Annotated in this window: 56 protein-coding genes (1 of these 56 running past the window's edge); 23 read left to right on the forward strand and 33 right to left on the reverse strand. The window is 50.4% G+C overall.

All coding sequences use genetic code 11. The annotated features are described in order from the left end of the window. From N7387_RS06645 to manA, 4 genes are all read right to left on the reverse strand, one after another. Positions 1–2461, reverse strand: a 2461-nt coding sequence (locus N7387_RS06645) for an RHS repeat protein (protein WP_279797888.1), incomplete at its 3' end; no start/stop codon positions are given. Between the two features lie 166 nt (positions 2462–2627). Beyond that, positions 2628–3635: an adenosine deaminase gene (gene add, locus N7387_RS06650; protein WP_279797889.1), complete on the reverse strand. Its 1008-nt coding sequence runs from the start codon at positions 3633–3635 to the stop codon at positions 2628–2630. Between the two features lie 77 nt (positions 3636–3712). Beyond that, positions 3713–5320, reverse strand: a complete 1608-nt coding sequence (locus tag N7387_RS06655) for a YdgA family protein (RefSeq protein ID WP_279797890.1) — start codon at positions 5318–5320, stop codon at positions 3713–3715. Positions 5321–5427: 107 nt separating this feature from the next. After that, on the reverse strand, positions 5428–6603 hold the full coding sequence (manA, locus tag N7387_RS06660; RefSeq protein ID WP_262860541.1) for a mannose-6-phosphate isomerase: 1176 nt from the start codon (positions 6601–6603) through the stop codon (positions 5428–5430). A 173-nt stretch (positions 6604–6776) separates the two neighbouring features. On the opposite strand from manA, the gene fumC reads away from it, so the two are divergent. Further along, positions 6777–8171, forward strand: a complete 1395-nt coding sequence (fumC, locus tag N7387_RS06665; RefSeq protein ID WP_262860542.1) for a class II fumarate hydratase — start codon at positions 6777–6779, stop codon at positions 8169–8171. A 45-nt stretch (positions 8172–8216) separates the two neighbouring features. Here fumC and tus read toward each other — a convergent pair whose 3' ends face one another. Continuing rightward, positions 8217–9140 carry a DNA replication terminus site-binding protein gene (gene tus, locus N7387_RS06670; protein WP_279797891.1) on the reverse strand — a complete coding sequence of 308 codons (924 nt, stop codon included), beginning with the start codon at positions 9138–9140 and terminating at the stop codon, positions 8217–8219. A gap of 1230 nt (positions 9141–10370) precedes the next feature. After that, positions 10371–11624: an MFS transporter gene (locus tag N7387_RS06675; protein WP_262882490.1), complete on the reverse strand. Its 1254-nt coding sequence runs from the start codon at positions 11622–11624 to the stop codon at positions 10371–10373. A gap of 106 nt (positions 11625–11730) precedes the next feature. Between N7387_RS06675 and N7387_RS06680 the strand changes: the two genes are divergently transcribed. The 4 genes from N7387_RS06680 to bioD all read left to right on the forward strand — a co-directional run bounded on the left by N7387_RS06680 (position 11731) and on the right by bioD (position 15587). Further along, entirely contained in the window at positions 11731–12633 is a 903-nt protein-coding gene (locus N7387_RS06680; RefSeq protein ID WP_274369578.1) for a LysR family transcriptional regulator, read from the forward strand. A gap of 26 nt (positions 12634–12659) precedes the next feature. Further along, positions 12660–13424, forward strand: coding sequence for an N-acetylmuramoyl-L-alanine amidase-like domain-containing protein (locus N7387_RS06685; RefSeq protein ID WP_279797892.1), 765 nt, complete (start codon positions 12660–12662; stop codon positions 13422–13424). Between the two features lie 98 nt (positions 13425–13522). Next, complete coding sequence (locus N7387_RS06690) at positions 13523–14722, forward strand: ROK family protein (protein WP_279797893.1); 1200 nt, start codon at positions 13523–13525, stop codon at positions 14720–14722. A gap of 175 nt (positions 14723–14897) precedes the next feature. After that, the gene (gene bioD / locus N7387_RS06695) at positions 14898–15587 is read left to right on the forward strand and encodes a dethiobiotin synthase (protein ID WP_025153156.1); all 690 of its coding nucleotides are present in this window, start codon (positions 14898–14900) and stop codon (positions 15585–15587) included. A 75-nt stretch (positions 15588–15662) separates the two neighbouring features. Here the strand turns inward: bioD and N7387_RS06700 are convergent, their stop codons facing one another. The 3 genes from N7387_RS06700 to ydfG form a co-directional block, all read right to left on the reverse strand. Next, positions 15663–15896 (reverse strand): DUF1161 domain-containing protein, encoded by a 234-nt coding sequence (locus tag N7387_RS06700; RefSeq protein WP_347815230.1) that lies wholly within the window; start codon positions 15894–15896, stop codon positions 15663–15665. Positions 15897–15915: 19 nt separating this feature from the next. Continuing rightward, positions 15916–16224, reverse strand: coding sequence for a DUF1283 family protein (locus tag N7387_RS06705; protein WP_230061347.1), 309 nt, complete (start codon positions 16222–16224; stop codon positions 15916–15918). A 225-nt stretch (positions 16225–16449) separates the two neighbouring features. Beyond that, positions 16450–17199, reverse strand: a complete 750-nt coding sequence (gene ydfG / locus N7387_RS06710) for a bifunctional NADP-dependent 3-hydroxy acid dehydrogenase/3-hydroxypropionate dehydrogenase YdfG (protein WP_262882488.1) — start codon at positions 17197–17199, stop codon at positions 16450–16452. Positions 17200–17299: 100 nt separating this feature from the next. Between ydfG and N7387_RS06715 the strand changes: the two genes are divergently transcribed. Further along, entirely contained in the window at positions 17300–17806 is a 507-nt protein-coding gene (locus N7387_RS06715; RefSeq protein ID WP_279797895.1) for a GFA family protein, read from the forward strand. Positions 17807–17881: 75 nt separating this feature from the next. Here the strand turns inward: N7387_RS06715 and N7387_RS06720 are convergent, their stop codons facing one another. The 4 genes from N7387_RS06720 to prpB all read right to left on the reverse strand — a co-directional run bounded on the left by N7387_RS06720 (position 17882) and on the right by prpB (position 23752). Further along, positions 17882–19894, reverse strand: coding sequence for an AAA-like domain-containing protein (locus N7387_RS06720; RefSeq protein WP_279797896.1), 2013 nt, complete (start codon positions 19892–19894; stop codon positions 17882–17884). 271 nt (positions 19895–20165) lie between these two features. Further along, entirely contained in the window at positions 20166–21617 is a 1452-nt protein-coding gene (locus N7387_RS06725) for a bifunctional 2-methylcitrate dehydratase/aconitate hydratase (RefSeq protein WP_015422721.1), read from the reverse strand. Positions 21618–21643: 26 nt separating this feature from the next. Further along, positions 21644–22807, reverse strand: coding sequence for a 2-methylcitrate synthase (prpC, locus tag N7387_RS06730; protein ID WP_025153162.1), 1164 nt, complete (start codon positions 22805–22807; stop codon positions 21644–21646). Positions 22808–22867: 60 nt separating this feature from the next. Then, a complete protein-coding gene (gene prpB, locus N7387_RS06735) occupies positions 22868–23752 on the reverse strand; it encodes a methylisocitrate lyase (RefSeq protein WP_279797898.1) in 885 nt (294 codons plus the stop codon). 274 nt (positions 23753–24026) lie between these two features. Here prpB and prpR point away from each other — a divergent pair, with 274 nt between their 5' ends. The 4 genes from prpR to N7387_RS06755 all read left to right on the forward strand — a co-directional run bounded on the left by prpR (position 24027) and on the right by N7387_RS06755 (position 28517). Continuing rightward, entirely contained in the window at positions 24027–25640 is a 1614-nt protein-coding gene (gene prpR, locus N7387_RS06740; protein WP_279797899.1) for a propionate catabolism operon regulatory protein PrpR, read from the forward strand. Between the two features lie 118 nt (positions 25641–25758). Further along, positions 25759–26394: a DNA oxidative demethylase AlkB gene (gene alkB, locus N7387_RS06745; protein ID WP_279797900.1), complete on the forward strand. Its 636-nt coding sequence runs from the start codon at positions 25759–25761 to the stop codon at positions 26392–26394. Positions 26395–26406: 12 nt separating this feature from the next. Beyond that, complete coding sequence (ada, locus tag N7387_RS06750; RefSeq protein ID WP_279797901.1) at positions 26407–27489, forward strand: bifunctional DNA-binding transcriptional regulator/O6-methylguanine-DNA methyltransferase Ada; 1083 nt, start codon at positions 26407–26409, stop codon at positions 27487–27489. 14 nt (positions 27490–27503) lie between these two features. Continuing rightward, complete coding sequence (locus N7387_RS06755; protein ID WP_279797903.1) at positions 27504–28517, forward strand: hypothetical protein; 1014 nt, start codon at positions 27504–27506, stop codon at positions 28515–28517. A gap of 53 nt (positions 28518–28570) precedes the next feature. On the opposite strand, the gene N7387_RS06760 is transcribed toward N7387_RS06755, so the two are convergent. Continuing rightward, positions 28571–30304, reverse strand: a complete 1734-nt coding sequence (locus N7387_RS06760) for an ABC-F family ATP-binding cassette domain-containing protein (RefSeq protein WP_279797904.1) — start codon at positions 30302–30304, stop codon at positions 28571–28573. Between the two features lie 368 nt (positions 30305–30672). Here N7387_RS06760 and N7387_RS06765 point away from each other — a divergent pair, with 368 nt between their 5' ends. After that, on the forward strand, positions 30673–31404 hold the full coding sequence (locus N7387_RS06765; protein WP_262861961.1) for a virulence protein: 732 nt from the start codon (positions 30673–30675) through the stop codon (positions 31402–31404). Here N7387_RS06765 and N7387_RS06770 read toward each other — a convergent pair. The 3 genes from N7387_RS06770 to N7387_RS06780 are packed head-to-tail and all read right to left on the reverse strand — an operon-like array spanning position 31401 to position 33565. Beyond that, positions 31401–31859 (reverse strand): GNAT family N-acetyltransferase, encoded by a 459-nt coding sequence (locus N7387_RS06770; protein ID WP_279797905.1) that lies wholly within the window; start codon positions 31857–31859, stop codon positions 31401–31403. The genes N7387_RS06765 and N7387_RS06770 overlap by 4 nt on opposite strands. Next, complete coding sequence (locus N7387_RS06775) at positions 31846–32892, reverse strand: agmatine deiminase family protein (RefSeq protein WP_279797906.1); 1047 nt, start codon at positions 32890–32892, stop codon at positions 31846–31848. Before N7387_RS06775 ends, N7387_RS06770 begins: the two co-directional genes overlap by 14 nt. Positions 32893–32902: 10 nt before the next feature. Next, entirely contained in the window at positions 32903–33565 is a 663-nt protein-coding gene (locus tag N7387_RS06780; protein ID WP_279797907.1) for an N-acetyltransferase, read from the reverse strand. An 86-nt stretch (positions 33566–33651) separates the two neighbouring features. Between N7387_RS06780 and N7387_RS06785 the strand changes: the two genes are divergently transcribed. Further along, entirely contained in the window at positions 33652–34242 is a 591-nt protein-coding gene (locus N7387_RS06785) for a TetR/AcrR family transcriptional regulator (protein WP_279797908.1), read from the forward strand. Between the two features lies 1 nt (position 34243). Here the strand turns inward: N7387_RS06785 and N7387_RS06790 are convergent, their stop codons facing one another. From N7387_RS06790 to N7387_RS06800, 3 genes are read right to left on the reverse strand one after another with little or no spacing between them, the layout of a single operon-like run. Next, positions 34244–34729 carry a GNAT family N-acetyltransferase gene (locus N7387_RS06790; RefSeq protein ID WP_279797909.1) on the reverse strand — a complete coding sequence of 162 codons (486 nt, stop codon included), beginning with the start codon at positions 34727–34729 and terminating at the stop codon, positions 34244–34246. Continuing rightward, complete coding sequence (locus N7387_RS06795) at positions 34726–35304, reverse strand: TetR/AcrR family transcriptional regulator (RefSeq protein WP_279797910.1); 579 nt, start codon at positions 35302–35304, stop codon at positions 34726–34728. The genes N7387_RS06790 and N7387_RS06795 overlap by 4 nt, the downstream gene beginning before the upstream one ends. Before the next feature lie 12 nt (positions 35305–35316). Next, positions 35317–36204 (reverse strand): SDR family oxidoreductase, encoded by an 888-nt coding sequence (locus N7387_RS06800; protein WP_279797911.1) that lies wholly within the window; start codon positions 36202–36204, stop codon positions 35317–35319. Positions 36205–36365: 161 nt separating this feature from the next. On the opposite strand from N7387_RS06800, the gene N7387_RS06805 reads away from it, so the two are divergent. Beyond that, positions 36366–36920 (forward strand): dihydrofolate reductase family protein, encoded by a 555-nt coding sequence (locus N7387_RS06805; protein WP_279797912.1) that lies wholly within the window; start codon positions 36366–36368, stop codon positions 36918–36920. On the opposite strand, the gene N7387_RS06810 is transcribed toward N7387_RS06805, so the two are convergent. Both N7387_RS06810 and N7387_RS06815 read right to left on the reverse strand, forming a co-directional pair. Then, positions 36902–37672, reverse strand: coding sequence for a class I SAM-dependent methyltransferase (locus N7387_RS06810; RefSeq protein WP_279797913.1), 771 nt, complete (start codon positions 37670–37672; stop codon positions 36902–36904). The two genes, N7387_RS06805 and N7387_RS06810, sit on opposite strands and share 19 nt — an antisense overlap. Then, positions 37672–37920: a hypothetical protein gene (locus N7387_RS06815; RefSeq protein WP_279797914.1), complete on the reverse strand. Its 249-nt coding sequence runs from the start codon at positions 37918–37920 to the stop codon at positions 37672–37674. Before N7387_RS06815 ends, N7387_RS06810 begins: the two co-directional genes overlap by 1 nt. Before the next feature lie 164 nt (positions 37921–38084). On the opposite strand from N7387_RS06815, the gene N7387_RS06820 reads away from it, so the two are divergent. Then, positions 38085–39347, forward strand: coding sequence for a hypothetical protein (locus N7387_RS06820; RefSeq protein ID WP_279797915.1), 1263 nt, complete (start codon positions 38085–38087; stop codon positions 39345–39347). Next, positions 39347–40654 carry a hypothetical protein gene (locus N7387_RS06825; RefSeq protein ID WP_279797916.1) on the forward strand — a complete coding sequence of 436 codons (1308 nt, stop codon included), beginning with the start codon at positions 39347–39349 and terminating at the stop codon, positions 40652–40654. The genes N7387_RS06820 and N7387_RS06825 overlap by 1 nt, the downstream gene beginning before the upstream one ends. A 42-nt stretch (positions 40655–40696) precedes the next feature. On the opposite strand, the gene N7387_RS06830 is transcribed toward N7387_RS06825, so the two are convergent. The 3 genes from N7387_RS06830 to N7387_RS06840 all read right to left on the reverse strand — a co-directional run bounded on the left by N7387_RS06830 (position 40697) and on the right by N7387_RS06840 (position 43102). Next, on the reverse strand, positions 40697–41884 hold the full coding sequence (locus N7387_RS06830; RefSeq protein WP_279797917.1) for an MFS transporter: 1188 nt from the start codon (positions 41882–41884) through the stop codon (positions 40697–40699). 91 nt (positions 41885–41975) lie between these two features. After that, positions 41976–42398 carry a MerR family transcriptional regulator gene (locus tag N7387_RS06835; RefSeq protein ID WP_262883843.1) on the reverse strand — a complete coding sequence of 141 codons (423 nt, stop codon included), beginning with the start codon at positions 42396–42398 and terminating at the stop codon, positions 41976–41978. After that, the gene (locus N7387_RS06840) at positions 42395–43102 is read right to left on the reverse strand and encodes a GNAT family protein (RefSeq protein WP_279797919.1); all 708 of its coding nucleotides are present in this window, start codon (positions 43100–43102) and stop codon (positions 42395–42397) included. Before N7387_RS06840 ends, N7387_RS06835 begins: the two co-directional genes overlap by 4 nt. A gap of 441 nt (positions 43103–43543) precedes the next feature. Between N7387_RS06840 and N7387_RS06845 the strand changes: the two genes are divergently transcribed. The 3 genes from N7387_RS06845 to N7387_RS06855 are packed head-to-tail and all read left to right on the forward strand — an operon-like array spanning position 43544 to position 46336. Then, entirely contained in the window at positions 43544–44608 is a 1065-nt protein-coding gene (locus N7387_RS06845) for an iron ABC transporter permease (protein ID WP_279797920.1), read from the forward strand. A gap of 2 nt (positions 44609–44610) precedes the next feature. Then, positions 44611–45351 (forward strand): ABC transporter ATP-binding protein, encoded by a 741-nt coding sequence (locus N7387_RS06850; RefSeq protein WP_279797921.1) that lies wholly within the window; start codon positions 44611–44613, stop codon positions 45349–45351. Between the two features lie 13 nt (positions 45352–45364). After that, on the forward strand, positions 45365–46336 hold the full coding sequence (locus N7387_RS06855) for an ABC transporter substrate-binding protein (RefSeq protein ID WP_279797922.1): 972 nt from the start codon (positions 45365–45367) through the stop codon (positions 46334–46336). A gap of 47 nt (positions 46337–46383) precedes the next feature. On the opposite strand, the gene N7387_RS06860 is transcribed toward N7387_RS06855, so the two are convergent. The 4 genes from N7387_RS06860 to N7387_RS06875 all read right to left on the reverse strand — a co-directional run bounded on the left by N7387_RS06860 (position 46384) and on the right by N7387_RS06875 (position 48831). Beyond that, positions 46384–46695, reverse strand: a complete 312-nt coding sequence (locus tag N7387_RS06860; protein ID WP_024473104.1) for an AzlD domain-containing protein — start codon at positions 46693–46695, stop codon at positions 46384–46386. Next, on the reverse strand, positions 46692–47399 hold the full coding sequence (locus N7387_RS06865; RefSeq protein ID WP_279797923.1) for an AzlC family ABC transporter permease: 708 nt from the start codon (positions 47397–47399) through the stop codon (positions 46692–46694). The genes N7387_RS06860 and N7387_RS06865 overlap by 4 nt, the downstream gene beginning before the upstream one ends. 85 nt (positions 47400–47484) lie before the next feature. Further along, positions 47485–48321, reverse strand: a complete 837-nt coding sequence (locus N7387_RS06870; RefSeq protein WP_279798008.1) for an AraC family transcriptional regulator — start codon at positions 48319–48321, stop codon at positions 47485–47487. A 105-nt stretch (positions 48322–48426) separates the two neighbouring features. Beyond that, positions 48427–48831 carry an NUDIX domain-containing protein gene (locus N7387_RS06875; protein WP_108657039.1) on the reverse strand — a complete coding sequence of 135 codons (405 nt, stop codon included), beginning with the start codon at positions 48829–48831 and terminating at the stop codon, positions 48427–48429. Between the two features lie 104 nt (positions 48832–48935). Here N7387_RS06875 and N7387_RS06880 point away from each other — a divergent pair, with 104 nt between their 5' ends. Further along, entirely contained in the window at positions 48936–49778 is an 843-nt protein-coding gene (locus N7387_RS06880) for a PhzF family phenazine biosynthesis protein (RefSeq protein ID WP_279797924.1), read from the forward strand. A 28-nt stretch (positions 49779–49806) separates the two neighbouring features. Further along, the gene (locus N7387_RS06885; protein ID WP_262864471.1) at positions 49807–50664 is read left to right on the forward strand and encodes a PhzF family phenazine biosynthesis protein; all 858 of its coding nucleotides are present in this window, start codon (positions 49807–49809) and stop codon (positions 50662–50664) included. A 20-nt stretch (positions 50665–50684) separates the two neighbouring features. Here N7387_RS06885 and N7387_RS06890 read toward each other — a convergent pair whose 3' ends face one another. After that, entirely contained in the window at positions 50685–51299 is a 615-nt protein-coding gene (locus N7387_RS06890; RefSeq protein WP_279797927.1) for a TetR/AcrR family transcriptional regulator, read from the reverse strand. A gap of 93 nt (positions 51300–51392) precedes the next feature. Between N7387_RS06890 and N7387_RS06895 the strand changes: the two genes are divergently transcribed. Next, positions 51393–52178, forward strand: coding sequence for a DJ-1/PfpI family protein (locus N7387_RS06895; RefSeq protein ID WP_279797929.1), 786 nt, complete (start codon positions 51393–51395; stop codon positions 52176–52178). On the opposite strand, the gene N7387_RS06900 is transcribed toward N7387_RS06895, so the two are convergent. The 3 genes from N7387_RS06900 to N7387_RS06910 form a co-directional block, all read right to left on the reverse strand. Beyond that, entirely contained in the window at positions 52169–53236 is a 1068-nt protein-coding gene (locus N7387_RS06900; protein ID WP_279797931.1) for an alpha/beta fold hydrolase, read from the reverse strand. The genes N7387_RS06895 and N7387_RS06900 overlap by 10 nt on opposite strands. Positions 53237–53240: 4 nt before the next feature. Next, positions 53241–54293: a serine hydrolase gene (locus tag N7387_RS06905; RefSeq protein ID WP_279797934.1), complete on the reverse strand. Its 1053-nt coding sequence runs from the start codon at positions 54291–54293 to the stop codon at positions 53241–53243. Positions 54294–54407: 114 nt separating this feature from the next. Then, positions 54408–55310, reverse strand: a complete 903-nt coding sequence (locus tag N7387_RS06910; RefSeq protein ID WP_279797935.1) for a LysR substrate-binding domain-containing protein — start codon at positions 55308–55310, stop codon at positions 54408–54410. 115 nt (positions 55311–55425) lie between these two features. Here N7387_RS06910 and N7387_RS06915 point away from each other — a divergent pair, with 115 nt between their 5' ends. Together N7387_RS06915 and pip are read left to right on the forward strand one after the other, a co-directional pair. Continuing rightward, positions 55426–56613 carry an MFS transporter gene (locus N7387_RS06915; protein WP_279797936.1) on the forward strand — a complete coding sequence of 396 codons (1188 nt, stop codon included), beginning with the start codon at positions 55426–55428 and terminating at the stop codon, positions 56611–56613. 121 nt (positions 56614–56734) lie between these two features. After that, positions 56735–57671 carry the 5' portion of a prolyl aminopeptidase gene (gene pip / locus N7387_RS06920; RefSeq protein ID WP_279797937.1) on the forward strand. 38 nt of this gene lie beyond the right edge of the window, so the window shows 937 of its 975 coding nt (coding positions 1–937); the start codon lies at positions 56735–56737; its stop codon lies beyond the right edge, outside the window.

Here is a 57671-nt window from a genome sequence, read left to right on the forward strand (position 1 = left end):
CTAAATAATCAACACCCAGTGATTCATTTTTTTTGACTTTATCCAGTACACCAGTATAAGCATCTATGTAAATTTTTTCCCCGCGCTGAAATGCCTGCATATTGGCTTCGGCTGCCACCGTCTCTGATTTCTCTCCGGATGCGGTTATCTTCAGCGGTGAATACCGGACATTTCTTTTCGTATCCAGTTTGTTTATTCCTTCTGACACATTTTTTATTTGTGTCTTCCATATACCCAGTTTTTCTTCTCCCATATGCTGCCCGAAAAATGTCTTATAGATATCTAACGCAACGTCATTATTAGATGCATTATTCAAAAATTTCTCAGCAGCTGATAATTGTTCCGCCGCTAAATTTTTAGCTTCTTTAATATAAGGTCTGCCGAGCGCCTGCTGAGATTTGTCATCACTGGGTGCCAGTCCGTTGGTATCAAAAAATCGCAGAGGATTATTTCGTACCATTCTGAACAGATTCAGTCCGTCCATTATTCCCGCAGGATCCGCACTCAGCCATCTTCCGGCCCACGGCTGGTAGTACCGATAACCATAGTAGTACAGTCCGGTGGCATCCCGCTCCCTGCCTGAGTAGCGCACGGTTTTGTACTTCGCTTCCGCGACGCTGCGGGCAGTCCACACGGCGGTGCCGCCGTACGGGTAGTACTCCTCCATACTGATAATATTTCCCTCACCGTCCAGCTCCAGACCGCTGCTGCCGATCAGGTTATCGTAGCTCCAGCGCATCTGGTCATCGCCATTCTCCCGGTGCAGAAGGCGTATCTGCCCCGTGTCACCCGCGATAATTACCTGCAGGCTCTCTGTTTGTGTATCGCCGGTTTTTGTCGTGCGCAGCTCCAGACCCGGCAGATATTGCACCCGTTGCGTCTGCATACTGCCGCCGGTTTTCTGCCTGCTGACTTTCAGGATGCGCAGGCTGCCCGCATCATAGCGGTAGATTTCGCTGTCATCTGCGTCTCCGCTCCGCACGATCGGTGTCACCTTCAGCAGCTTGTTGCGCGGTGTCCAGGTCAGGTTTTGTCCCGGCAGCAGTTGTTTCTGCTGGCCGCCTGTGGTGAACAGCGCATCCACAGCTGCCGGATTTTCCGTCAGGGTGCTCAGTACGCCCCGGTTGCTTCGGTTGCTTATGGTGATTTTTGTTGTGTAGTTGTTGTTTGTCGCCGGTGCGCGGTGGCTTATCTGCGTCAGATTACCGGCGGTGTCGTAGGTATATGTGCGGGTATAGTTTGTGTAAGCGCTGCTGTCTGCGGGGAGGGGCGCGGTCAGCGGTGGTAATCCGCAGCCCTGCTGACCGGCATTTGCCATTTCACGCTCGGTGGCGCTGATCAGCTGGTACAGGCTGTCGTAGGCGTATATGTTCTCCGGCACCACTTTCTGATTGCGCCAGAAACGGGTTTCTTCGGCGTCATTGGTGACTTTCAGAACGTTACCCACAGGGTCATATTCATAGCGCAGATCCTGCAGTATCTTCAGTCCGGCGGCATGGCCGGCCGGGCGTTCCGTTTTAATGCCGTTCAGGCGTTGCGTTTCCGGTTCGTACGAGTATGTGGTTATCACGCCGTTGCCGTGCTCTTCACGCAGTTTCTGTCCGGCGGCCGAGTATGCCAGGGAAGCGACGATAACCTTTTCAGAACTCCCCTTCAGTGTCAGCCAACTGCCCGATAGCAGGCCTGCCACATCGTACGCCATCCGCTGCATATTGCCCTGTGCGTCGGTGGTGGTCAGCACGGAGCCGGTGGTGTCTGCGGTGGTCCGGGTGATAAGGGCGTCACTGTCCAGCAGGCTGTTCCAGGCCGCTGCATTTTCTCCCTGCCAGTCAGCCACCGTGTCAGCATTGTCCGCATTCTTCAGCAGCCGCCGGGTGACGGAGAGTGGCACGCCGGTCAGGGCAATGCTGTCGGTCTGCACCAGTCCGGCGGTATCGTAGTGACTGACAAGCTGACCGGCGAGGTTCAGCGCCTTCTCTGCATCTGTATTACCGGCATAGACGAAACGCTCCGTGATGCGGGCGGCTCCGCCGTTTACCTGCTCGGTAATGCTTAACGGACGCCCGGCCCGGGAGGCATCTTCATACTGCCAGGTGCGGGTTACGGCCTGATGCCGGTCATCCGTACCGTTGCCTGCGGTACCGATGTTACTGACTGCCATAAAGGGGCGTCCGGCAACATCGTTCAGGCTGACGGTGGTACCGTTGTCTGCTCCCTGTGTACGCAGGACGTTTCCGCGCAGATCTGTCCGGTACGTGAAGTTCGCCAGCCCGGCCCCGGCCAGGCGCGGGTCGGCGCTCTGCGTCAGAAAGCCCCGGGTATCGTACTGGTGGCGGGTGATGAGTTCCGTGGTGACATCCGGTGACTCAGGGTGGCGGTGGTACGCAACGTTGAGAATGGTCAGACCACGATTGTTGAGAACCGTGACCGCCGGGGTCTTACTGAACAATGATGTGTTCATGGTATTCTCCTGTTTAGGTTAAGCAGCCATTGAGGCTGCAAAGAAAAGTATACACCAATCAGGGGAACGTGTGGGAAAGCTGCGGGTGGGGCCCCCTCCGGGGTCAATATCCGGCTTCCGGGGGGATTCCGCTTTATTAAATAGACGCTGTTTGGCAGGCCGGCGCTTACTGACCGCGTTTAGCTGCCCTGTCTCTCAGTGCCGCTTTTTCTTCCGCAGATAAAAAGGCAATTTCCAGCCCGTTGATTTGCGCCTGCTCAATTTCCGCGCGGGTCAGACCAGCAGCCGGTGCAGCAACATTGTACTCATGGGCAATTTCAATACCTTCAACTGCCGGGTCATCAGTATTGATGGTAGCGGCAATGCCGTGCGCCAGGAATTGTTTCAGCGGGTGTGCAGCCAGTGACGGTACGGTGCTGGTCTGAATATTGGAGGTCAGGCAGGACTCCATCCCGATGCGGTGTTCAGCCAGATAATCCATCAGCGCCGGGTCTTCAATCGCCATCACGCCGTGACCGATACGCTGTGCACCCAGATCGCGGATCGCCTGCCAGATGCTGGCAGCACCGGCAGCTTCCCCTGCATGGGCGGTAATAGCCCAGTTCACATCACGGGCTTTGCGGAAGTGATCGGTAAATAAATCGCCCGGATAACCGGATTCGTCACCGGCAATATCCAGCGCCACAATATGCTCATGATGAACGAGCAGGGCATTCAGCTCCTGATGGCAGGCGTCAGTGCCGAATGTGCGGCTCAGAATACCAATCATATTAATCCGTACCGGGCTGTTACGGACTTCGGATGCGATACCATCCAGTACGGCTTCTACCACGCCTTCAACAGGCAGATGGTGTTTCATTGCCATATAATAAGGGGAAAAGCGCAGTTCTGCGTAATCCAGCCCGGCGCTGGCGGCATCCTGCACGTTTTCGGCAGCAACACGGCGGCAGGCATCAAGGTCGGCCAGCACGGAAACACCCCAGTCCAGTTTGCTCAGAAACTGCACCAGGTCCGGTTCATTGCTCATCACCTGTACATACGGGCGTAGTGCTTCGGTTTCATAAGCGGGCAGCGGCAGGTTGTGCTGACGGGCAAGATCCAAAATGGTGGACAGGCGGATATTACCATCGAGATGGCGGTGCAGGTCGGTCAGGGGGAGTGAACGGTTAATCATTGCAGTATTCCTCAGATGATAAAAAGCCAGTCTGACGACTGGCTTTTGTCTGATCAACAGATAATAACAGTGTGAAATTACTGCGCAGCAGGTGCCGCAGTATCAGCAGCCGGCTCTTCACCGAAAGTCACTGCTTCTTCACCGAACGTCACTGCGTCACCGTTAGGATCCATTTCGATTGTTTCTTCCTCGTAACTTTCGTCGTCACTGCTGTCATCACTCAGTACGCCGTACTGGTCATATTTTTCCAGGAATTCTGCAACGGTATATTTCTTACCGTTGAAATCGATGTTGTTGTTGCTGTATTTCAGATCCATGGTGATTGCTTTATCGGTCACTTTCACGACTTCCATCATGGCACCCATGCTGGCCATCTGAGTAACACCCTGCTCACTCTGTTCTTTGGCTTCTTTCGCGTCCATACCCTGTGACTGCATGGCAGATGCAACGAGATCGGCCAGCATCGGTTTGGACAGATCCATATTGAAACCGAATTCTTTCACCAGAACCGGCAGAACTTTATCAAAGCTGCCTGCGTGTTCCAGCGCTTTAAAGCTCTCTTCATTCAGTGCATTGAAGGTCATGTTCAGGTTAACTTTTGATTCACCGCCGCTGTTTTTCCAGCTCAGAGGTGCGATAGCGAATGACGGACTGTATTTGAACAGACTCAGTGCATTGGATTTCATTTTTTCATCCAGTGCTTCCATCTTCGCATCGTCGAAATCTTCGGTGTACATAGATTCAGACAGCTTGGTGTACTCTTCCAGGGATGCCATCAGTGTATTTGCGGAAGTGGCATCCAGATCTTTCAGAGAACCCTTCAGGCTGATAGCACCGAGATTAGCATCACGGTAGCTCATTGAACCCAGGCTGTAATCAATATCTGCAGTCAGTTTGTTATCTTTGCTGCCGGATGTGCCGTTTAGTTTCAGGTCTTTCAGAGAAACGGTATCGCTGTACTTAACAACCGCTAACTCTTTCAGGCTCAGATTCTGGTCACCCAGATAGAAGTAGCTGTCACCGGATTTGGCAACATCGCTGTCAAAAGACAGACCTTTCATCACGATGCTTTCGCGATCGCCTTTACGGTAAGTCAGTTCATTGCTGCTGCCTTTACCTTTGACATTTTTGAATTCTTTATCGAATTTGACGTTCACATCCGCACCGGAGAATGCCAGATCTTCACCGTCTTCCTTATAGTTGATTTTGCTGACAGCAAGATCAATATCGAAATTCTGGTCGTAGCTGATACGGGTATCCGTTGTAACAGGGGATTTGCCGCCGGTGATATCAAAGCCTCGTTTGGTGAGTTTATTATTTTCCAGCTCAGAGTGGACTGACGCCAGATTTGGCGAGAAGACCAGGCTCTTGAACTGAGATAACGGGAACGGGCCGTGATCGATGGTATTGAGGATCACCAGTTCTTCTTCTTCGCCGCCAGTATCACCGCTTTTTTTCGTTTCTTTGATGATCAGTTTGACATCAGAACTGAAAATACCGCGTGAAAAATCTTTGGCAGTCAGCGTAACAGGAATATCAGGGTATTTATCCTTGATTGCTTTGTTCGCTTTGGCGATATACTCATCAAGGTTTGCTTCAATTTCCTTACCGGTTTGCCATGAAGCCACACCCCATGCGGCGCCTAACGCAACAATAACGCCAACAGCAACTAACGACTTTTTCATAGAGAAATCCATCCTTTATATGCGATTTATTTTGCAGGTTTTCGCACGGTATCAAAATTAACGGGCAGTTAAACGGTTAACTGCCCGGAGAAAATGAGAGAAGTTACTTACACAGCATTATAAACGCGGGCAATGATTCCTTCACCATCTATTTTAAACTTTCTTTCTATAGCAGAAAGAAAAACAGATTCACCTGAGATAACTCTTAATTGTTCTGTTTCTGTAGTGATAACTGCATGACCTTCCACACAAAAAAGAATATTAGCACTGTTGTTCTCAAGAATCATTTCCTGATTATGCAATTTCATCACTGAAAAAGAAAAATCATCAACCGGGATCGGGAAAATTTCAGTGTTGTTAATATGTTCAGGCTGCATAAATAAACTTTTTGCGTGTTTCGGTATAAAATCAAGGTTATTCAGCAATTCACCGACATCAATATGTTTTTGTGTCAGACCGGCACGCAGCACATTATCCGAGTTAGCCATCACTTCCAGCGCGGTTCCTTCAAGATACGCATGCGGTGTGCGGGCATACAGGAACATTGCTTCACCGGGTTTTAACTCAACGACGTTGAGCAGCAGGGGTGTGAACAGGCCATTATCGTCAGGATAAAATTCTGTCATCTTACGGAGGGTATCCCACGGTTCACCCTGACGGCTGTTCAGTGCGGATTTCAGCACAGCGATTGCCCGCTCTTTGGTGTCTCCGCTCATGGAGAGCAGGCGGGTAAACAGAACCGATAAATTTTCCTCTGACGGCGAGGCAATAAAACGTCCGATGGCGGGATGTGCCGGTGCGACCTCACTGAGCAGCCCGGCAATGTCCGCCAGCGGGCGGAACGCATTCATTGCACGGAACGGGGTGAGGGCATAAACCAGCTCCGGCTTATGATTATCATCCTTATAATTGCGAACCGGAGAATCCAGCGGGATCCCGGCATCGTTTTCGCGGGCAAATCCGGCCTCTGCGGCAGCTTTATCCGGATGAACCTGTACCGACAGGGGCTGAGCAGCACTCAGCACTTTAAACAAAAACGGCAGCCGGTGAAAACGGCGGTTAATCTCATCCCCCAGCGCTGACTGCGGATCACCGGCAATAAAATCATATAAAGAGCAGGAGTTGCCGCAGGAGTCTGTCACCACCGAACTGGCTTTCGGATGCGCTCCCATCCACAATTCCGCCATCGGCTGCTTGTCAGGATTAGGGTAACCGTACATTTCTGTCATCGCGGTATGGCTTCCCCAGTCATAGAATTGCACCTGATTCTGCATTTTTAACATAGCAACGCTCTCTTTTTAAACAGTTAACAATAAGATAGTAACAATAAAGCAATAACTCCGCCCGGATCGCATAATCGGAAATGAAAGTATGGCAAGATAGGCCTGTTTTCAGAGTCTATCTGTAACTTTCGGGATTTTAAATCCATTTTATTTTGTGTGCTAAGGAGAGACTAATGGCAGCCACGCGTATTGAAAAAGACTCAATGGGCCCTATCGATGTTCCTGCGGACAAATTATGGGGCGCTCAGACCCAGCGCTCTTTAGAGCATTTTCGTATTTCAGTTGAAAAAATGCCTGCGGATCTGATTGCTGCGCTGGCCATAACAAAAAAAGCGGCAGCAGCTGTCAACTGTGATCTGGGGCTGCTGGCGAAAGAGCGGGCAGATGCGGTGATTGCCGCAGCGGATGAAGTGCTTGCCGGTAAACATCCTGAAGAGTTTCCGCTGGCAATCTGGCAAACCGGATCCGGCACACAAAGTAATATGAATATGAATGAGGTGCTGGCAAACCGCGCCAGTGAAATTCTCGGCGGGCAGCGCGGCGGCGAACGTATCGTGCACCCGAATGATGATGTCAACAAAAGCCAGAGCTCTAACGATGTGTTCCCGACAGCAATGCATGTTGCAGCAGTGATCGCGGTCAGCACACAGCTGATCCCTGAACTGAAATCCCTGCACCGTGTTCTGGCCGCGAAAGCGGAAGCTTACCGCGATATCGTGAAAATCGGTCGTACTCACTTACAGGATGCGACACCGCTGACACTGGGCCAGGAAATTTCCGGCTGGGCGGCAATGCTGCAATATAACCTGAAACATCTGGAAAACAGCCTGCCACATCTGAGCGAGCTGGCACTGGGTGGCACCGCGGTCGGTACCGGTCTCAATACGCATCCGGAATATGCCGTGCGTGTGGCGAAGAAAATTGCTGAACTCTCCGGTCAGCCGTTTGTGACGGCACCGAATAAATTTGAAGCGCTGGCTACCTGTGATGCACTGGTTCATGCCCATGGCGCACTGAAAGGGCTGGCAGCCTCACTGATGAAAATCGCTAATGATGTCCGCTGGCTGGCATCCGGTCCGCGCTGTGGTATCGGTGAAATTGCGATTCCGGAAAACGAACCGGGCAGCTCTATCATGCCGGGTAAAGTGAACCCGACACAATGCGAAGCCATGACAATGCTGTGTGCTCAGGTAATGGGTAATGATGTGGCAGTTAATATCGGCGGGGCATCGGGTAACTTTGAACTGAACGTGTTCCGTCCGATGGTGATCCATAACTTCCTGCAATCTGTCCGCCTGCTGGCTGATGGTATGCGCAGCTTTAATGAGCACTGTGCAGTCGGTATCGAGCCGAACCGCGAGCGGATCAGTCAACTGCTGAATGAATCGCTGATGCTGGTTACGGCGCTGAATACGCATATCGGTTACGACAAAGCCGCCGAAATTGCGAAAAAAGCGCATAAAGAAGGCCTGACCCTGAAAGCCTCTGCCATGAAGTTAGGTTATCTGACTGACGCTGAATTTGATGCGTGGGTACGTCCGGAAGACATGGTCGGCAGCATGAAGTAATAGGCAGTCAGGATAGTCATAACGGAGCCGCTGATGGCTCCGTTTTTACATCACTTCCATGTATAAATGCAGTCGAGGTATCACAGGAATTAATTTCTTTGCTTTCGGCCTGTGACGGATTTTAATGTTTTCCGCATCATAATCCGGCAATATTCCCGTTACCGGTTTTTCCTCATTTTCATCACAAAACACAATCAGCGGTGATGCGCAGGCATACTGCACTTGCTTTTGTGCCTCACTGTACCAGACCCTGGCGATCGGCTGTACTTTTACCGGTCGCTTGATTTTCAGTATGGCGTCTTCCGGCACTTGTTTTAAGGCGGATATCTCTTTCGCCAGATAAATCCGCCGCTCTTCGCGTGTCAGTGACTGAATAGCGCGCGGATTCTGATATTGCTCTTCCAGCTGAGATAATAATGTATCGCGATCCATCCTCTGAATAATGTGTTTATTGGCCCAGCCAAACCGGACTGAAGAAGGGGAGGTGACCGACTGGATCTGCCGGTAGGCATTGAGTGTAATCAATCCTTTTATCTGGTTGTGTACGAATTCAAAACGCTGTGTTTTATCCACACCGGAGGTTTCTGTCACGATTGCAGCCAGTTGTTGTTTCAGCCGGTTAACCTCATCAAGTTGTTGCTGCATTATTTTTCGTTGCGCGGGGGAGAGTGTAATCAGTAGTACACCAGGTAACCGGATGGCAGATTTACTGCTGATTTCCTGATCATTATCGAAGATAAACAAACGCTGATAGTGAGACAGCGCCAGCGAAACAGCCTCTTCACCACTGATCGGAATAACGGAAATGGTGTTGACGGTGTTGGTTTCCTCACCTTTTAGTATTTCAGGTAACTGATAAACCTCAGCCGCAGGGGAAGGATGCTGCCGGATAGCATTGCATAATGCACTCAGCGCCGATTCCAGCTGATTAAAGCAGTCGGTAAGAGAAATTATTGCATCATATCGCATTCATCACCATTTTAGTTACAACATACAATAATGTTTATACCAGATTAATTCAGCAACGTGCTCTGTACAAGCAAATTTTTGCTTTCCATGGAAGAAAAGGGGCGATGGTAAGCACATTAACCCACATAAACGTGGGTTAATGGCAAATACTCAGTGAGTTTTTATATGAACAACCCTGTTTATTTGTACCGTGTGAAATAAATGGATAAACAACGTTTGTTCAGGATGGACAGTAATATTGTCCATTGTTATCACAGCATGTGACAATAGGGTTTATCTTTGGGGCATGAATCATAAATATACTGCGCTGATTTTGGTTCCCAGACATCCGGTTTTGGCTCATCACTTTTAGGGTTAGGGAAATAACTGTGAACCATTAATGAACTGCTTAAAATAAGTGTCAGCATAAAAGTGCCTCATTATGTTATATGATTATTTAATTCCACCAGTCGGTGGAGCAATATTCAGGTGCAACGATATCGCAGGACTCAAATGATTCTGCGGAAGAAAAAAACAAGGTGCCTGTTAATAAAAGTGTGAGCATAATAATCTCTGTTCAGTGGCTGTCTGATCCCATTCCAGCATAGAGTGTCGTGTTGGTCAGGGGGGAAAACCCGATATCTTTTATTGAAACGGAGCTTCGTCTCTTGGTTGTGGTGGTGGCGAGGTAACCTGGTCGTAACAAACAGCAACGTGTGGTGGTGCCAGCCATTCATGAGCAGGTGCCGGAGGGGACATCATCAGGGCAGAGCTTAATATCAGAGTAAGCATATGAACCTCGATTTTCTGTTTTATGGGAAAAGGAATATGTGGAGCATTTATAACTGTAGACATGCTTATACGATAATGAAATTAACCTTATGAGGTATTTTACATTCCATAAAAATAAAAAAGTGATTATTGATTTTTTACTTTAATCAGAAAGATATAGTTCATGTGATAAATAAAAAATCACCACCAAAGATGTCAATGGTGGTGATGAATGTTAAGACCTAAAAATAAGATAGTACGAAAGATTATAAATATGAAGACGTTAATACTAATGGTGCTTGTTACGCGATCAATCATTCACCCTGATTTTCTGCTGACCCGACAGGCGGCCGATGCCGCAGAAATATAGATTTTTGCGTAACAGAGGTAGGATACGGAATTACATATTATCCGGCAATCAACCCGATGAGGTATTTTATATGACATCACTATTAATTACCTGACTATACTGGTTATGTATCATGAGTGTGCATGCTTATTCAGATACAGGGCAATCAGCACACCGGTTGCCAGCATAGCGGCAATAAACCAGCCGATACCATCCCAGTGCCAGTAAGACCAGAAAACGCCACCCAATGTCCCGGCAATACTGGAACCGCCGTAATAGCAAAACAGATACAGTGAGGATGCCTGAGCTCTGGCACGCCGTGCCCGGCGTCCGACCCAGCTGCTGGTGACCGAATGCGCAGCAAAGAACCCGGTGGTCAGCACCAGCATGCCGATCAGAACCGCTGCCAGTGAACTGCCCAGAGTAATGAGAATACCTGTCAGCATTAATGTGACAGCGCCAATCAGTACTCTGCCGTAGCCGTATTTCCGTGTCAGTACACCGGCTTTTGAGGCGCTGTAAGTTCCTGACAAATAAACGATTGACAACATACCGACAACCGCCTGGCTGAAGTGATACGGCGGTTCCATCAGCCGGTAGCCGATATAGTTAAACAGTGTGACAAAGCTGCCCATAATGATAAAACCGATGGCAAACAGCCACGGCAGCCCGTCATCCCGGCAATGCAGAATCAGGTATTTCCACAGACTCTTCGGTTTTAGCGAACTGGCCCGGAAATGACGTGACGGCGGAAGTAACCGCCAGAATAAAAAAGCACCGAACAGGGAAAATGTCCCCAGTACCAGAACGGCAATCCGCCAGCTGGCATAATCTGCAATAACGCCGGTAATCAGGCGTCCGCTCATGCCGCCGATAGAGTTACCGCTGATATATAACCCCATCGACAGGGCAACATAACTGGGATGGATTTCCTCACTCAGGTAGGTCATGGCCACGGCGGCAACACCGCTGAGTGATAAGCCGACCAGGGAACGGACAACCAGGATCCCCGCCCAGCTGGTGGTGAACGCACTGAGCAGGGTAAAAATGGCCGCGCAGGTCAGGGATATCACCATGACATTTTTGCGGCCGACCGCATCCGATAACGGGCCGGTGATCAGCAGCCCGACTGCCATAAATCCGGTCGCCAGAGAAAGAGACAAACTGGCCTGTGCCGGTGATACCGAAAAATCGTCTGATAACAACGGCAGGATCGGCTGTACAAAATAGAGCAGGGCAAATGTCGCCAGCCCGACCATAAAGAAAGAGAGGGTGACACGCAGATACAGTTTGTCGTCGCGCTGGATATAGTGCTGTTTTACCTGATTATCTGCCACCGGTGAGGTCACACGGTTGTCTGTTATCAGTTTATTCTCGTCTGTCATACACTTATCTCAGCATTGGATCATAATGGTGAGCATAAAAAGATAGTAGTATTTTGTCTAATATATTAATACTCTTGTTTGATATGTTTTACGACTTAATGAGGGAATAATGATCGAATTCCGCCATCTGCGTTATTTTATCGCGGTTGCTGAAGAGCTGCATTTCGGGCGGGCGGCGGAGCGTCTTAATATCTCCCAGCCTCCGCTCAGTCAGCAGATTCGGGCACTTGAGAATGCAATTCCGGCTAAGTTACTGGCACGGAACAACCGCAATGTCAGCCTGACCCCGGCGGGCGAAATGTTTCTGCGTGAAGCTTACCAAATCCGCACACAGGTTGAGGCAGCGGTTGAGAAGGCAGCCAGAATGGATCGCGGGGAGCTGGGGGAGGTGTCTGTCGGATTTACGTCCACGACCCCGTTTATGCGTCACATTACGGCGACATTTCGCCAGTACCGCGAAATATACCCGGATGTGGCTATTCACATGCATCAGATGAATACCAAACAACAGATTAATCCGCTGCTGAGCGGCCGGATTGACTTCGGCGTCATGCGCAACACGCAACTACCGGATAATCTGGTTCACGAATTGCTGTTTAAAGAACGATTTATGCTGGCGATCTATGATGATCATCCGCTGATGAAATACCTCAAAACGGGTATTTCCCTGGAGATGCTCACTGGCGTACCATTGGTTTTCTTTGAGCGGGATGTGGGAACGGCGCTGTATGATGAGATTATCAATCTGCTGAAAAAAGCGGGTGTCTCGCCGGTTATCGCCCAGGAGGCGGGGGAAGCCATGACTATTCTGGGGCTGGTTTCTGCCGGGTTAGGTGTTTCACTGGTAACGGAATCGTTTACCCGTATGAAAGTGGATGGTGTCCGTTACATTCATTTAGCTGAAAATCAGGCCTTTTCTGAGGTCTGGCTGGTGTATCATAAGCACAATACGCTCTCTCCGGCCGGCCAGCGGCTGATTGCAATGCTGAAAAATAATGTGTTCCGCTGAGCGGAATCTGATTGTCAGGAGTTCGGATGTTCCGGCGATACCCTTTTTTTGCCATTACCGCATTTTTGTTTTTTTTACATACAAGTACCGCAGGTGCAGTGGTCTCGCTCAGCCATTTCTATCAGCCGGATGGCTCACGTAAAATTGACGATATTACTGCGCTGACCGGGCAGTTCCTGGGAGTACCTTACCGCGCCGGTCAGCTGATCGGCTCTCCCGGATCGCCGGAAATTCTGGTGGCTGACCTGAACGCCCTCGATTGCTTCACGTTTCTCGATTACACCGAAGCACTGAAACGCAGTCCGCAGAAACAGGATTTCCGTAACAGACTGATGCATATCCGGTATAAAAACGGGGAGGTAAATTATTATCAGCGCCGTCATTTTTTGTCGGATTGGGTCAGTGAACCGCAGCCTGTGGCGCAGGATATTACCCGGCAGCTTTCGCCGGATTACCGGGTGACACATAAGATGCTGAATCAGAAAAAAAATGGTGCACGTTATATTGCTGATCTCCCGGTCATGTCGCGGGATATTGCCTGGCTGCCGGTATCTGTGCTGACACCTGCGGTGCTTTCACAATTACAGACCGGCGATTATATCGGTATCTATTCTGACCTTCCGGGCCTGGATGTCTCTCATGCCGGGGTCATTATCCGTACCCGGGACGGACTGTTTTTACGTAATGCGTCATCAAAGCGGAATGAGCAACGGGTCATTGATTCACCATTGCAGAAATATCTGCACAATAAAACCGGAATTGTGGTTTATCGTTCCGCTTTTACTCCCTGACTGTGAATCATTTCACAGTTTTGTGTGAAGTCGCTTACTAAGCGTGTATTTAGTCGGATAATTAACATCTTAGCATCATCTGCACAGGATTATTATTGGTGAAACCTTCAGCACAGCCCGGACATATTGACCATATAAAACAAACCAATATTGGGGTTGTGTACCGTTATATTGACCGTGAAGGGCCCATTTCCCGCATTTCACTCTCTAAAAAAGCACAGCTGGCACCGGCGAGTATCACCAAAATCACCCGTGAACTGATGGATGCACACCTCGTCCGGGAAACCGAGTTTCCGGGATTAGGCTTTCGCGGTCGTCCGGCAGTGGGGCTGAAAACGGATTGTGAAGGCTGGCATTTTTTGTGTATCCGTATTAACCGGGGTGAGCTGGTTTTTGCGCTGCGGGAACTGAGCGGTAAATTATTGGCTGAAGATATTATTGCATTTCAGGCTGATAGCCGGGACTTCGTCACACTGTTTCTGACACAGGTCGATACTTTCTTTTCCCGTAACCACCGGATAACGGAACGGCTGACTGCCATTGCCATCACCACCGATGCCATCGTTGATCCTGCAAACGGCATTATCCGTCACTCCCCGTATTATCAGCTGACTGATTTACCGCTGGCGGAGATTCTTTATCAGCATACCGGGATGCCGGTGTTCCTCCAGCACGGTATTTCCGCCTGGTCTCTGGCGGAATATTTTTTTGGTGCGGCGAAAGAGTGCAGGAATATTATCCAGCTGGTGATTGATGAAAATGTCGGTGCCGCTGTTATTACCGATGGTGCACTGCTGCATGCCGGCAGTCACAGCACGGCAGAAATCGGTCATACACAGATAAACCCGCAGGGCAAACCTTGCTACTGCGGTAATCACGGCTGTCTGGAAACTGAGATTGGTCTGCATCATGTGCTGGAAACGGCTGCCCGGTTCCTGGATACGGCAGAGGGACAACCGCTGACCGCAGAGATGCTGTGCCGTGCTGCACTGGATGGTAATACGGCAGCCTGCGGGCTGATAGAACAGGTGGGACAGCATATCGGGGATATTGCTGCCGTGATGGTCAATATCTTTAATCCGGATATTATCCTGATTGGTTCCCCCTTAAACCCGGCATCGTCTGTTCTGTTTCCCGCCATCCGCGCCCGGATTACGCAGCGTGCCTTACCGGCATTCAGCCGGGAACTGACAATGACTTCATGTGAATTTACTAATTGCGGTACATTGCCCGGTGCGGCATTAATCAAAGAGGCACTGTATAACGGTTCACTTCTTATCAGACTGATGGATGGTTAAGTAATTCTGTAGTGTTCATCTTTGACATAAAACAAATAAATGGCAGGGATTTGTTTATCAAAACAGGATTTTCGCAAAAAATTGCGCTGGCGCAAGCCTGATATAAACCGGATGTCTTACACTGCTTCTGTTATCAATTTTGATACGCACCTCTTGATATAACGGAAGAACACCTATGTTAAGGCGCTTGTTTATAACCGGCACAGATACGAATATCGGCAAAACTGTTGCGACGCGGGCTTTAATGCAAGCCATCAACCGCCTGGGTAAATCTGTCGTTGGCTATAAACCAATCGCGACAGAATACCACGACACACTGAACGGCAAACGTAACCGTGACGCGATGATCCTGCATGATTCATCATCAGTTGATGTTTCTTATCAGGATATTAACCCGGTGATGCTGGAAAGTAATTATGGCCAGACAACCGCAGACGTTCAGTTTCCTGCGTTATCGCAGGGTCTGGAAAAATTAAGTCATCTGGCGGATCAGGTTGTGGTAGAAGGGAACGGCGGATGGCGTTATTTACTGAATAACGAGACTTTTTTATCCGATTGGGTAAAAAAAGAGAAACTGCCGGTGATCCTGGTCGTCGGGATCCAATCCGGTTGTGTGAACCATGCATTATTGACTGCCGAAGCCATTAAAAATGATGGTCTGGAGATTATCGGCTGGATTGCAAACCGGATAAACCCGGGGTTATCACACTACGCACAGGTTATGGATCGCTTACTGACACATTTACCGGCACCATTGCTGGGCGAGATCCCGTATCTGCTGCGTCCGGAAGAGCGGGAACTGTCGCATTACCTCAATGAAGAGCAGATTGAGATGCTCTGGGGTGAGGCATTAGCGGCGTCCTGAGTCTCCGGTCAGAAATACAAAAGGGCTGATAAACAAATCAGCCCTTTTTCATGGTCAAAACCTGACAGCGAGTTATTATTTACGCAGATAAATAATATTCTGAGTTTCGTTGTCGCAGTTACCCACAACCTGACCTTCTGCCTGTGCCGCTTCTTCAGCCGGAACCACAGTCAGCGTAAAACCGTCAGCAGAAACACCATTGCTGATGATCTTTTGCGAAATTTCCTCAGTCACACTTTCACAGGATGCCTGCGCCATAACGGGTGCAACGGCAAAGAGAACAGCACTGAGCGCAATCAGTTTTTTCATCATTTATCCTTAAATGTCTTTATTTCCAGCCAGTGGAAACTTCACGCCCTGTATTTGCATCAAGGCATCGCAGCGTATTAGGTTCCCAATACGCGGTAACAACCGAACTTTTTAAGCATGCATCTTCAGCATCAATAGCACGGTCAACTTTATCGAACTCTTTTTCAGCACGGCGGTTGACCTTCTGACGCAGAGAGCGGGTATCATCCCATTGCTCTTTTTCCTGACGTGCTCTTTCTTTTTCAAGCGCAGTATCGCCGCCGCTGATCACACAAGTGCTGCCGGGGCTACAATTGGTGGTGGCCGCGCCTGCATGAGCTGCAAACATGAAAGGTGCAGCAAAGGCGGTCGCGATAAACCACTTTCTGAGCATGGAGTTAGTCATTGTCGTGTTTTCCTCAAAGTTCAAACCTGCAAACGTCATTCTGATCGTGTGCATTATAGCAAAGTGTATTAATGCACCAATAAAAGACAACGTTTTTCAGCGATAATTTCAGGTAATTTAAGAAAATTACCTGATTATACGGATACCGGCTTATCTTTTGTGGTGGTTTCAGCCTTCGCGGTGCACACTCAGCCCGGCGAATGACTGACAGACCGGCATCATTTCCATAGTATTAATATTTACGTGCGGCGGCAATGTTGCAACCCAGAAAACCGCTTCCGCGATATCATCCGGCATCAGCGGATCGGTATTTTTATAGGTATTCGCCGCTTTTTCCTCATCCCCGCGATAGCGGATGCCGGAGAACTCGGTACCACCAACCATGCCGGGTTCAATGTCAGTCACCCGGATTTTTTTACCGGCCAGATCGGCACGCAGTGCCAGGCTGAACTGACGGACAAACGCCTTGGTTCCGCAGTAAACGTTACCGCCGGCATACGGCCATGATCCGGCTGTTGAGCCTAAGTTAATGATATGACCACGGTTTCTTTCCACCATACCCGGCAGGATAGCGCGGGTCATATGCAGCAGCCCTTTGATATTGGTGTCTACCACCACATCCCATTCTGCCGGGTTACCTTTGTCAACGGTTTCCATGCCCAGCGCCAGACCGGCGTTATTGACCAGTACATCAATGTCGCGCAGGGATTCAGGCAGTGAACTGATCACGTTATCGACCGCCGGGCTGTCTGTCATATCCAGTGCCAGCGGGAAAAATTGGCTTCCGAACTCTTTTTGCAGTTTCGCCAGGCGCTCAATACGACGACCGGTACCGATAACGGTATGGCCATTCTCAATAAATTTGCGGGCAAATGCCTCACCAAAACCTGCTGTTGCACCTGTAATTAAAACAATCATCACATACTCCGATTCTGTCAGCGGGGATCCCCGGAAAAAATAACAATAACCATAGCGATATAATACCGGTGGTAATATTCTGATAGTGTATCGTGTCTGCATGAGAGAAAGCGGGTCACAGATTCCGTTTTGCAGTTTTCATCACGGAAAAACACGGAAGTTAATCAATGACAACCTGATTATATACAGGAGACAGAACATGGTTCAGGGTCAATGTTTGTGCGGTAAAGTAACAGTATCGGTGCCAAAACCGGTGCACGGTGTCTCTGTCTGCCATTGCGGCATGTGCAGAAAATGGAATGGCGCACCGTTTATGTCTGTGGATTGCGGCAGTGATGTTACGCTCAGTGGTGAGGAACATATCACCCGTTATCACTCCTCTGAGTGGGGTGACCGCTGTTTCTGCCGCGAGTGCGGGACACACCTGTTTTATTACCTGAAACCGGCAGATCAGTACTATGTCTCTGCGGCACTGCTGGGGGAGACAACAGAATCCCGCCTCTCGATGCAGATTTATACCGACAGCAAACCGGCATATTACAATTTTGCGGAAAAAACGCCGATGCTGACTGAGCAGGATATTCTGGCGATGTTTGAAGCTGAATAAAATTATTATTACTAATGAATTTATTTATATTAAAAATAAACCCAGGGAAACCCCTGGGCTGATAGTTATCTTTCTTTATGAAAAATAAGAGGAAATGTCTTTTTCTATTTTACTTGCATTTATTCTAAAGAGATTAAATTCTTCGATAGAAATATCTTTTGCATGTGCATCTGATCTGTATTTATTTATAAACCCCATTGATTCAAAAGTATCTTTCTTTGAATTTATAAAAATATTTTCAAAAGAACTCCACTCTTTTGATATTATTTTTCGCAAGTCTTCAAAGTAGATTGTTGATGTATTGGGATTAAATAAATCATTAATGCTTTTATCTTTGTATTCTAACTTTCTACGACCCCCTAAAATATCTAATATTGCATCTTTAGCGGCTGATTCGCCATACATTGATTTTAATGTTGTTTTTATTATTACTCTTAATTTTGTTTCTATTAAATTACGCCTCTCTGATATTTCAGACCATCTTTGTTCAATGGTGGTTTCTTTTTTTTCATATTTTTTAATATTTAGTAAGTATTTTTTCATTGACTCTATTATGAAATAATATGAATCATTTTCTTTCCCTAATATTCCATATCCAAGTAAGTGAGTTAATGAGTTTTGTTTTTTCATTGCGTTTTCATTAAATGAAGCGATATCTTCATTTGCTAAGTTTATAAGTAATTCATACTCATCAATATAGTGCTCTTTTAATACACCAATAATCATTTCCAAATAGTTGAAACTATTATCACCAAATTCAGCGATAGCATCTCTATAGGATATTCTTCCTACAGTAACCGGTTTTTTTTGATTAAATGATTTTTTTGCAATAATACTACAAACCTGTCTAATTAAAAAAGGATGTCCACCATATTCATCATTAATATTTGTATATATACCTTCCTCAAAATTCACTCCCATCCTTCGACCTATTCTTCTGATCATATCTCTAGTTGCTCGCACATCAAAACCAGGTAAATATGTTGGTGTAAAGTGGTTAAATAATGGGTTATCTGAACATTCTATTTTCGGTGCTTCAATACAAGATGGATTGGTTCCTACGATTAGATAAGATAAATTTATACCAATTGTTTGAAAGGTTGTTCTCATTGCTTGCCAAAAATAGACAAAATCAATGCCGGATCTCCAATGTTCTGTTGGGGATGTTATCCGTGATATATTTTCTATCTCATCAAATATAATAAATACCTTTTTATTTTTTTCTTTATTTACACTTTTGATAAAAGTAGTTAAATATTCTGTAGCGTTTTTTTCAGTAAAATCAGACTCATTTGGTAAAGTTGAATTAATATAATTATTTTCCTTTATTTTTTTACATATATAGTAGATGGCTTCATTCCATTTTCTTTTATTGAGAGATGGGTTTTGACAATCAATTATTGTAGTGATTTCATCATTTTTTTGTAAGTTACGAGAAATAGCATTTATTAACGATGTTTTCCCTGTTTTTCTTAAACCAAAAATACCCGCATTATTCCCACTTTTCATTCTATTTATTGTTGATAAAATTATTTCATTTCTTCCAAAAAAAAGCCAGTCTGTTTTTAATGGTGCTTCAAAAGAAAATAAGTCTCTATTATACAAATATTTTTGAACTCTATTCCTAAAAAAATAACTATCACCACTACCTTTTTCTGTCTCAGAATAGGTAAATGGAATTATATTTGCTGTTTCAGGTTCCTTTTTTATTAGTTCACTAATATTTTCTTCAATATCTTTATCTTTGCTTATAAGTATACAACATGTTTTATCAACTCGAAGTGAGGATATTTGCTTTCCTGCTTGTTCAATGGCATCAAGGGTCCGTGATTGAAAATTACTATAATCACTAAATAGGACAATTATTTCTCTATCTAGATTAAACATTTCTACATAAATATCAGTGGGTCTCAGCAGTATAAATTTATACTTACTGTTAGCCGTTAGTGTTATTACAGAACCACCATTTGTAACATAAAATTCTTTAGATAATACATTGATTATATTTTTTTCTTGTTGACTAAAGTGACTATCTCTAACTGAAGGGTGTTTTCCTGGTTTTATTTTATCTTCATTTACATTCATCATAAGCAGACCTAATACATTAAAAATATTAATGTTGGAATCTTATAACAAAATTAATTATATTGATATAATATATTCTAGCATTTTAGTAAATTAGTTTATTATATCAGATAAGACATATCTCACACCATTAATTAATGTTTTTCACTAAAATATGTTTCTTATTCTCTTATATCGTCTGTTTTACATTACTGGTTTCTGTTAGTGTGTTTTTTTTAAAAGAAAACCACCCGCATAGCGGGTGGTAATGTTTCTGCGTTGCCGAGCAGAGAAATTAAATAACAAACAGATCCATAAACTCGCTGACTGACATGGATTCGAGTGTTTTACGATCACGGGCTGCATTCAGAATGCGCTGCTGCTGCGTTTCCGGGAACATCCGCGCCAGGTTGGTGCGGAATTTCGCCAGCAGCAGCGGAATGCCTTCCTCACGGCGGCGGGCGTGCCCGACCGGATATTCGACCACCACTTCATCCAGCACGGTACCGTCTTTCAGGGTCACGGTCAGGGCGTTGGCGATAGAGCGTTTTTCCGGATCATGATAATCACGGGTGAATGCAGTATCTTCCTCACAGTGAATGCGGGCACGCAGTGCATCGATGCGGCTGTCTGACGCGATCCCATCTTCATAATCCGCTGCGGTCAGGCGACCGAAGATCAGCGGAACCGCCACCATGTACTGGATACAGTGGTCACGGTCAGCCGGGTTATTCAGCGGGCCGTGTTTATCGATAATACGGATACAGGCTTCATGGGTGCGGATAGTGACTTTCTCAATATCATCCGCAGTTTTACCCAGTGCCGCCAGTTTGTGATGCAGTGTCATTGCTGCTTCAACGGCGGTCTGAGAGTGGAATTCTGCCGGGAATGAAATCTTGAACAGCACGTTTTCCATCACATAAGAGCCGTAATCGCGCTGGAATTTAAACGGCTTGCCGTCAAACAGCACGTCATAGAAACCCCAGGTTTTGGCGGTCAGCACGGTCGGATAGCCCATTTCGCCTTTCTGCGCGAACAGCGCCAGACGCACCGCACGGGAGGTCGCATCACCGGCTGCCCAGGATTTACGTGAACCGGTATTCGGCGCATGGCGGTAGGTACGCAGGGACTGTCCGTCCACCCACGCATGGGAAACTGCGCTCAGTAACTGCTCACGATCCAGCCCCAGCATTTCACCGACAACGGCGGTGGAGGCAACTTTCACCAGCACAACGTGGTCAAGGCCGACTTTGTTAAATGAGTTTTCCAGCGCCAGGCAGCCCTGAATTTCATGGGCTTTGATCATGGCGGTCAGTACGCGTTTCAGCGGCAGCGGTGCTTTGCCTTTGGCAATCGCTTCACGGGACAACCAGTCTGCGACCGCGAGGATACCGCCGAGGTTATCAGAAGGGTGTCCCCATTCTGCCGCCAGCCAGGTGTCATTGAAATCGAGCCAGCGGATCATGGCACCGATATTGAAGGCTGCCTGAACCGGATCCAGCTGGAATTGGGTACCCGGCACTTTGGCGCCGTTCGGAACAATGGTTCCCGGCACAACAGGACCGAGCATTTTTTTGCACGCCGGATATTCCAGGGCTTCCAGGCCGCAGCCCAGGGTATCCAGGAAGCAGTAATACGCGGTGTCATAAGCGCGATCACTGCTGATGTCCATATTCAGAACATAATCAGTGATGTCCTGAATGACCTTGTCGTACTCTTGATGCTGCGGGGTAAAAGATGCTGACATACTTTATCTTCCTTTTTAATTAATAATTAGCGCGCTTTAAGGGGTACGAAGGTCTGGTTTTCCGGTCCGGTGTAATTGGCGGACGGACGAATAATTTTATTATCCAGACGCTGTTCAATGATGTGTGCAGCCCAGCCTGCGGAACGGGCAATAACAAAAATCGGGGTAAACATAGCGGTCGGTACCCCCATCAGGTGATACGCCACCGCTGAGAACCAGTCGAGGTTCGGGAACATCTTCTTGTGCTGAGACATCACGGATTCAATACGATCCGCAATATCAAACAGACGGAAATCTTTCGCTTCTTCGGATAACTCACGGGAAATCGCTTTGATAACCTGGTGACGCGGATCAGCAATGGTATACACCGGGTGACCGAAGCCCATCACCACTTCACTGCGGGTGAGGCGGGCGAGAATATCAGCCTGAGCTTCATCCGGTGAGCTGTAACGTTTCTGGATCTCCAGAGACACTTCGTTGGCACCGCCGTGTTTTGGTCCGCGCAGTGCGGCAATCGCCCCGGTAATGGAGGAGTAAAAATCGGTCCCGGTACCGGCGATAACACGGGCAGCAAAAGTGGAGGCGTTAAACTCATGTTCTGCATAGAGAATGAACGAGGAGTTCATAAAACGCACCCAGTTTTCAGACGGTTTTTTGCCGTGCAGCAGATGCAGGAAATGGCCGCCGCAGGTGTCGTCATCGGTTTCGGTATCAATGCGGCGATCATTAAACGCATAGTGATACCAGTAAAGCAGCATGGAGGTCAGGGAAGAGAGCAGGCGATCGGCGATATCACGGGCACCGGATAACGGATGGCCTTCTTTCTCCGGCAGGACGCAACCCATAATAGACACGCCGGTACGCAGTACATCCATCGGGTGGGCAGAGGCAGGCAGTGCTTCCAGGGCTTTCTTCACACTGTGCGGCAGGCCGCGCAGTGATTTCAGTTTCGCCTTGTAAGCGGCCAGTTCTGCCGCGTTCGGCAGTTTTTCATGGATCAGGAGATGAGCGACTTCTTCAAAATCACATTGTGTGGCTAAATCCAGAATGTCATAACCGCGGTAATGCAGGTCGTTCCCGTTAATCCCCACAGTACAGAGTGCAGTATTGCCGGCAGCGACGCCGGACAGTGCGACGGATTTTTTGCCTTTCTTCAGTGCAGGTTCAGGTTTGCTAAGTTGTTCATTCATGACGGGTGATCCTTATTATTATAGTGAGTGTACAACCTGCTTCGCGTTATCTTTCAGAGGTTATTTTTTCTGCGAAAACAGTGCGTCGAGCTTATCTTCATAATCGTAGTAGTTAATGCTTTGGTATAATTCTTCACGGGTCTGCATCTGTGAAATCAGACTCTGTTGCGTGCCTTCACGGCGCAGGGTGTTATAGACATTTTCAGCAGCCTTGTTCATGGCGCGGAAGGCGGTGAGCGGGTACAGGGCGATAGCGATATTCACGCTGCGCAGCTCATCCAGGGTAAACAGCGGCGTTTTACCGAACTCGGTAATATTTGCCAGCACCGGCACACGGATTTTGTCAGTGAACAGACGATACATTGCCAGCTCTGTAATCGCCTCCGGGAACAGCATATCCGCACCGGCCTCGATATACGCCTGTGCGCGGTCGAGCGCGGATTCCAGACCTTCCACCGCCAGTGCATCGGTACGCGCCATCACCACGAAATTATCATCAGTCCGTGCATCGACTGCGGCTTTAATGCGATCAACCATTTCCTGTTTTGAGACGATTTCTTTGTTCGGGCGGTGACCACAGCGTTTTGCGCCGACCTGGTCTTCAATATGCATCCCGGCAGCCCCGGCTTTGATCAGGGATTTCACGGTGCGCACCACGTTAAAGGCTGACGGGCCGAAACCGATATCCGCATCCACCAGCAGCGGCAGATCACACACATCCGTAATACGGCGGACATCCGTCAGTACATCATCCAGTGTGGAAATGCCCAGGTCAGGAATACCCAGAGAGCCTGCGGCAACACCGCCGCCGGAGAGATAAATCGCTTTATAACCTGCACGTTTTGCCAGCAGAGCATGGTTGGCATTAATAGCACCGACCAGCTGCAGCGGGGATTCAGACTGTACAGCGTCGCGGAATGCGCGTCCTGCGGAATAAAGAGCCATATATTCACCTTGTTATTAGTTTGATACTCAGATGTTATAAAGCAATCGCTATGCCAATCAGCCGGGTAAGGTAACTAAAACGCGAGATACATCACACATTTGGCGTATTTATCCTGTCATTACGGTGCCCACTATAGAATTTGCCGATTCTGTCTGACAAGCAGGATGTTAGCTTTCTGTGATGGTGATGCTATTTATGTTTCAAAATAGCTGTTAATGTGTTTCGTGAAATATAAATGAAACATTTGAAACACCTGAAACAGGGGCGAAACACATGGCTCAGAGCGACAAACCGGTGATCTGGACGGTTTCTATTTCACGTCTTTTTACCCTGTTCCGTGATATCAGCCCCGAATTCAGTGCCCGTGCCAGTATCAGTGCGATTAATCTGGGGTTTGATGCTGCGGTGGAGGCGATTCGCGAACGGCTGAAAACAGAACGCTGTGATGCGATTGTCAGTGCAGGCTCTAACGGTGCGTATCTGAAACAGCATTTGCCGGTGTCGGTGATTGTCGCCGCACCGGGCGGGTTTGACATCATGCAGGCTTTGGCACGGGCACGGCAGCTCAGTCCGCGCATCGGCCTCATTTATTACCGCAATACGTTTCCGGCACTGGACTCGCTGGCACAGAGTTTCGGTATGCAGATTGAACAGCGCAGTTATGTGACCGCCGAAGACGCACGGGCAGCCTGTCTTGCCCTGAAAGCGGACGGTATTTCGGTGGTGGTGGGGGCGGGGCTGATTACCGATATCGCGGCAGAGTGCGGCATGACCTGCATTTTCATTTATTCCAATGATGCCGTCCGGCGGGCATTCACCGATGCGATAGAACTGACGCGTATCCGCGACCAGCCGCAGAACATGCCGCTGCCGGTAGCGGGCTCTCTGAATGTCCGCCATACACTGAATGACATTCTCGGTACCTCGCCGGTGATGGAACAGGTACGGGAAACCATCACGCTGTTCGGACGCTCGAAAGCGACAGTGATGATCCAGGGGGAAAGCGGCACCGGTAAAGAAATGGCAGCACAAGCCATTCATCATGAATATACGTTGTTTCACAAACACCGGCGGATGAAACGCACTGCGCCGTTTGTGGCGGTGAACTGCGGGGCTATCCCTGAAAGCCTGCTGGAAGCGGAGTTATTCGGTTATGAGGAGGGCGCATTTACCGGCTCGCGGCGGGGCGGCCGTGCCGGATTATTTGAGGCAGCGGACGGCGGTACACTGTTTCTGGATGAAATCGGTGAAATGCCGGTGTCGCTGCAAACCCGTCTGCTGCGGGTACTGGAGGATCGCGCCATTGTGCGTATCGGCGGCTATAAACCGATTACCGTGGATGTGCGGGTGATTTGCGCGACTCATAATGACCTGGATAACCGGGTGGCTGCGGGCACATTCCGCGCGGATCTGTTTTACCGGCTGGGGGTACTGCGTCTGCAGCTTCCGGCACTGCGCGACCGCGGGGCGGATATCCTGTTACTGACAGAAAAATTGCTCAAACTGGCGTTTGCTGAGTTGGATCTGCCGCTGCACCGCAGCCATCTGCAACAGATTCTGGCATGCAGTGACTTTTTCTATCACTACCGCTGGCCGGGAAATGCCCGCGAGCTGCGTAATCTGATGGAGCGGGTGGCGCTGTATTGCAGCGCGTATCCGGATAAAATTATTACAGAATCATTATTACTGACACTCTCTCCTGAACGGCGCACGGCGATTGCTCCCGCCCCGGTGGCTGATCTCCCGCCGGAACCGGTAAATACCGCCACGGCAACAGAAGCGGTAGCCCGTTTCCGGGGCGATCGCCGCGCCGCCGCTGACTGGCTGGGGATCAGCCGTACCACCTTATGGCGTCGTCTGAAACAGGAACAGAATACTTCATCCTGACTGTCCGCCGCCTTATACTGTGCCTCAGAATTGAAAAGCAAGAGCCGGAGTGTTTGTCTGTATCCGGCCTGCAATACTGTCATCACCGGAAAGACACAGGAAACAGAACGGAGGCGTTATGTCAGATCTCTTTGCTCACGATGAACCGCTTGCCGTGGCTCCCGATGCGTATCTGCTGAAAGGTTTTCTCAGTGATGAGGACGAGATGCTGCTGGCGGAAATCCGCCGCCTGACCGCCGTTTCACCGTTCCGCCATATGCAGACGCCCGGCGGATACCGGATGTCCGCAGCCATGAGCAGCTGCGGTACATACGGCTGGGTTTCTGATGCCAAAGGTTACCGCTACTCCCCGGCCGATCCGCTGACCGGCAATCCGTGGCCGCCGCTGCCGGATATATTTTTGTCACTGTCGCAGCTGGCGGCGGCACATGCCGGGTTTCACGGATTTTCGCCGGACAGCTGTCTGATTAACTGTTATGCGCCGGGCGCCGGTATGTCACTGCATCAGGACAGGGATGAACCGGATCGCCGACAGCCGATTGTGTCATTTTCACTCGGTTTGCCGGTGCAGTTTCAGTTCGGCGGCAGTGAACGGCATCATCCCCTGAAAACCTTTGCGCTTGAACACGGAGATGTACTGGTGTGGGGTGGTCGTTCCCGTCTGAATTACCATGCTGTCCGTCCGGTAAGGGCCGGGGTGCATCCGCTTGCGGGTGCCCGGCGGTTTAATCTGACCTTCCGCTGCGCGCGGTAACGGAGAAACAGGATGACAAAACAGACAATACTTTCAGACGATGCGTGCTGGGCGGCGTTGGTTGCCCGGGATAAAACAGCCGATACGCTGTTTGTGTATGCGGTGAAAACCACACAGACATGGGGATTTCCGTCTACTGTTGTGCGGTTGCCGAAACGGGAAAATACCGAATTTTTTGCCACACCGGAAGCGGCGGAGGCTCACGGCTACCGCGCCGGAAAACGCCGTCAGCGCAGCGGTGAGGCTATGACGCAGCGCCATGCGGAACAGGTGGTGCTGGCCTGCCGTGAACTGGAAACGCGGATCGATAACGGCGAACCGCTGCCATCACTGGCAGCGCTGGCTGCACTGTGCGGCGTGAGTCAGTTTCATTTTCACCGTCTTTTCCGGTCACATACCGGGCTGACACCAGCGGCATGGGCAAAAGCCTATCGCGGGGATAAACTGCGGGAACAACTGACAAAACAGACGACAATCACCGGCGCAATCGCCGAATCCGGCTTCAGTTCCGGCAGCCGGTTTTATGAATCGTCTGATACACTGCTTGGCATGACCCCGAAAAGCTGGCGGGCAGGCGGCAAAGGGGCGCGGATTTTCTTTGCCCTGGCGATATGTGCGCTGGGGGATATCCTGGTAGCACAGAGTGAAAAAGGCATTTGTGCCATCCTGCTGGGGGATGATGCGGAAGCGCTGTTACGGGATTTGCAGGATCAGTTTCCCAATGCGGAACTGGTCGGCGGCGACACGCAGTTTGAACAGGTGGTCTCACGGGTTATCGGGTTTGTGGAGGCACCGTCCTCCGGACTTGATCTGCCGCTGGATATCCGGGGAACGGCATTTCAGCGCCGGGTCTGGCAGGCATTGCAGTCCATCCCCGCCGGTACCACTGTCAGTTACCGGGAAATTGCGGAGCGAATCGGCTCACCAAAAGCGGTCAGAGCGGTGGCCGGTGCCTGTGCAGCTAACTGTCTGGCAGTCGCTATCCCGTGCCACCGGGTGGTGAGAACCGGCGGGGAGCTGGCGGGTTACCGCTGGGGGATCGAACGGAAAAAACGTCTGTTGCAGCGCGAGGCATTGCAGCAGGAAATCGGTTAAGTTAAGGAGTACGGATGCGTTTTCGCATAACAGCATTACGGAACAGTTTATTTTTTGCCGCCCTGCCGGTGATCGCCGCCGCGGCACCTGCAACGGCTGAAGTCACCGCAGACGATGACGGAACCGTTGCGGCAGCAGCTTCCGGCCCGCTGTTTGACTGTGACCGGGAACTGATAAAGCTGATTGCGGGCAGTAATCACGCGCTTGTCCGTGCGGAAAAGGTCACCGCAGACAGACTGGGGATTTATGTTGAAAACAGGGATATTAATGAGCTGGCCATTCAGCTCTCTGATACAGGGCAAATGCCTTCGCCGGCGTCACCGGGTGCCGGGCAATTGGGCTGGGTGACGTACAATATCAAAGACAATACCCTGACGGCGACAGGGGCGGATGTGGAGCATCCCGTCCCGCTGACGTTCAGTGCGGTACAGGGTGAGCGGCTGCAATCCTGCCTGAAAAAAGAGAAAACGTGTCAGCAGATCCTCAGTACGATCCGGTTAGAACCCTTTATTGCCATGTCGCCGGCGTGGCGGGTCACCGGCAAAGGGCGGGCTTATTTTTATGCAGCACCGGCAGAACAGTGCCGCAATGATAATGCCTTTGTGGTGCCGGGGGATGTGCTTCAGGTGGTCGGATTACGGGCCACCGAACCGGTGAAAGGGGAAAAAGAGGGCTGGCTGCTGGTGGCGTACGGCAATGCACAAGGCTGGATTAATGTTAACCGGCTGGCCTCACAGGATGTTCTGTGCGATGCGGCAACCGAAAACGCGGATAAACAGTATCAGGCTGGCCTGAAAAACAGTAAACCGTCCTCATATAAATACAGCGTGACACAAAATCGCCTGCGTTTTTTTGATGCGCCTGATAAGGAATGTATTACAGACGTTGCGGATTTTGTGGTGAAAGATGATGTGATCTGGGTGGATCGCCCTCAGCCATATCAGGGATTTGTTCATGGCCGTTATATTCATCCGGTCACCGGCAAGGTTACAGAAGGGTGGCTGGACGCGGGCGGGCTGAAAAAATAAATCAAAAAAGGCCGTTACAAAAAACGTAACGGCCTGCGTTTATTATGGCTGTGTTACAGCCCCAGTTCATCCCGTAGTTGCGCAATCTGTTCGCGCCACTGCTGTTGCAGAGCCGGTTTCTGATGTGCAGGTTTGCGCTGTAAATCTGCCGCCAGTTTTTCCTCCAGTGAAATCAGCGCCGCCAGTGAATCTTCTTCATCACAGACAGGGACTGACGGCTCAGGAGCTGCCGGTAATGTGCTGTTGACGGAATCGGTATTCAGGGCGCGGATAGCATCATAGACCTGATCCAAATCGTGGTATTCCGTCAGCCGGTTACCATCGATATACCAGAAGCGGTTACAGCTTTTTTCGATCAGTTCCCGGTCGTGACTGACCAGAATCAGACCACCTTCAAACCGGCTGATTTCCTCTGCCAGCGCCCGTTTTCCGTCCATATCCAGGTGGTTGGTCGGCTCATCCAGCATCAGCAGGGAATAATTGGCCAGACTCAGTCCGACAAACAACAACCGTGCCCGTTCTCCGCCGCTCAGCGCAGACACCGTCTGCTGATGACGCAGATACGGGAAACCGGCGCTGATCAGTGCCATTTTCCGTTGCTCATCAATCAGTGACGCGAATGGCTTCAGTGCATCCATCAGCGAATCACTGTCATGCAGTTGCGCCAGTTTCTGATCGTAATACCCCAAATGTACACGGGGATGCAGTACCAGCGGGCTGTCCGGCAGTGTGACTTCCGGTTTCTGAGACTGCGACCAGATCATCCGCAGCAGTGAGGATTTCCCGGTGCCGTTTGCGCCCATCACCGCAATGCGGTCACCAGATTTCACCGATACATTGTCTGTCACATACAGCGGCGGACAATTTTCTGCCGGAACGACAGATAACTGATTAAAGGCACACAGCCGGTCTGCCCGCAGGGCATCCCCGGTCAGTTTCAGTTGCCACTGACTGCCGATCGCCAGCTCAACCTGGTCATCCTGCAACCGGTCTATCTGTTTTTCCATCTGTTTGGCTTTGCGGGAAAGGGCTTCGTTATCATACACTTTTCCCCATATCGCCAGCCGTTTGGCACTTACTGCAATACGGTCGATCTCTTTCTGCTGCGCATTGTGGCGGTGCTCATCACTTTCATCCTGTTGCGCCAGCGCTTCCCGTGCCTGTGTGCAGGGCAGACGGAACACCGAAACGTTACCGTCCCGCAGCACCCAGGTGCAGTTGGTGACGTGATCCAGCAGGGCGTTATCGTGAGACACCAGGATAAAGCTGCCGCGCCAGTTTTTCAGGAATTGCTCGAGCCACAAAATGGTCGGCAGATCCAGATGGTTGCTCGGTTCATCCAGCAATAATAAATCCGGCTGGCTGATCAGCGCCCGCGCCAGTAACAGCCGGGTATGCTGACCGCCGCTCAGGGCGGTGACCGGCAATTGCCATTGTACCGGGTCAAACCCCATCTCTGTCAGCAGCATTTCTGCCCGCCACATTTCGGACAGATGCTGTTCCGCCGGTAATTTCTCCAGCACGGCATCCGCCAGTGACAGGGTATTCAGGGATTCCGGCAGATGCTGCTCGATATACGCCATAACGACGCGGTTTGCCGGGGTAATTGTTCCCTCATCCGGCGTCAGCTGACCGGACAACAGTTTCATCAGGGTACTTTTTCCGCAGCCGTTATGCCCGATCAGGCCTATCTTTTCTCCCTGATTCAGGGCGACAGAAATATCGGTTAACAGTGGCGTGTGGCCGGGATGGAATGACAGATTACGGGTTGATAATAATGTGCTCATAGCTTACTCAAATTTCAGGCATAACAATGCCATGGGTCATAAAACGCGATAACCCTGTAAGCTGAGGAAGGATGTTAAATTAAGTAAAGCTTCACTCAGGCAGGATTAACGCACAGCGTTAACAGAAAAGCCTGAGTTCTGACGATTACCAAAGAAATGTGAGAATTCAATCACATAACTTAACACCATAATTAGCCTCCTTATTTATTTTTTGAATTGATGGATGGGGATATCATACCATTTCCCGCGAATAACAGACAACGGCGGAGATTAATTTGCCTTAATCTTCCGGAGTAAAAGGTCATTTTTTGGCGTTTTTCTCTGTGGCATCATGATAAAAACGTCTTTTGTATAACAGGGACGATACCATGCCATTAAAGCGAACCGGATTAAAACTGGATTTTTCACTGCTTAACCAGCCGGAGAAAGATGATAAAAAAACACACTTGCCGACAGATAATTATTTGAAACAGCATATTGATGCCTTATTGATACAGATGAAACAGATGCCGGTTTCATTTATAAAAGAGGCAGAGAATGCGCCGGATTATCCGATGCTGCAACAATGTGGTTATTCCTCCCGACATAACGGATTTCATTTATCTAATGATTGTGGTGATGTATTCATCCGCGCCCGCAGAGAGAAACCTCACTGCGCTGGTGGGTTTGAAGGTGATAAATTTCATTTGAGTGTGCATGAATCACAGATTACACAAGCGGTTACTATGCTGTCAGGAGCGCTGTTTTCAGATAATAATCCCTGTGACAAATGGAAAATAACGGATATTTCACAGGCAGAGCCTGACAGCAGAGTCAAACGCGGAGCCCAGATAACGTTATATGTTCGTCCTGTTGCGGGTGAACATCCTTATAGCGCAGAGCTGCTCAGTGAAATCCGCAGGTTTATCACCGGGCTTGAATACCGTCTGACAGAGGGGGGAATTGTGCCGGGAGAATACCCTTTATCAGATATCCGTCCGCCACACTGGCAATTTACCAGCTACCGTAATGAAATTATCAGCGGGCGGGAGGGCTGTGAGGCGGACCATCAGCGGTTAGCGGAATCCGCATTTTACCGGCTGATGACAGATCGGGATTAATCGGCAGCGGGGCGGAACATATCACAATGCGGAATACCGTCTTCATCATAAACCTCAGAACAGACGGTAAAGCCGCATTTTTTATAGAACGCGGTAAGGTGCGCCTGGGCACTGATATTAATTTGCCGTGTCCCGAAATGCCGGTATACCGCCTGAACGGCGGCATCCATCAGCGGATAGCCCAGTTTTTTTCCGCGGAATTGCGGATTGATCACCACCCGGCCGATAGCTGCCGGTGCCGTGCTGTTTTCCGGCGGCAGAATACGGCAGCAGGCCATAATTTCACCGTCCTGTTCCGCCCAAACGTGCAGTGCAGTGAGATCGGCGCCGTCCGGGTCGAGATAACAGCAGGTCTGTTCAACCACAAATACCGCACTGCGCAGCGCCAGCAGGCGGTAGAGTGTCTGCGGGGGGAGATCGCGCAGGGCGGCTGTCTGCCAGTTAATTTGTGTCATGTGTCCGTCCGTCTGTATTAAAGGAAGTAAAATCCGGCTGCTGCATGGTCACACAATGGATACCGCCGCCGCCGGACGCAATCGCATCAATGTTTACCTGAACCACGGTTCGCCCGGGATACAACGATGCCAGCAACTGTGCCGCGTGTTCATCTGCGGCGCTGTCACCGAACTCCGGCACAATAATACCGCCGTTGCAGGGGTAATAATTGATGTAACCGGCAGCAAAATCAGGCGATTTCATCCGGTCAACCCGTGTAGTGAGCGGATTACTGAGGATATGAATCTCATCAATCAGATTAGTATGTTGCTTCACGGCATACAAAGAAGCGGCGTGATTGCGGGTGACTTCATACTCAAATGACTGCGGATTGTTTTCCATCGCGATAACCAGTGATTTTTCACTGACAAACCGGGCATAAAAATCAATATGTGCATCAGTAATATCATGATTACGGATACCATTCAGCCAGATAATAGTTTTCAGTCCGAGATCGTGCGCCAACCACTGTTCTGCCTGCTGACGGCTGATACCCGGATTACGGTTATCATTGAGAATGGCACTGCGGGTAAAAATACCGGTACCGCTTCCGTTAACCTCAATGGCTCCGCCCTCCAGTGTCAGCGGACTGACATGAAGTGGCAATCCGGTGTATTCTGCCATCACCGCAGCGACCCCGGCATCCCGTTTTACAGGTTGTTTTTTGCCCCAGCCGTTAAAATTAAAACTGACAGCAGAAGGGCGTTTTGTTGCGGTGTCATACACAAAGTTTGCGCCACTGTCGCGCAGCCAGATATCATCGAGCGGGTACTCAATATAAGTGACAGTGTCACCCATCAGTTGTTGTGCTGTTTTTTTATTTTTGCGGGTAACCAGCAGATTTACCGGCTCAAAGCGGGCAATTGCCAGCGCAAGGGCTGCCTGATTACGACAGACTTTTTCTGCTAAAGAGGCAGACCAGATGGACGGGTCTGCACCAAACGCCATCCAGGTCGCGGCGTGCGGTAAGTGTTCACAAGGCAGAATAAACATAATTAACCCATTATATTATCGGTAAGGCCATGTAATACCAGCCGTAAATATCCATATAGCGTTTTGTGGTGTGCGAGGTTTCGTATTTCACGTCCTGAAAACCACGGCGCAGATACAACTCTCTGGCTTTTGTATTTAAGTCAGAAACATACAGTGATAACCGGTTAATGGCCGGGTCCGCCCGTAATTGTGCGGTGATCTCATCGAGAATCTGATTGCCGATCCCGGTGCCACGCTGTGATTCATCGACACACAGGTAGGACAGATAAGCCGTGTCCGCTGCCGGAATATGGACAAACATCTGAAAAATCCGGCGGATTTTCAGGAATGGGATAAAACCCGCTTTGCACAGGATCGCCAGAGAAGAAACCGGAGTCGGGGCATTCTGCGGCGGGCGTTTTACCCCGTAAGTCAGGCCGTACACGGCAACCAGTTTACCGTTACGTTTTACCTGAAAGTGGCGGTCGTACGGGTCACTGAGCCCGCGCTGCCAGAACATCGCCAGCACGGCCTGACGCTGTGCGTCCGGCATGTTGCGGATTGTTTTGAATTTGGATGAAAATGCCTGATAAAACAGGCGCGTGGCGGATTCAAGCCCGGCTTCATCCAGGTGTTCAGTGATCAAATTGCCGTTATCAGCAGCAGAGGTACTGTTTTTTATTATGTTTGTCATAATCATCAATACAGAAAATGTGGTATTATAATAGATAGAGTAATCAGTCTAATTTCTATTATCCGGTTTTCCGGGGAGACTTCCTTATGGAAAAATTAACGGAAAAGCAGCAGCGTAAACGCCGTCAGATCCTTGACGCTGCAATGCATTGTTTTATCGAAAAAGGTTTTCATTCCACCTCGACGGCAGAGATTTGTAAAGCCGCCGCGATGAGCCCCGGGAATCAGTTTCATTACTATCCGACTAAATACGCTATCATTGAAGCGATTGCGGAACTGGACGAGGATGATCACAAGGCGATTCTGAGTATGGGTGATGAGCCGGGGTGTGCGGCGGATATCATTGAAAAAATGATAACCGCGCTGATTATGTTATATAGCGAACCGGGCTATACCCGCCTCAGTCTGGAAATTATCACGGAGGCGAGCCGTAATCCGGCGCTGAATACGGCATTTATTGCGAATGAGCAGCGGTTGCACGCAAAATTCTGTGATGTGCTCAAACGCGGGATCACCGCCGGAGAGATTGATCCGCAACTGAATGCGTCACAAACCGCATCCTGGCTGCTGGTCATGGCGGACGGGACGCTGGGGCGTGAACTGATGGAGCCGGAATTCAGCCGCGAAGCATTTCTCAGCGGGCTGCGTGTGTTACTGAGAAAGGTGCTGAAGCCCTGAATTACGCTTCGCTGACAGTCCGTTGCATCACAGTGACCAGCTCGTCATTGATCACATCGTCATACATCGCCTGCCAGCCCATCCGTGCATACATAGCCTGTTTATCCGGCGTGTAGAGATTCAGTGCTGCCAGGCATCGCTCTTCGGCGGCGGCAAAGACCGTCTGTGTCAGTGCGCTGCCGAGACCTTGTCCGCGGGCAGCGGGCAGCGTGTAAATTTCTCCCGCCCACCAGTCCGCATTTGCCATGCGGCAGGTTTTCAGTTCCCGCCAGATAAGACTGGCTGTTCCCGACAGTGCGCCGTTTTTATCGGTGGCGACAAACAGCATTTCGCCGTTATCACCGTTCATCCGTTTTATCAGACGCGCCAGGATAATTTCCGGTGTCTGCCATTGCGGCAGTTCCTGCCATTCCTGATGTAAAACCTGAGCAATGCTTTCCAGCAGCGGTAAATCATCGGACAGATCGGTCACAGGGCGAATATTCATGATAATGATGCTCCGGTGTGTTCAATAAGTTCAGTAATTAATGCCAGTACCGGCTGAAACAGCGCCCGGCTCTGTTCAAACGTGTAATCTGTCCGGCGGATCGCCACTGCATGACCGTGCAGGGCATCCGCCAGCAGATGCAGAATAGCAGTCTGCCGTGATTCACTCAGCCCGCAGGGCGCAATAATGCGCAGATAGCGCTGACGGAAACAGCCGGACGGGCCGTCACTGTTCAGTGATAACAGAATATCCAGCAGATCACTGTAAATATAGAGCAGATGCAAATAACTTTCTGCCAGCCGCTGAAGTTCCTGCTGTACCGGAGCCTGCGCCAACGGCTGATAAATTTCATCCACCAGGGCAGTGGCGAGGGCTTCCAGCAATGCCTGTTTATTGCGGAAGTAATAATAAATCGCCATCGGATCAACCTGCAATTGTGCAGCAAGCGCACGGATCGACGGTACTTTTCCCTGTTCCTGTAACAGTTTTCCGGCTTCGGACAGAATATTTTCCGCTGTCAGTTTGCTGCCCCGGTGGGCGGGGCGTCCGCAGGGCGGTAGTCGGGATGATGTCATAGGTTGTCTCTGTCAGCGGAAATGGTGGCGGTATTTGCGGATAAAATCGGTCACGGACATCGGTTTTTTTCCGGTGATTGCCGTGAAATTATCAAAAGTGGTTCCCGCACCCGGGATCCGGAATTCACTGAAGGCGATATAATGATCATAAATACTTTTCATATACGCCGGATCCAGCCCCTGTTTTTGCGCAAACTCACGGAATACCTCCGGTGATAATGCCTCATACCGGTAATCAATACCGGTGATTTCGCTGATGATCGCTGCAATTTCGTGATAATTTTTCGCATCATAGCCCAGCCGGTACACCCGGTTACGGTGTTCTGCGGGAGAAGATAAACAAGCTGCTGCGACTTCCGCGACATCCTCACAGGACACCCAACTCAGTGTGGCATCACCGAAATAATCACGCAGTACTCCCGCCGGATGCTGATTATCTCCCTGATAGCCGAGCAGATTCTGCATATAGGATTCCGGGCGCAGATGTGTGTAATCAAATCCTGCCCACTCAATATAGCGTTCAATCAGCTGATGCCACGCCCAGTGCGCGACACGGGTATTATCGTCGCCGCAGGCGCCGAGATGAACAATATGGCGGACACCGGATTTACGCGCCTCATCAATAAAGACTTTGCTCTGTACCAGCATGGCGAGGGTATAGCCGGTCATCATAAAAACCGTATCGACACCGTGCAGCGCCGGTAACAGTGATGCCGGATCATCATAATCGAAATAACGCACCGGCAGGCCGCTGTCGGCAAGCTTTTGCGGGTCACGGGCAGCCAGAATAATATTCACATTTCCGCGTTCGCGCAGACACTGTATTAACAGTGTTCCCACCTGACCGGTTGCTCCGGTGATCAGCACGGTTGGTTTTTCTGCGCTTGTTTGTCCGATCATATTTTTGCCTGCTGTTAATGATTTTTTAATCATGTTTTGTCTTTGCCGGTTGACGTTAACCATATCAGCCCGCTAAGCTGTGTAAACGTATTCTACAGTGTAGAATTAGTATAAAGCACAATAATGCACTCTCCTGTTAATCCGTCATTAAGGAATCAGCTATGCGCCATAGTATTTATATTGCCACCAGCCTGGACGGCTATATTGCCGATGCACAGGACAAACTGGATTGGCTCTTTGCCGTGCCAAACCCGGAGCAGGACGATATGGGATTTGCTGCTTTTATGCAGCGGATTGATGCTGTGGTGATGGGGCGGAAAACCTTTGAGACGGTCTGTGCGTTTGACGGGGAGTGGCCGTATCACAAACCGATTTTTGTGCTGTCCCGCACAATGACGGAATTACCGGAAAAACTGGCGGGTAACGCAGTATATCCGGTGCAGGGGGAGATTGGTGCTGTGCTGGCGGATATTCACCGCGCCGGGTATCACAACCTGTATATTGACGGCGGAACGGCAGCACAGCAGTGCCTGGCCGCCGATCTGATTGACGAAATGGTGATCACCACGGTACCGGTATTGCTGGGTGGCGGCACGCCGTTATTTGGCTCGCTGCCGTCACCGCTGCAGTTTGTTCACATCAGTACAGAACGGTATTTTGACTATATGGTGAAAAATACCTGGTACCGTCAGCGGGATCAGGCCGCACACGCCTGATTGCACTGCGGGTGACTCAGTTCAAATACCATTTCCCGTGAATCCGGCCTGAACGGGCCGGACTGGTGGTCGCCGTAAATATGACGAACCATCAGCCCGCTGAATGTCACAGCTTCCGTGATTTCCGCAGCGGAAGGGAACGCAATATCTGATTCAGCGCGGTAAGTCCGGCCATTTTCCCCGATCTGATAAAAGGTCTGATAACGGACAACACCGTTGTGCTCTGATACATCATTCCAGGATATCACGTCATCGAATTTATCACTGCGCTGCACTTCCCGGCTCCGTTCCGGCGTCCATTCCCGCCACTCCTCAGCAGTCGGATTGCGGCTGTCAAACAGCACAATGCCGTCCGGGCTTAAATGGCGCTGTATATTCTGCAAAGCGGCAATACGCTGTTCACGGGACAGAAAAACCTGGAATGCATGACCGGATAAGATAATCAGATCATAAGTCATTTCGGTATCAAGGGTTTCTGCGGATGCCTGCAGCCAGCTGACGCGGCTGGTTTTTTCCTGTGCGATAGCCAGCATGGCAGCGTCCGGGTCTGCTCCGGTCAGAATTTTATCCGGGTATTTTTCCGCAATAGCGGCCATCAGCGTGCCGGTACCGCAGCCCAGATCCAAAATCCGTCCGGCAGTGACCGCCCGGGTGAGATACATATCAAAATCGGCCCGCCATTCATTATCCATATCATAAAACTGCGCCAGCTCAGGGTCACGGTAAAGCGGGTCATCATATTGTGTGGTCATTAATTATCTGTCCTTGCGCCGGGTCTGCGGGCGCTGAGCAATAAAAACGGCGCATAACGGGCAAAATCGCCGAAGCCACTGCCAAGGTCAAGCACCTGTTTATGCTTCAGACAGGGAAGTAACGCGCGCAGCGCAGGTACTTCCAGAATACCATTCAGACCGGTATCGTTCTGACGCAGAAGGCGATAGTTTTCAAAGAAAACAGGATCATCATAAACATTATTTTTTGCATGACGGAATTCAGACATCGTTTCTCCTTAGCGGTTTCACTCCGACACTAACCTGAAACACTGAGAAATACCTTAAAAACGATGCTGTTCTGATGAAGCGAGACCGGTAAGGTTCCCTGGCATACGTGAAAAAGATAAACTCAGGTTAATTTTTCTGTTATTACCGGGTGTATTGTCTGTTTATGAAAAAAGTCTGTTTTTTTGATCTGCCTTTTATCCGGCAGGATAACAACGCGAAACCGGAACATAATTACCGCCGGATACTGGCGGGTGATAAGGTGTTTTATACCTTTGTCTCTCAGTTCAGTGACAAAACGGTGCTGAAAAAACTCCGCGACGGTGACCGGATCTTTATCGGTGCCCGTCCGCTGGCTGACGGCAGTTACTGGCTGCACTGGCTGGTATCGCCGGAACTCGGCAATCTGGAACCGGTAACCGGAACCGGTAATGTGCGTAACCTGAAAAAACTGGCGCTTGCCCTGGTAATGGTTATTTTTTCTTCTTGGCTGTTCTTCACGCAACTGACGAATGTGATTGCCGGACTGGTGCTGATGCTTGTTTTCGGCGGCGGATTGTGGATGCTGGCATCGTCAGTTCAGGCTCTGCTGGTGACCAACAGCAGAACCATGAAGCAGCTTCTGAACGGGCTGACACAGGTGAAAGCGGGGAATACCGCTATCTGTTCTCAGGCTGAATATCTGCTGCCCGGTACAGAGGAAGGCACGCAGCACCGGCGGCAGGGGGATGACGGACGTTTCAATGAACTGGATTCAGTCCGTCCTGAAGACTACCGTTATGCGGAAAAACTGACACTGACCGGTGTGCAGGGATCGGTTACCGACCTCCGCTCTGTCCGTGATTTTACCGGCAGTGGTAAATCACGGCGTGATTATATTGAGTATTATTTTTTGTGTAATGGTATCCCGTTTACACTGCGGAATTACTACAGTTCAATGACAGAGGACATCAATCCGCTGTTTTTCCGCAGCCATCCGTTTTTCATTGCCGGGGAGGACGCTGTAAACCTGATCGTCAATCAGCAGAAAGGCGTGATTACCGGTCTCTACAATGAACGGGATCACAGTGCTTACCTGAAGCCGGACGGTATGGCGGTATCCTCGCAGCAAGTGAAAATGATGTATAAAGTGTTCACCGGCATTTTTCTGGTGATGATGCTGATGGTGATGATTTTTATATTCCATGATTTGTGGAGTATAAAGGGCACGCCGGATAAATGGGACTGGCTGCATGCGGCAAAATCGCTGGGCGGTATGGCACTGATGTTTCTTATGGTGATCAGCGGCATACTGCTGCTGGTGGAAATGGTGACGCTGCTGGTGCGGAAAAAATCAGCAGGTGCAGCCCGTTTTGTCTTTGTCAGGCAGATGCTGATACAACTCAGGCTCCGGAACGGTAAAAATACTGTTATACAGGAAATTAACTGATGTTTGCCGACGGACGTACCCGGATCACGTTGCTGGCGGTTGTGTTTATCACCTCAATGATGCTGACGTTTTCAGATTCGTTTTTTTCCGCGCCGGACAGAAAACGCATCCGCAGTTATCAGCCGGAAAAACAAACCGTAAAGTTATCCTCACTGGTCATCAGCGCTTTTCAGAACGGGGTGATGATAACCGGTGTCAGAGATGCCATACGGGTCGATTTGGAGAGCTGCGACCGGGAAACCCGCACGTGCCGCCACAGTAAAAATGTGGGTTTTGACCCGGCAAAGGATACGGATATACCACTACTGAATCTGACGATTTCTCCGGATAAAAACGTTATCAGCGATTATCTGGAAAAACAGACCTATGAACTGAGACGCAGTGAAGTCTACGGCAGCAGGCCACTGGTGCCGGTAACCTACATAATGACAGAGCAGGACGGGGATTTACGCGTCAGCGCCATGTTTATGGGGCGGGCAGAAAGCCAGGCCTGTGATAAGCAGGGTCAGTGCCTGATCCTGTTTCAGGATTACGGCTCGTATAAAAAGTATGTTTTCTATTCCGGGGACGGTGGTCAGAACTGGCGGTGGTTATCGCAGTGGCAGATGCCGGAAGTCGCGGGTGATGCAAAGATTATCGCCGTTACCGCACCGGGCAGCGGGCTGATGGTTCAGAATAACACACTGTATCAGACGCGTGATTACGGACAAAACTGGCGTTTGTTATTCAGCATGGATCACCGCAAAAAAAGAACCACTGATCGTTACGGGCACCGGTATGTCAGCCTGAAAAGCATTTACTGGCACTATAACGGTAACGGACAGGTCACGGCATGGATGGCGGATGAAAGAAACGACCCGGATAATGTTGCCCTGGTCTGCTTTAATACCCGGACACTGAAAACGGAGTCTGATCTGCTTATCCCGGGGGAGATAGGGGCACTGGACAGCACAACCGGCGGTGAATTTTATTTCACACTGACAGAAAAAGCGCGCAGGCGTCAGAGTGTGAATCATCTGAACTGTAACGGCGATTATTCACCGGTACTGGAAACCGGTGGCAGTTATATTTCCGGTTTGTATGCCGGCACTGATTTACTGATAGCTGAGTTACATTCAGACGCCCGGGTATCTGATGATGGCGGGCAGAACTGGAATACCGCAGCGGCACTCACGAAAGCATACGGGGAAACCGTGTTATTTGATAAATGGCATAACCGCCTGTTTTATTTCCCCGGCAGTGGCTACAGCAATCGTCCGAAAGGAAACCGTGACGGTCTGGAGTATGAAACCTCACCGGTGAAGTAAGACTATCCGCCGCTGTTTTTTATAACAGCGGCGGATCTGCTATCAGACGGTATTTTCTGCCGGGGATGCATTCATACTGTGGCGCAGTAAAAACATCACCACCAGAATCACAATGCCGGTTGCCAGCCCGGCGACATTCACGGAATACCAGCCCGCATAATAGAAGGCGAACCCGGCCAGCAGGCTGCCGAGTGCTCCGAAACTGAAGATCAAAAAGTCAGTTGCACCCTGGATTTTTGCCCGCTCATTACCGGTATAAGTGCGCGGGAGCAGGTGTGTGGTGCTGATCAGAATAAAATTCCATGCCAGCCCCAGCGAGGTCATCGCAATGAGAAAATGCGCGTAACTGCTGCCGGTCAGGCTGACTGCATTGTTGATTAACAGGCAAATCACCCCCAGCCAGACAAAGCATTTTACCCCGACCCGGCTGATTAACTGCCCGGTAAAGAAAGAGGGGGCAAACATTCCCAGGATATGACACTGAAATACAAAGGCGATTGCCGGGAATTCAAATCCCTGCGCTTTCATCGCCAGCGGGAATGCGCCGACCATATATACCACCAGCGCATATCCGGCGGCACTGACTACGGCGATCAGAATAAGCAACGGTTGGGAATATAACTGCCGGTATGGCCGGTTTGCCGCAGTATCACTGACCTGAGCGGGAAGCTGTGCTTTCAGCGGTAAGAATGTCAGCAGCACAAAAGCCATCAGATAGATAGCTGTCAGTGCCCCGAAAGTACCGAGAAACGGATAAGCCGCCACCAGTGTCCGGGTGGACATCGCCAGTGACGGCCCGATCAGCACGGCGATAATCCCGCCGCTCATCACCACGCCGATAGCTTTTGCCCGCAGCGCGGCAGGGGCTTCCTCCAGTGCTGCAAAGCGGTATTGCTGGGCGGTACCGATGGCAATACCGGTAAAGAACGTTCCCGCAGAGAACAGCAGCATGTTGTGTGTATAGATACCGGCGATTGCCAGTAATGCACCGGTCAGCCCGCCGATATTACCGAGAATAAACCCGGCGTGGCGACCGAAGCGCATCATAAAGTGAGCCATCGGCACCGAGGCGGAAATCAGGCCGATATATTGTGCCAGCAGCGGGATCGTGGCATGTGCCGGATCCTCCGCCAGTTGTGACCCGATAAGGACGGCAACGGAAAGTACCAGGGCATTCCCGGTGGTAAATAAGGCTAAGGCGGCGGAAAGCCAGTAAACAGAACACGGCATAATAATTCCTTATTATTCAACAGAAAAAGTGAATAATGACATCAGACGGAAATCAGTATGCCGGATGATACAACTTCAAGTTAACTTTAAGTCAAGCGGGATTTTTCACCGCTTTGCTTCTGTTTTTTTTCAGACTGACACTCAGGATTTTGCGGAACTTCGGGCACGCCAGATGGTTTTCTGCCGGGCATTGCTCAATATGCAGCAATCCTTGTTTCAGATTTTGCAGCTCGCGGATTTTCTGGTCAATTTCGGTGATTTTTGCCTGAATTGCCGTCCGTTCAATTCCTTTCGACGGCAGTTCGCTGAGCATTACCGCGATTTCATCCAGTGAAAAATGCCCCTGTTTGGCGAGAATGATCAGGGACAGCCGGGTCAGCACCTCTTCATCATAAATGCGGGTCAGACCCTTACGCCCGGCGGGCGTGATCAGGCCTTTGGTTTCATAATAGCGGATAGTGGCGGTTGTCAGGCCGGTCAGCTCTGCGACACGGCCGATATCGATCATTTTCATGATGCATCACGCAGGGATGCCAGGGAACGGATCTGTTTGCCGTCCGGGGTGAAATTATCCGCTGACAACCACTGTTCCAGGGCGTGGTTAACTACCGGCCATTCACTGTCGATAATGGAGAACCATTCGGTGTCACGGGTGCGGCCTTTGACCACCCGCGCCTGACGGAAGCAGCCTTCATACTGAAAACCCAGACGCAGTGCCGCATTGCGGGACGGTGCATTGAGGCTGTCACACTTCCATTCATAGCGGCGGTAACCGAGGGTATCAAATACATATTTCATCAGCAACCAGTGGGCTTCTGTTGACATCACCGTACCGCTGAGCAACGGGGAAAAATGCACGTGACCGACTTCGGTGACGCCGTTTTTCTCATCGGTCCGCATCAGGGAAAACAGACCAACAGCTTTGCCGGTGTGTTTATCCGTAATCGTGAAAAACAGCGGATCCGACGATTGTGCATTTTTTTCGGTGCGGGCGCGGTATTCATTCAGATCAGCCGGGGGCTCATCCGGCAGCCAGGTCCAGTAACGCCCGTCAGGGGCGAGTGAAAATGCCCGGTACAGGTCATCCGCATGGGCCGGGCTCAGCGGATCGATCCGGCAGTGACGACCTTCCGCGCTGATACGGGCAGGGTAAGGGCGGGCAGTCCAGTCCGGAACGATATCACCGACAGTTTGTCCGAATGCATTTATCTGACTCATTTGTTCTCTCTCCGCGCTTTTTTGCTTTTCTGTACTGTAATATGCGGAACGGGATGAGAAAAGAGCCGGTTTTTTAAAATTTCAGAGAACCACTTCAGCTGCACGCGGACAGATGAATACCATTTATGTATTTTAAGTTATCCGGCAGAATAATGTTGATGCGGCAAAGTCGTGCTATTCAGATAAATAAAACACCGGGAATATTCCGGCGTTTTATTCTGTGCTAATCAGATACAGATCATTAAATATGGATATTTGCTGATTATTTTCCGGAATATACTCTGGGGGAGTACATAACCACACCGTGTTCTCCGTTATAATCAGAAAAATAGTGAAAACAGAGGCTGACAGGCAAATTATGGCGGTATTTCGTTATCATAATGTAATATTTCCGTCAATCTGTTAACAGTCCCGGTTCTGATGAAATACAGGTTAACAGTGATGAGTGAAGCAGTAAGAGAAGCGCCCGTGCGGCGTAAAAAGAAACTGAACGGCCGGCATTTTTCACAATTTTTTATCTGCTTGTCTGTATTACTTGCTGCCATGTTTTTTTCGTTGTTTTACGGCAGTGTCAATATGGAATTTCATCAGAAGCTGGATACGGTAATCAAAATTATTACCGGGGGCATCAACGGTGATGACCTGCTGCCGTATGAAACCATCATTTATAATATCCGTCTGCCCCGGATTATCCTTGTGGCGATTACCGGTGCATCTCTGTCGCTGGTGGGGATTCTGATGCAGACGATAACCCGCAATGAACTGGCTGACCCGTATATTCTCGGGGTTTCCTCCGGTGCCAGCGCCGGGGCTGTATCAGCCATTGTACTCGGATTATTTGCCTTTATGTCGCCTTATAATGTGTATATCGGGGCATTTGCCGGCGGGTTGATATCCACCGCTATTATTGTCTTATTTAATTTCAAAAAGAGTAATATGACCAATCTGGTGCTGATTGGTATCGGTATTTCCAGTCTGTTTTCTGCTATCACCACCGCCATAATTTATCTGTCCAAGAATGAAAGTCAGGTTAAAAGTGCGATGTTCTGGATGCTGGGCAGTTTCTCCGGTATTAAATGGTCTTATATCCCGCTGCCGCTGGTGGCATTAATTGCAATATTAATTTTTTGTCTGTTATTCAGCAATGTACTTGATACGTTATTGTTAGGTGCGGATGCGTCTGCACAATTAGGTGTGAATGTCGGTGCCATTAAGCTGGCGGTGATTATGTTATCATCCTTTGTGGTGTCTATTATTGTGGCCAACGTTGGTGTGATTGCGTTTATCGGACTTATTATTCCGCATATTGTCCGTAATACCATTTCCGTGAAACATTTTAAGTTATCGCTCTATTCCTGCCTGGTCGGCGGTGCATTTCTGGTGATTATTGATACGATTTCCCGCAGCTGGTTTAAACCGGAGGAGATTCCGGTTGGTATTCTGACCTCACTGATAGGCGCACCATTGTTTGTTTATATCATTATTAAAGCGAACAGGAGCCGGTAACAATGAGTACTGTTGATATTACTGACCTGAATTATAACGGCATACTGAAAGACATTAATCTGTCATTTTCCGGCAAAAGAGTGATCGGTATTGTCGGGCCTAACGGCTCCGGTAAAACAACCTTATTACGGCATATTTACCGGGATATCAAAACACGGGGCATCGTTTTCGTTGATAATACGGATGTGGCTCAGTTCTCCGTCAAATCACTCGCCCGCAATATCTCGGTACTGACGCAGTTTAATGACCAGGTGGAAGGCAAACTGACCATTGAAGAGATCGTGGTGATGGGGCGGATGCCGTATAAAAAACATTACGTGGATTACAGCGACCGGGATTTTGTGATTGCAGATAATTACATGGCGTTGTTTGGTTTGCAAAAAATGAAAAATAAAGCGTATCACGCACTGTCCGGTGGTGAAAAACAACGGGTGATGCTGGCGAAATGTTTTTCCCAGGAAACCGATATTATGATTCTGGATGAGCCAACCAACCACCTGGATATCCGCTATAAAGTGGAAGTCATGAAAGCGCTGGCGGCATCAGAATCCACCGTAATTATGACCATTCACGATATTAATTTATCCGCAAAATACTGTCAGCATCTGATCCTGATGCATGACGGACAAATATATGCGCAGGGTACACCGGCGGAAATATTAACCCGGGAGTGTCTGTTTGATGTATTTGGTGTGGAATTTACGGTATTACCGGTCGAAGACCGTGTCGCTATATTTTTATAATCCGGATGAGGGAATGATGAAAAAATTATTATTGAGTACTCTGGTTATCTCCGCATTATTTTCCGTAACAGCCACTGCGGAAAATAAAACAGAACAGGCTTATGTCCCGGTTGAATTCAGTGCAAAGCTGGATGGCAACGAATATCACTTTAAACAGGAAACATCCCCGCAGCGTATTGTTTCTCTCAGTCAGATCACCACCGAAATGCTGCTGGCGCTGAATTTGGAGGACCGTATGGTCGGTACTGCCTTTCTGGAAGAGCCGATTTATCCGCCGGTGAAAGCAGCGTATGACAAAATTCCTGTGCTGGCAGAAAAATGGCCGTCTTATGAAGTCTTTATGTCCGTCAAACCCGATTTCGCCACCGGCTGGGCAAACTCATTCTCGAAACTGGCACTGGAAGCCAATAAAATTGTGCCGGAAGGGGTTGCCGTTTATGTGCCGGAATCCATGACATCACCAAAAGCCGATGTGAATACCTATTTTAACGACATGCTGAAATTTGGTGAGATCTTCGGTGTGCAAGAGACGGCTGAAAAATACGTGGCGGCAGAAAAAGAAAAACTGAATACCGTTATCAGCCAGATTCAGGCGTATCAGGAAAAAACCGCCTTTATTTTTGATTCTCAGGACGGCAAACCCTATACCTTCTTTGATGGTTATACCTCAGAGATGCTGAAACTGATTTCCGTTAAGAATATTTTTGCCGGCAAAAATACCGGAAAAACCTGGGCAGTCGGCAACTGGGAAGATGTGATTATGTCTGATCCGGAAGTGATCATTATTCCTGTTTATAAAGGCTTCCGTAATGATGATGATTATGATCAGAAAGTCGCGTTTATTGAAGCCATGCCGGAAATGCAGGGCGTAAAAGCGGTGAAAAACAGAAATTATATTAAAGTCAATCTATCTGAACTGGTGCCCGGACCACGTTCAATTGCTATTTTGCCGGTACTGGCAAAAGAAATTCACGAAAAGCCGTAATGTTTACTGAGTTCCGCACCGGGTTTCCGGTGCGGACAGTTAAATAATCAGAACAGATAAATCAGGGTGTAGAAAAATACCAGTGTCAGTACGACAGTCAGCAGGGTATTTTTAATCAGCCGTGCGGCGATAATACAGAACAGCGTACCCCATAAATACGGGTTATCACTGATATCACGGAACTGCTGTTCCTCTAATAATACAATCGGCGCGCAAATAGCCACCAGCAGACAGGGGGCGGAATAGGTCAGTGCCTGCTGAATAAAGACCGGCAGCCGCAGCGGTAATCCCGGGATCAGAAAAATAAAGCGCAGCGAAAACAGCATCAGTGTCAGTGCGAGTATTAATCCCCAGCTCATTTTACATCCCCCCATTTACGTCCCAGAAGAACCGCCAGCAGCATAGCGCTGACCCCGGCAATCACTGCGCTGCCCTGAATTCCGGCGCGGGTCAGCATAATCGTGACCACAAAGGAGAACAGGGCCCCTGCGAGTGCACTTTTTGATTTGATCAGCGGCACCACAATCGCCAGCAGTGTTGCCACCACCGAAAAGTCGAGCCGGAGCTGACTCAGGTCGCTGATGCTGTGGGCCAGCACAATACCGAGAATACTGACCAGCACCCAGACCAGATAAAAACTCAGTCCGGCACCGAACAGATAAGCAAAACTCAGGCGCTGCCGCCCGGCGACACTGACAGCAAACAGTTCATCCGTCAGCAGAAAGCCGATACCGGCCCGTTGCAGCGGGGAAAAAGAACGCACATGCGGGCGCAGCGTCAGCCCGTACAGCAGATGTTGTGAGGTGATAAAAAAGACGGACACAATAATGGTGATCACCCCGGCACCGCTGTTAAGCAAGCCGAGTGTTACCAGCTGGGCGGCCCCGGCAAAGACCATGGCGGACATCGCGACACTTTGTGCAAAGGTCAGGCCGCTGTCCACTGCCATCGATCCGGCAAGGATCGCCCACGGCACCACGGCCAGGTTGAGCGGGGTCATATGCAGTGCGCCGGTAAAAAAATCTTTCAGCGGAGAGGCGGGTAAATCTGTGGTTGTTGTCATTGTTATCATCCGTACAGCGTAAAACAGTCCGGATACTCTGCCATGACACGGCAGCAGGAATATTGTACAAAATTGTTCAGCGATATCAGCGGCGCTGCATAAATTTGCCCGGAGAAACACCCATTGCCCGTTTAAAATGGCGGGTAAAGTGGCTTTGATCGGTAAATCCGCACTGTAAAGAGACATCCGCCGGGCGACCGCCGTTTTGCAACAGCTGACGCGCTTTGCGCAGACGCGCCTGAATCAGCCAGGCGTGGGGCGGCATGCCGTAACGCAGACGGAACTGGCGCAGAAAATACCACGGGCTGAGATTCGCCATTGCAGCCAGTTCATCCAGGGAATAATCGGTTTCCGGATGGCTGTTCATCATCTCAGCAATATGCTGCAGGCGCTGACCGGCCGGGGTGATCTCCGCCGGGCGAAAGCCTTTTTTATTGTGACGGGTGATAAGCCACGCCAGCGTTGAGAGTAACAGTGAGCCTTTCAGCAGCCGGTTATCCGGCTTCAGCAACACATCAAACAGCAGGCGTAATTGTGCGGCAAGGCCGGGGTCATGCACCACTGCGTGAGAAAACCAGGGGACAAAGCCCTGATCGGCTGATTTGAGATCCTGCATCAGCGTGTTCAGCATCTCTGGTGTCGGATAAATCGCGCGGTAGGCCCAGCCGGTTTCCAGAGCCGAGGAGCCGGTGTGGATTTCATCGGAATTCACCAGAATGATATCGCCGGTCGGGGCATAATGGTTACTGCCGGTACGAAAAAATTGCTGAACACCGTCGTCAATCACACCAATACAAAAGCCTTCGTGCGTATGGCGGCTGAATTTTTGCTGATAATAACGCGCAGAGATCATCCCCAGACCATAAAAATCGTCCAGATGAAAATAGTCCGCCTGTTCGCGGGCGTGTTCGTCACTCTGCATGGTGTGTCCTGCGCTGTCTTTACGGTAACCGGTCATTATCGCACTGCGTTACATCTTGTCTTGTACAAAATTGCGCAGCCGCACGATATCAGTTTGTCAGTTTCATCAGCTGATCAGTTTCCGCGCCGCCAGGTCTTTCACAATCAGTGCCGCGACCAGAGAACAGCGGGGCAGATCACGGCTGTCCAGCCAGTCCAGTTCCGCAATTTCCGCAGCCGGTTGCAGTACGCCGGTAAATTCCGCCTGATAGCAGCGGATACGCACCTGTGTGCCGTCCTGTTTACCGTCCGCCTGACCGGTGAATTCCCCGTAAAATGTGATGGTGTCCGGTGTCAGTGTCACCGTCAGTTCTTCGTCAATTTCGCGGCACAGTGCCTGTTCGTCAGTTTCACCGGCTTCACGTTTGCCGCCCGGCGCGTAGAACAGGGTTTTGTTATGAGAGCGGACCATCGCCACTTTGCCGTCTTTCAGCGTGATCAGTGCCAGTTTATCGATCATTTTTGCCGTCATTATCGTTCCTTTATCACAGTAATGGTTAATGATTTCATCATAATCGTTTTCTGTGATAAAAATCATCAGCTCTGCTCTGTTACCACATAAAAAGGATAATAACGTTGAATACCCGCACTTATCAGTTTTACCAGGTTGATGTTTTTTCTGATGTACCACTGCTGGGCAATGCGCTGGCGGTGGTGGTTGATGCGGATGATATGACGGATGAGGAAATGCTCCGTTTTGCCCGCTGGACAAACCTCAGCGAAACCACATTCCTGCTCAAACCGCAGGATCCGCAGGCCGATTACCGGGTCCGCATTTTCACCCCGGACGGTGAACTGCCGTTTGCCGGACACCCGACCCTGGGCACCTGTTATGTCTGGCGCGAAACACAGCAGTTTAATGATAAGCGCGATATCATTCAGGAGTGCGGGGTCGGTATGGTGACTATCCGTCAGCAGGATAACCGGCTGGCATTTGCTGCCCCGGCACTGTTACGCGGCGGGGATACTGATCCGCAGCAGGTGGCGTATATAGTGAAAGCACTGGGTCTGCGTGATGAAGATGTGGTGCGCTCTGCATGGGTGGATAACGGGCCGGGATGGATTGGCCTGCAACTGACTTCTGTTGCGAAGGTGCTGGCGGCGAAACCGGATTATTCCCTGCTGGATGGGTATGATATCGGCCTGTGTGCACTGTATGACGACCAGAGCGGACCGGTTCAGCTGGAGGTGCGTGCACTATGCTGTTCTCTGGGGGAAGAAGATCCGGTAACCGGCAGTCTGAATGCATCGCTTGCCCAGTGGCTGACCGGCGAAGGTATTTTGCCGGAACGCTATGTGGCCGGACAGGGACAGGTTATCAGCCGGGACGGCAAAATCTTTGTTACTAAGGAAGCGGGTCAGGTATGGGTTGCCGGGGATGTGACCTGCGTGATCACCGGACAGGCAGCGCTGCACTGACTGAAAGTAAACCAAAAGGATAATTACCGTGAACAACAAAACCCATTCCTTTTATCAGGTTGATGTGTTTTCTGATGTACCACTGCTCGGCAATGCGCTGGCGGTGGTGGTTGATGCGGATGATCTGGCCGATGAAGAGATGCATCGTTTTGCCCGCTGGACAAACCTCAGTGAAACCACATTTCTGCTGAAACCCCGGGATCCGCAGGCTGATTACCGTGTCCGGATTTTCACCCCGGACGGTGAGCTGCCGTTTGCCGGACACCCGACGCTGGGCAGTTGCCATGTCTGGAAGCAGCATACCGGTTTCAGTGAGACACGGGATATCATTCAGGAATGTGCCGCCGGGCTTATTACGCTGCGTCAGTCTGAACAGGGAACTGCTTTTGCCGCACCGCCGATGATTAACGAACGGGATTTGACAGAAGATGAGTGCAATACGGTTGCATCGGCATACGGCATCCCCCGCAGCGCTGTTTTACAGGCAAAGTATATTGATAACGGCCCGGCCTGGACTGGGGTTGAGGTGGATTCCGTTGCCCGCCTGCTGGCAATTACGCCGGATTATGCGGTACTCAGTCAGTCAGGGAATAACGCACTGTATAAAATCGGCGTGTGTGCCCGGTATCCCGCGGGCAGTGAAGCCACACTTGCGGTAAGGGCATTTATTAACCGCCGGGGTGCGGAAGACCCGGTAACCGGCAGCCTGAACGCGGCACTGGCGCAGTGGCTTATCGGCAATGGTACGTTACCGCCGCATTATCTGGCTCGTCAGGGGGAGAGCGTGAAACGTGACGGCTGGCTGAGTGTCCGGCAGGATGCGGACGGGATTTGGGTCGGCGGTGCTGTGACAGACTGTATCCGGGGTCAGGTTTCACTGCGCTGAAAAATACTCACCGGCGGATATTATACCGCCGGTGATGTCAGTGCAGACTGCAATACCAGCTGACCGGCACGAACCATCTCTGCCAGCTGCTCCGCACTTTCACCGGCCCGGGCGCGCAGGGAAATACTGTGCAGAAACGCGGTCAGTGTTTTTGCCAGCAGCGGGGCGGAATCCGGATCGCGCAGCGCGGTTTTCTCTTCATTCAGACAATCCAGCACCATCACCTCCTGTGCCGCAATCACTTCCTGCAGGCGTTTGCGGATAGCAGGGTCGTACACTTCCGCAGCGGCTGTCGATAACACCATGCATCCGGCAGGGCCATGCTCTCCGGTATAAAGGGTGACGGTTGCCTGTAACCAGCGGGTCAGGCGGGCGGCCAGCGGCTCACCGGGCGTCTTTGGTGCCAGTGCTGAGGAATAATGCGCCTGAGCGATTTCACCGAACCTGTCCATTGCCAGCTGATAAAGCCGTTCTTTATTACCGAAAGCGGCGTACAGGCTGGGTTTTCTCATGTCCGTTTCTGCGGCCAGTTCATCGAGAGACGTTGCGGTATACCCTTTGCGCCAGAACTGCACCATGATTTTATCCAGTGCGGCGGCACTGTCGTAATTCCGGGGTCTGCCTTTTTGTGCCATTTGATTACCGATCAGTATAAAAACAATTTACATCATTGTACCTCATGCATTATTTTACCGTTTAGTAAATAAATGTTGTTACGGAGTATTTTGATGTCTGATCATGATTATGCAGTTGAAACGATTTACGGGCTGAGCACGCCTTCCATTCAGGCGCTGATCGCTGCCGGACGCGCATCACAGCCCGCATTGCTGAAAGTCGGGATTTTTGTCTGTCCGGGCTATATGCCGATGGATATCAACGGCGCGCAGTCCGTTTTTACGATTGCCGGGGCGGAAATCTATTTTATCTGGAAACGCCGGGAGCTGGTGGAGGGCTATATCGGCTGGCCGACGATGCCGACAATGACCTTTGATGAGTGTCCGGATGATCTGGATGTGCTGGTGACCGGCATGGTGCCGCCGGAAGTGATTGAAGACCCTGAGGTGATCCGCTTTTTCGCACAGGCAGGGCAAAAAGCAAAATATGTGATTGGCACCTGCTACGGTTCGCTGATGCTGGGCACCGCCGGATTACTGACAGGCAGAAGGGCAACCAGTAACAGCAATGTGGTGCCGATGCTGCCTGATGTCGGGGCTGTTGCCATCGGCGGCAGTGATGTGGTGATCGACGATACTATCTACACCTCGGGTCCGGCCACCGGTTCGTTTGATGCCTCATTACTGGTGCTGAAAGCCCTGCGGGGTGAGGAGCTGGCTGCGCTGGTTGAACTGGCGATTGAATACGACCCGCGCCCGCCGTTCCGCACCGGCTCCCCGCAACTCGCGGGACCGGAAATGACTGCCGTTTCACAAAGCATGACCGCGCCGCTTAACCGGCAATATCACGACGCAGCGAAGCGCGGCTATGCCTGTTATCAGCAGATGATTCAGGGCTGACAAACCGGATAATATGCTGTCAAATCCGGGGTTTTGTTTTTGATCCAGTCAGTGATAAGAGATAATGCTCCCGGATAATAGGCTCCCCGTCCGGTATACAGAAACTGCCACTGGCGCAGTACCGGCCAGTCGCTGCTGAGTTGATAATTAAAGGGGGGTGCCTGTAATAAACTGTGCCCGGCCTGCGGAAAGACAACAACATTTGCTTTTGGATTATCTTTCAAAAGTAACTGATAATGGCAGGCGTTCTGCCGGGCATCGACATTCAGATCCTCAGCGCCCCATACCGCCAGCACACGCCCGTTCATCTGAGGGATCGCCGGGGTGGCATCGCTGAGGTAATTTTTGACCACAAATTCAAAACGGTCGGGTGTCATATCACCCCGCTGTGCCGGGTCTTTTGAACCATCCGCACCAAATATTCGGTCATTCTCCGCCTGCTCTGCGGTCAGCAGTTGAGTGATCTCCGCCTGAGATTTACCCTGCTGTGCGTAGCGCAGCCCCTGATAAAATTGTCCCTGATCCCGCCAGTTCACGGCACCACCGATAATCACGGAAAAATCAGGCTGTGATTGTGCTGCCGCCACCGGGATCACCCATCCGGCCTGGGAAAAACCGAGAAAACCAACCTGTACGGGGGTGTTCTGATAGCGGGACTGTATCAGTGTCAGTGCTGCCACGGCTTCCGCTGCGCGATCATCCATTGACTGATGCAGCCAGTTTCCCTGACTGCTACCGGTGCCGGCTTTATCCCAGGAAAATACTGCAATACCGGCATCCAGCAGAGTATTAAACAGCGGGTTATATCCGTTGTCTGAATATCTGTCCTGCGGGCCGTCACCATGAATAATCACGGCAATCGCCGCAGGGTGTCCGCTGCCGGGCAGCAGCAGGGTACCGGAAAGGGTATTTCCCTGTGAGGTGAAGGTCAGTTCTTTTGCTACTGCATTGTCGAAATCAAAATCATCAAGATGGCTGGTAAAAAACAGCACCAGTCCGGCAGCCAGCAACAGCAGAACGATCCCGGTAAGTATCCGGCGGAGATAACGCGCTATCATGTTGTTATTCTTCCTCATCCCAGTGGCCCGTGATCACGGCAGGGAAAGCAGGGCGGAGAAAGGCGGCAGCGGCGGCACGGGCCAGCGTTTCGGTATCGCACTCTTCGCGGTTGGATAACGCGACGATAGTGGTGTCTGATTTTGTCAGCCGGATAAAGTAAGTACTGGTACCCATCCAGCCTCCGGCATGTTCCAGACTCAGTTCACCGAAATGATGAAGGGTATGTAACCCCGCGGCATAAGGCTCATAATCCGTAACGGGCGTGCCGTTTTCTGTCAGCGGGGAAAGGGTTTCCGACATCTGTTGTATCAGCGAAGTACCACCGGCACAGGCGGTGCGATAGTTTTCGCCCCATTTCATCAGGTCAGCGGCACTGGAGTGCACCGCGCCGTCACCGGTGTGTGTCCACGGGCTTTCGGAAATACGCCACTGACCGGCCGCTTTGCCGTAACCGGTGGCAATGGTCTGCGGTGCCGGATATTGCTCAACAATAAAGGTATTATTCATTTCCAGCGGCGCGAAAATCCGTTCGCGGGCAAAATCAGCCAATGACTGTCCGCTGATCCGCTCAATCACCTGAGACAGCAGAAAATAGCCGGTATTACTGTAATCATGGCGGGTACCGGGCGGAAAATCCGCGTCTGTCTGACGGATCAGATCCGCCAGGGTTTCCTGTGGTGTCAGCGGGTCATAAAAACCGGTTTTCCGGGCAAAAGCCAGATCCATATAGTCCTTCAGTCCGCCGGTGTGGTGCAGCAGATGGCGTAATGTCACCGGACGGGCATATTCGCCCAGCTCCGGCAAGACGGACAAAACAGAATCACTGAGCGCAATTTTACCTTCCTGCACCAGTAACAGCAGCGAAAATGCGGTGAATTGTTTGGAAACGGAGGCTAAATTGAAAATAGTGTCCGGTGTCACCGGCGTTCGGGTTGCCACATCCGCCATGCCCCGGCAGCTGTACCATGTTGCGCCGTTATCGGTATGTACCATGACGATAACGCCGGGCTCATCCGGCGAAAAGCCCGCTGTCAGCGCATTCAGTGCCGTTTGCATTGTTATTACTCTCTTATTTTTACAGGGCAGGTTTGTTTTAAGACTAAATGCGCTGAAAAATATTGTCGAGAAGATACTGAGATGCGCCGTCAGCGGCTTAAGGTAGTGTTCAGATTAACCGGTACGTTTAAAACACTGGCTGTGTTGCAGAACAAAATCGATAAAGCAGCGCAGCCGGGGAGAAAGTGCCTGACTGCGGTAATACACGGCATTAATCGGCAGTTTATTTTCATAAGTGTATGACGTCAGAACCTGACGAAATTCCCCGTTTTCGCGCATTTCGTGTGTCACAAAATCAGAGATACAGGCAATCCCTGCGCCGGAACGCGCCAGGTTGCAGATAATTTCCCCGCTGCTCGCCGCCAGTGACGGGGTAATTTTCAGTCCCTTTTTATTGCCGTTATACAGCGGCCAGGTGTTCAGGCTTTCCGGGGCGATAAATCCCAGCAGAGTATGCTGTGCCAAATCTTCCGGTGTTTTCGGCTCGCTATGTTGCTGAAGATAGCGCGGGCTGACCAGAACCCGCTGGCGGGTGTAGCCCATCAGCGTGGCATGCAGGGAAGAATCCGCCAGCGGACCGAAGCGGAATGCAATATCGGTCTGTTTTTCCAGTAAATTGGTAATGCCTTCATAGTTGGTCAGTTCAAGGCGGATTTGCGGGTAACGTTCATGGAATTGTGTCACCAGCGGTGCTATCACATGGAGCTGAACAGGTGTTGAGGCATCAATACGCAGTGTGCCGGAGGGGATCTCTTTATGGTTCATCAGCACATCTTCCGCTTCCTGCGCCAGTTGCACCACATCACGGGCTTTCTGCAGAAATAATGCACCTTCCTCACTCAGTTTGAGCCGCCGCGTGGTGCGGTACAGCAGGGTACTGTTCATCTTTTCTTCAAGACGCAGCAGGGCGCGGCTGATAGCGGAAACCGTCAACCCGCTCTGTGCGGCGGCAGCCGTAACGGAGCCGCTGTCAACCACGGCGATAAAGGCCCGCATTTCTTCCAGCGTGATTTTCATTGTTGCGTCTTATTCAATTGTTTTTTGCAGATTAACGGCTGTTTCCGCAAAAATCAATGTGGCAGAATCCCCGTCCTGACAACATTGTGACGTTGTTTTTTATTCTGAGGACATTATGCGAACAAATACTGCTCTGTTATCCCTGTCTGTCGGCGCGTTTGCTATCGGGGCAACGGAATTTTCCCCGATGGGTATGCTGCCGGAAATCGCCGGGTCACTGGCTGTTTCCATTCCCGCCGCCGGGATGCTGGTTGTGGTGTATGCACTGGGTGTGATGCTGGGAGCACCGGTAATGACGTTACTGCTGATCCGGCGTTCGCCGAAAGCGGCACTGATTTTCCTGATGAGTATCTTTACGGCAGGTAATGTGCTGTCGGCGCTGGCACCGGATTATAATACGCTGCTGGTCGCCCGTTTTATCACCAGCCTGAATCACGGCGCGTTTTTCGGTATCGGTGCTATGGTGGCGACACGGGTGGCAGCCAAAGGCAAAGAAGCCGGGGCGATTGCGGGCATGTTTATGGGGCTGACGATTGCCAATATCGGCGGCGTTCCGGCGATCACCAAACTGTCCCAGATGCTGGGCTGGCGTGAATCCTTCTTTGTGGTCAGCCTTCTCGGCCTGCTGACAATGGCGGCGCTGCTGCGATCACTGCCGCGTAATATGCAGGGACAGGCACTTAATCTGCGCCGTGAATTACAGGTGCTGACCCGTCCGGCGGTATTACTGGCAATGCTGTGTACCGTGCTGGGTGCCAGCGCCATGTTTACGTTTTATACCTATATTGCTCCCGCGCTGACCTTTATCTCTGCCGTTCCGGAAACGCAGATCAGCATTATGCTGATTCTGGTCGGGCTGGGTTTCACACTGGGGAATTATCTGGGCGGTGTCTGGGCAAACCGTTCTGTTTCCCGCACATTGTACGGATTATTTACATTGCTGGCGCTGACGATGGTTCTGTTTCCGCTTATGGCTCGTGACGTTGTCACCGCCGGGATCATGCTGGTTATCTGGGGAGCAGCCAGTTTTGGTATCGTTCCGCCGCTTCAGGTCAAAGTCATGCAGGTAGCCTCTGAAGCGCAGGCACTGGCCTCATCAGTTAATATCGGTGCCTTTAATCTCGGTAATGCAGTGGGTGCCGCGCTGGGGGCATCGGTGCTGGCAAATGGTGGTGATTATGCCGGTGTCAGTTATGCCGGGGCGGCGGTAGCGGCCGCCGGATTAGTGGTGCTGCGGATAACCTTACGCCGGACAAAACCGCAGAAGTCTGTCTCAGATGCAGAGCAATGCACGACTATCTGAATGAATTCGCTGGTTAAAATAGTATGGCAGTCCGTGATATAAATCCACGGACTGCTTGTCTTTTGTGCGGGTTATTGATTAGAGTGGTGGATTCTGTTTACTGATAACCGGTGATTTTGCTATGACAACCTCTTCTGACACAACATTCCGTACTTTGTATCCGGCTATTGAGCCTTATGAGACCGGTTTTCTCGATGTTGGTCATGGTCACCGGATCTATTACGAACGCACCGGCACACCGGGGGCGAAACCGGCGGTTTTCCTGCACGGCGGGCCCGGCGGCGGCATCAGCCCTGAATACCGGCGCTATTTTGATCCGGCACGTTATGATGTGCTGCTGTTTGACCAGCGCGGTTGCGGGCGCTCAACACCCCATGCTGAAATTGCCCATAACACCACGTGGGATCTGGTGGATGACATTGAGCGGCTGAGAAAACATACCGGTGTCAGCAAATGGCTGGTATTCGGCGGTTCCTGGGGCTCTAGCCTTGCGCTGGCATACAGTGAAACATATCCGCAGCAGGTCAGTGAAATCATTCTGCGCGGTGTGTATACCGTGACACAGGCAGAACTGAACTGGTATTACCAATTTGGCGTTTCACAGATGTTCCCGGAAGAGTGGGAAGCCTTTCTGGCACCGGTTCCGGTGCAGGAACGGCACAATATGATTGCTGCCTACCATAAGTTGCTGACCGGTGACGATATTCAGGTTCAGCTGGCGGCAGCCAAAGCCTGGACGTTGTGGGAAGGGAAAACCACCACGCTGTTACCGGATGCAGAGCATCTGGATGAATTTACCGATGACCATTTCGCCATCGCCTTTGCCCGGCTGGAAAATCACTATTTTTATCACCAGTGCTGGCTGGAGGAAGGACAGTTGCTGCGTGATATTCACCGGCTGCAGGGTATTCCGGGAATCATTGTCCACGGCCGTTATGATATGCCGTGTCCGGCAACCTTTGCGTGGCATCTGCATAAAGCCTGGCCGGGATCTGTGCTGCATCTGATTGAAGGTGCAGGGCATGCGATGTCTGAACCGGGGATCCGGGATCAGCTGC

Origin of the sequence: Morganella sp. GD04133 (assembly GCF_029835375.1) — a bacterium.
GTDB lineage: Bacteria > Pseudomonadota > Gammaproteobacteria > Enterobacterales > Enterobacteriaceae > Morganella > Morganella morganii_B.

Excerpts from the sequence above, each read along its gene's own strand:
- add (WP_279797889.1), bottom strand. The coding sequence starts at position 3,635 with ATGATTAACCGTTCACTCCCCCTGACCGACCTGCACCGCCATCTCGAT.
- N7387_RS06655 (WP_279797890.1), bottom strand. The coding sequence starts at position 5,320 with ATGAAAAAGTCGTTAGTTGCTGTTGGCGTTATTGTTGCGTTAGGCGCC.
- manA (WP_262860541.1), bottom strand. The coding sequence starts at position 6,603 with ATGTTAAAAATGCAGAATCAGGTGCAATTCTATGACTGGGGAAGCCAT.
- fumC (WP_262860542.1), top strand. The coding sequence starts at position 6,777 with ATGGCAGCCACGCGTATTGAAAAAGACTCAATGGGCCCTATCGATGTT.
- tus (WP_279797891.1), bottom strand. The coding sequence starts at position 9,140 with ATGCGATATGATGCAATAATTTCTCTTACCGACTGCTTTAATCAGCTG.
- N7387_RS06675 (WP_262882490.1), bottom strand. The coding sequence starts at position 11,624 with ATGACAGACGAGAATAAACTGATAACAGACAACCGTGTGACCTCACCG.
- N7387_RS06685 (WP_279797892.1), top strand. The coding sequence starts at position 12,660 with ATGTTCCGGCGATACCCTTTTTTTGCCATTACCGCATTTTTGTTTTTT.
- bioD (WP_025153156.1), top strand. The coding sequence starts at position 14,898 with ATGTTAAGGCGCTTGTTTATAACCGGCACAGATACGAATATCGGCAAA.
- N7387_RS06700 (WP_347815230.1), bottom strand. The coding sequence starts at position 15,896 with ATGAAAAAACTGATTGCGCTCAGTGCTGTTCTCTTTGCCGTTGCACCC.
- N7387_RS06705 (WP_230061347.1), bottom strand. The coding sequence starts at position 16,224 with ATGTTTGCAGCTCATGCAGGCGCGGCCACCACCAATTGTAGCCCCGGC.
- ydfG (WP_262882488.1), bottom strand. The coding sequence starts at position 17,199 with ATGATTGTTTTAATTACAGGTGCAACAGCAGGTTTTGGTGAGGCATTT.
- N7387_RS06715 (WP_279797895.1), top strand. The coding sequence starts at position 17,300 with ATGAGAGAAAGCGGGTCACAGATTCCGTTTTGCAGTTTTCATCACGGA.
- N7387_RS06720 (WP_279797896.1), bottom strand. The coding sequence starts at position 19,894 with ATGATGAATGTAAATGAAGATAAAATAAAACCAGGAAAACACCCTTCA.
- N7387_RS06725 (WP_015422721.1), bottom strand. The coding sequence starts at position 21,617 with ATGTCAGCATCTTTTACCCCGCAGCATCAAGAGTACGACAAGGTCATT.
- prpC (WP_025153162.1), bottom strand. The coding sequence starts at position 22,807 with ATGAATGAACAACTTAGCAAACCTGAACCTGCACTGAAGAAAGGCAAA.
- prpB (WP_279797898.1), bottom strand. The coding sequence starts at position 23,752 with ATGGCTCTTTATTCCGCAGGACGCGCATTCCGCGACGCTGTACAGTCT.
- prpR (WP_279797899.1), top strand. The coding sequence starts at position 24,027 with ATGGCTCAGAGCGACAAACCGGTGATCTGGACGGTTTCTATTTCACGT.
- alkB (WP_279797900.1), top strand. The coding sequence starts at position 25,759 with ATGTCAGATCTCTTTGCTCACGATGAACCGCTTGCCGTGGCTCCCGAT.
- ada (WP_279797901.1), top strand. The coding sequence starts at position 26,407 with ATGACAAAACAGACAATACTTTCAGACGATGCGTGCTGGGCGGCGTTG.
- N7387_RS06755 (WP_279797903.1), top strand. The coding sequence starts at position 27,504 with ATGCGTTTTCGCATAACAGCATTACGGAACAGTTTATTTTTTGCCGCC.
- N7387_RS06760 (WP_279797904.1), bottom strand. The coding sequence starts at position 30,304 with ATGAGCACATTATTATCAACCCGTAATCTGTCATTCCATCCCGGCCAC.
- N7387_RS06765 (WP_262861961.1), top strand. The coding sequence starts at position 30,673 with ATGCCATTAAAGCGAACCGGATTAAAACTGGATTTTTCACTGCTTAAC.
- N7387_RS06770 (WP_279797905.1), bottom strand. The coding sequence starts at position 31,859 with ATGACACAAATTAACTGGCAGACAGCCGCCCTGCGCGATCTCCCCCCG.
- N7387_RS06775 (WP_279797906.1), bottom strand. The coding sequence starts at position 32,892 with ATGTTTATTCTGCCTTGTGAACACTTACCGCACGCCGCGACCTGGATG.
- N7387_RS06780 (WP_279797907.1), bottom strand. The coding sequence starts at position 33,565 with ATGACAAACATAATAAAAAACAGTACCTCTGCTGCTGATAACGGCAAT.
- N7387_RS06785 (WP_279797908.1), top strand. The coding sequence starts at position 33,652 with ATGGAAAAATTAACGGAAAAGCAGCAGCGTAAACGCCGTCAGATCCTT.
- N7387_RS06790 (WP_279797909.1), bottom strand. The coding sequence starts at position 34,729 with ATGAATATTCGCCCTGTGACCGATCTGTCCGATGATTTACCGCTGCTG.
- N7387_RS06795 (WP_279797910.1), bottom strand. The coding sequence starts at position 35,304 with ATGACATCATCCCGACTACCGCCCTGCGGACGCCCCGCCCACCGGGGC.
- N7387_RS06800 (WP_279797911.1), bottom strand. The coding sequence starts at position 36,204 with ATGATCGGACAAACAAGCGCAGAAAAACCAACCGTGCTGATCACCGGA.
- N7387_RS06805 (WP_279797912.1), top strand. The coding sequence starts at position 36,366 with ATGCGCCATAGTATTTATATTGCCACCAGCCTGGACGGCTATATTGCC.
- N7387_RS06810 (WP_279797913.1), bottom strand. The coding sequence starts at position 37,672 with ATGACCACACAATATGATGACCCGCTTTACCGTGACCCTGAGCTGGCG.
- N7387_RS06815 (WP_279797914.1), bottom strand. The coding sequence starts at position 37,920 with ATGTCTGAATTCCGTCATGCAAAAAATAATGTTTATGATGATCCTGTT.
- N7387_RS06820 (WP_279797915.1), top strand. The coding sequence starts at position 38,085 with ATGAAAAAAGTCTGTTTTTTTGATCTGCCTTTTATCCGGCAGGATAAC.
- N7387_RS06825 (WP_279797916.1), top strand. The coding sequence starts at position 39,347 with ATGTTTGCCGACGGACGTACCCGGATCACGTTGCTGGCGGTTGTGTTT.
- N7387_RS06830 (WP_279797917.1), bottom strand. The coding sequence starts at position 41,884 with ATGCCGTGTTCTGTTTACTGGCTTTCCGCCGCCTTAGCCTTATTTACC.
- N7387_RS06835 (WP_262883843.1), bottom strand. The coding sequence starts at position 42,398 with ATGAAAATGATCGATATCGGCCGTGTCGCAGAGCTGACCGGCCTGACA.
- N7387_RS06840 (WP_279797919.1), bottom strand. The coding sequence starts at position 43,102 with ATGAGTCAGATAAATGCATTCGGACAAACTGTCGGTGATATCGTTCCG.
- N7387_RS06845 (WP_279797920.1), top strand. The coding sequence starts at position 43,544 with ATGAGTGAAGCAGTAAGAGAAGCGCCCGTGCGGCGTAAAAAGAAACTG.
- N7387_RS06850 (WP_279797921.1), top strand. The coding sequence starts at position 44,611 with ATGAGTACTGTTGATATTACTGACCTGAATTATAACGGCATACTGAAA.
- N7387_RS06855 (WP_279797922.1), top strand. The coding sequence starts at position 45,365 with ATGATGAAAAAATTATTATTGAGTACTCTGGTTATCTCCGCATTATTT.
- N7387_RS06860 (WP_024473104.1), bottom strand. The coding sequence starts at position 46,695 with ATGAGCTGGGGATTAATACTCGCACTGACACTGATGCTGTTTTCGCTG.
- N7387_RS06865 (WP_279797923.1), bottom strand. The coding sequence starts at position 47,399 with ATGACAACAACCACAGATTTACCCGCCTCTCCGCTGAAAGATTTTTTT.
- N7387_RS06870 (WP_279798008.1), bottom strand. The coding sequence starts at position 48,321 with ATGCAGAGTGACGAACACGCCCGCGAACAGGCGGACTATTTTCATCTG.
- N7387_RS06875 (WP_108657039.1), bottom strand. The coding sequence starts at position 48,831 with ATGACGGCAAAAATGATCGATAAACTGGCACTGATCACGCTGAAAGAC.
- N7387_RS06890 (WP_279797927.1), bottom strand. The coding sequence starts at position 51,299 with ATGGCACAAAAAGGCAGACCCCGGAATTACGACAGTGCCGCCGCACTG.
- N7387_RS06895 (WP_279797929.1), top strand. The coding sequence starts at position 51,393 with ATGTCTGATCATGATTATGCAGTTGAAACGATTTACGGGCTGAGCACG.
- N7387_RS06900 (WP_279797931.1), bottom strand. The coding sequence starts at position 53,236 with ATGATAGCGCGTTATCTCCGCCGGATACTTACCGGGATCGTTCTGCTG.
- N7387_RS06905 (WP_279797934.1), bottom strand. The coding sequence starts at position 54,293 with ATGCAAACGGCACTGAATGCGCTGACAGCGGGCTTTTCGCCGGATGAG.
- N7387_RS06910 (WP_279797935.1), bottom strand. The coding sequence starts at position 55,310 with ATGAAAATCACGCTGGAAGAAATGCGGGCCTTTATCGCCGTGGTTGAC.
- N7387_RS06915 (WP_279797936.1), top strand. The coding sequence starts at position 55,426 with ATGCGAACAAATACTGCTCTGTTATCCCTGTCTGTCGGCGCGTTTGCT.